Source organism: Vibrio penaeicida (assembly GCF_002933855.1).
In the GTDB taxonomy this organism is placed as follows: domain Bacteria; phylum Pseudomonadota; class Gammaproteobacteria; order Enterobacterales; family Vibrionaceae; genus Vibrio; species Vibrio penaeicida_A.
Window position 1 is genome coordinate 57,672 of the sequence record NZ_BFAQ01000041.1, and the last position, 41,543, is coordinate 99,214.

30 protein-coding genes (1 of these 30 only partly in view) are annotated in these 41,543 nt (G+C 43.6%); 17 read left to right on the forward strand and 13 right to left on the reverse strand.

The annotated features are described in order from the left end of the window. A protein-coding gene (gene fadJ, locus VPNCDNU1_RS21770; RefSeq protein WP_104402290.1) for a fatty acid oxidation complex subunit alpha FadJ crosses the window boundary here: on the forward strand, positions 1-186 show its final stretch. Its footprint begins 1,932 nt before the window's first position; the window shows 186 of its 2,118 coding nt (coding positions 1,933-2,118); its start codon lies off the left edge, out of view; it ends in the stop codon at positions 184-186. A gap of 267 nt (positions 187-453) precedes the next feature. Further along, positions 454-1,497 (forward strand): hypothetical protein, encoded by a 1,044-nt coding sequence (locus VPNCDNU1_RS21775; RefSeq protein ID WP_104402291.1) that lies wholly within the window; start codon positions 454-456, stop codon positions 1,495-1,497. Positions 1,498-1,622: 125 nt separating this feature from the next. Here the strand turns inward: VPNCDNU1_RS21775 and VPNCDNU1_RS21780 are convergent, their stop codons facing one another. The 3 genes from VPNCDNU1_RS21780 to VPNCDNU1_RS21790 form a co-directional block, all read right to left on the reverse strand. Next, positions 1,623-3,119, reverse strand: coding sequence for an FGGY-family carbohydrate kinase (locus VPNCDNU1_RS21780; protein WP_104402292.1), 1,497 nt, complete (start codon positions 3,117-3,119; stop codon positions 1,623-1,625). After that, positions 3,112-4,779, reverse strand: coding sequence for a glycerol-3-phosphate dehydrogenase/oxidase (locus VPNCDNU1_RS21785; RefSeq protein WP_104402293.1), 1,668 nt, complete (start codon positions 4,777-4,779; stop codon positions 3,112-3,114). The genes VPNCDNU1_RS21780 and VPNCDNU1_RS21785 overlap by 8 nt, the downstream gene beginning before the upstream one ends. A gap of 171 nt (positions 4,780-4,950) precedes the next feature. Next, entirely contained in the window at positions 4,951-5,757 is an 807-nt protein-coding gene (locus VPNCDNU1_RS21790; protein ID WP_104402294.1) for a DeoR/GlpR family DNA-binding transcription regulator, read from the reverse strand. A gap of 200 nt (positions 5,758-5,957) precedes the next feature. Here VPNCDNU1_RS21790 and VPNCDNU1_RS21795 point away from each other — a divergent pair, with 200 nt between their 5' ends. Continuing rightward, on the forward strand, positions 5,958-6,800 hold the full coding sequence (locus VPNCDNU1_RS21795) for a class I fructose-bisphosphate aldolase (protein ID WP_104402295.1): 843 nt from the start codon (positions 5,958-5,960) through the stop codon (positions 6,798-6,800). Positions 6,801-6,917: 117 nt separating this feature from the next. Here the strand turns inward: VPNCDNU1_RS21795 and VPNCDNU1_RS21800 are convergent, their stop codons facing one another. Continuing rightward, positions 6,918-8,312, reverse strand: coding sequence for an FAD-binding oxidoreductase (locus tag VPNCDNU1_RS21800; RefSeq protein ID WP_104402296.1), 1,395 nt, complete (start codon positions 8,310-8,312; stop codon positions 6,918-6,920). 427 nt (positions 8,313-8,739) lie between these two features. Here VPNCDNU1_RS21800 and VPNCDNU1_RS21805 point away from each other — a divergent pair, with 427 nt between their 5' ends. From VPNCDNU1_RS21805 to VPNCDNU1_RS21825, 5 genes are all read left to right on the forward strand, one after another. Then, complete coding sequence (locus VPNCDNU1_RS21805; protein ID WP_104402297.1) at positions 8,740-9,801, forward strand: substrate-binding domain-containing protein; 1,062 nt, start codon at positions 8,740-8,742, stop codon at positions 9,799-9,801. Positions 9,802-9,828: 27 nt separating this feature from the next. Beyond that, positions 9,829-11,415, forward strand: a complete 1,587-nt coding sequence (locus tag VPNCDNU1_RS21810) for a sugar ABC transporter ATP-binding protein (protein ID WP_237324186.1) — start codon at positions 9,829-9,831, stop codon at positions 11,413-11,415. 73 nt (positions 11,416-11,488) lie between these two features. Beyond that, complete coding sequence (locus tag VPNCDNU1_RS21815) at positions 11,489-12,496, forward strand: ABC transporter permease (protein ID WP_104402299.1); 1,008 nt, start codon at positions 11,489-11,491, stop codon at positions 12,494-12,496. A 10-nt stretch (positions 12,497-12,506) separates the two neighbouring features. Continuing rightward, positions 12,507-13,496: an aldo/keto reductase gene (locus tag VPNCDNU1_RS21820; protein ID WP_104402300.1), complete on the forward strand. Its 990-nt coding sequence runs from the start codon at positions 12,507-12,509 to the stop codon at positions 13,494-13,496. Between the two features lie 201 nt (positions 13,497-13,697). Beyond that, positions 13,698-19,121, forward strand: a complete 5,424-nt coding sequence (locus VPNCDNU1_RS21825) for an NPCBM/NEW2 domain-containing protein (protein WP_104402301.1) — start codon at positions 13,698-13,700, stop codon at positions 19,119-19,121. A 132-nt stretch (positions 19,122-19,253) separates the two neighbouring features. Here the strand turns inward: VPNCDNU1_RS21825 and VPNCDNU1_RS21830 are convergent, their stop codons facing one another. Beyond that, positions 19,254-22,031, reverse strand: coding sequence for an insulinase family protein (locus VPNCDNU1_RS21830; protein WP_104402302.1), 2,778 nt, complete (start codon positions 22,029-22,031; stop codon positions 19,254-19,256). Positions 22,032-22,263: 232 nt separating this feature from the next. Between VPNCDNU1_RS21830 and sixA the strand changes: the two genes are divergently transcribed. Then, positions 22,264-22,728 (forward strand): phosphohistidine phosphatase SixA, encoded by a 465-nt coding sequence (sixA, locus tag VPNCDNU1_RS21835; protein ID WP_101112701.1) that lies wholly within the window; start codon positions 22,264-22,266, stop codon positions 22,726-22,728. Between the two features lie 41 nt (positions 22,729-22,769). Here the strand turns inward: sixA and smrB are convergent, their stop codons facing one another. Further along, a complete protein-coding gene (smrB, locus tag VPNCDNU1_RS21840; RefSeq protein WP_104402303.1) occupies positions 22,770-23,300 on the reverse strand; it encodes an endonuclease SmrB in 531 nt (176 codons plus the stop codon). A 54-nt stretch (positions 23,301-23,354) separates the two neighbouring features. Here smrB and prmB point away from each other — a divergent pair, with 54 nt between their 5' ends. Together prmB and aroC are read left to right on the forward strand one after the other, a co-directional pair. Next, on the forward strand, positions 23,355-24,287 hold the full coding sequence (gene prmB / locus VPNCDNU1_RS21845) for a 50S ribosomal protein L3 N(5)-glutamine methyltransferase (RefSeq protein ID WP_104402304.1): 933 nt from the start codon (positions 23,355-23,357) through the stop codon (positions 24,285-24,287). Positions 24,288-24,484: 197 nt separating this feature from the next. Beyond that, positions 24,485-25,570: a chorismate synthase gene (gene aroC, locus VPNCDNU1_RS21850; RefSeq protein WP_104402305.1), complete on the forward strand. Its 1,086-nt coding sequence runs from the start codon at positions 24,485-24,487 to the stop codon at positions 25,568-25,570. A gap of 83 nt (positions 25,571-25,653) precedes the next feature. Here the strand turns inward: aroC and VPNCDNU1_RS21855 are convergent, their stop codons facing one another. Continuing rightward, positions 25,654-26,565 carry a LysR family transcriptional regulator gene (locus VPNCDNU1_RS21855; protein WP_104402306.1) on the reverse strand — a complete coding sequence of 304 codons (912 nt, stop codon included), beginning with the start codon at positions 26,563-26,565 and terminating at the stop codon, positions 25,654-25,656. Between the two features lie 105 nt (positions 26,566-26,670). Here VPNCDNU1_RS21855 and VPNCDNU1_RS21860 point away from each other — a divergent pair, with 105 nt between their 5' ends. Further along, positions 26,671-27,405, forward strand: coding sequence for an SDR family NAD(P)-dependent oxidoreductase (locus VPNCDNU1_RS21860; RefSeq protein WP_104402307.1), 735 nt, complete (start codon positions 26,671-26,673; stop codon positions 27,403-27,405). A 54-nt stretch (positions 27,406-27,459) separates the two neighbouring features. Here VPNCDNU1_RS21860 and VPNCDNU1_RS21865 read toward each other — a convergent pair whose 3' ends face one another. Further along, positions 27,460-28,083: a trimeric intracellular cation channel family protein gene (locus VPNCDNU1_RS21865; RefSeq protein ID WP_104402308.1), complete on the reverse strand. Its 624-nt coding sequence runs from the start codon at positions 28,081-28,083 to the stop codon at positions 27,460-27,462. Between the two features lie 209 nt (positions 28,084-28,292). On the opposite strand from VPNCDNU1_RS21865, the gene VPNCDNU1_RS21870 reads away from it, so the two are divergent. Further along, a complete protein-coding gene (locus VPNCDNU1_RS21870) occupies positions 28,293-28,823 on the forward strand; it encodes an elongation factor P hydroxylase (protein ID WP_104402309.1) in 531 nt (176 codons plus the stop codon). 20 nt (positions 28,824-28,843) lie between these two features. Then, on the forward strand, positions 28,844-29,113 hold the full coding sequence (locus VPNCDNU1_RS21875; RefSeq protein WP_104402310.1) for a YfcL family protein: 270 nt from the start codon (positions 28,844-28,846) through the stop codon (positions 29,111-29,113). Positions 29,114-29,121: 8 nt separating this feature from the next. Here VPNCDNU1_RS21875 and VPNCDNU1_RS21880 read toward each other — a convergent pair whose 3' ends face one another. From VPNCDNU1_RS21880 to mnmC, 3 genes are all read right to left on the reverse strand, one after another. Then, positions 29,122-29,559, reverse strand: a complete 438-nt coding sequence (locus VPNCDNU1_RS21880) for a GNAT family N-acetyltransferase (protein ID WP_237324187.1) — start codon at positions 29,557-29,559, stop codon at positions 29,122-29,124. 55 nt (positions 29,560-29,614) lie between these two features. Beyond that, entirely contained in the window at positions 29,615-30,451 is an 837-nt protein-coding gene (locus VPNCDNU1_RS21885) for a phytanoyl-CoA dioxygenase family protein (protein WP_104402311.1), read from the reverse strand. 142 nt (positions 30,452-30,593) lie between these two features. Then, the gene (gene mnmC / locus VPNCDNU1_RS21890) at positions 30,594-32,606 is read right to left on the reverse strand and encodes a bifunctional tRNA (5-methylaminomethyl-2-thiouridine)(34)-methyltransferase MnmD/FAD-dependent 5-carboxymethylaminomethyl-2-thiouridine(34) oxidoreductase MnmC (RefSeq protein ID WP_104402312.1); all 2,013 of its coding nucleotides are present in this window, start codon (positions 32,604-32,606) and stop codon (positions 30,594-30,596) included. A gap of 125 nt (positions 32,607-32,731) precedes the next feature. Here mnmC and fabB point away from each other — a divergent pair, with 125 nt between their 5' ends. Continuing rightward, positions 32,732-33,943, forward strand: coding sequence for a beta-ketoacyl-ACP synthase I (gene fabB, locus VPNCDNU1_RS21895; protein ID WP_104402313.1), 1,212 nt, complete (start codon positions 32,732-32,734; stop codon positions 33,941-33,943). A gap of 135 nt (positions 33,944-34,078) precedes the next feature. On the opposite strand, the gene VPNCDNU1_RS21900 is transcribed toward fabB, so the two are convergent. After that, complete coding sequence (locus VPNCDNU1_RS21900; RefSeq protein WP_104402314.1) at positions 34,079-34,804, reverse strand: winged helix-turn-helix domain-containing protein; 726 nt, start codon at positions 34,802-34,804, stop codon at positions 34,079-34,081. A gap of 331 nt (positions 34,805-35,135) precedes the next feature. Here VPNCDNU1_RS21900 and VPNCDNU1_RS21905 point away from each other — a divergent pair, with 331 nt between their 5' ends. Together VPNCDNU1_RS21905 and VPNCDNU1_RS21910 are read left to right on the forward strand one after the other, a co-directional pair. Next, complete coding sequence (locus VPNCDNU1_RS21905; RefSeq protein ID WP_104402315.1) at positions 35,136-38,552, forward strand: hypothetical protein; 3,417 nt, start codon at positions 35,136-35,138, stop codon at positions 38,550-38,552. A 26-nt stretch (positions 38,553-38,578) separates the two neighbouring features. Continuing rightward, positions 38,579-40,300, forward strand: coding sequence for an O-antigen ligase family protein (locus tag VPNCDNU1_RS21910; protein ID WP_104402316.1), 1,722 nt, complete (start codon positions 38,579-38,581; stop codon positions 40,298-40,300). Between the two features lie 40 nt (positions 40,301-40,340). Here the strand turns inward: VPNCDNU1_RS21910 and VPNCDNU1_RS21915 are convergent, their stop codons facing one another. Continuing rightward, entirely contained in the window at positions 40,341-41,372 is a 1,032-nt protein-coding gene (locus VPNCDNU1_RS21915; protein WP_104402317.1) for a hydroxyacid dehydrogenase, read from the reverse strand. Positions 41,373-41,543: the final 171 nt, after the last annotated feature.

A 41,543-nucleotide genomic window follows, 5' to 3' on the forward strand; every position in this document is an offset into this window, starting at 1 on the left:
GCGATCTTTGGAATTGGTTTCCCTCCTTTCTTAGGGGGTCCTTTCCGCTATATGGACCAAATTGGTTTGAAAGAACTGGTCGCTATCATGAACGAATTTGCACAGAAATACGGCGATCGTTTTGCTCCATGCGATGGTTTACTTACCAGAGCAGGAAACGAAGAAAACTTCCATAATGCTTCTTAAAAATAAGAAAAAGACGAAGTTCATAAGCCAGCGCAAAGCTGGCTTATTTTTTATCTGGCACAGGTGGCATTTTGACTACTTAGCACGCGTGATAAAAGTATGACAATCTGAAGTACTGCTCCCCAAATTAGCACTAACTACCGAAACGAGAATATTCCCACTGTCGCAGAGAGAGTAGACTTCTATACCCAAGTGACCTCAAAGTGCCTGAATCCTGCACCTTGAGGTCACTTGGATATAATTTAAAGATAGATATCAGGAGTGGCTATGCTAGGTAACACAATAAAATCCGACATTTATGTCGGCAGCGTAGTTGAAACGCTTGTCAATGAAATGGCTATTGATGCGCAAGCGCTTGCAACAACGAAATTTGCGCAATACTTGGATGATTATGGGGTCGAAGAAAACCCTTCTTTAAAAACTTTGCAGGGTGAAGGAACACTGAAAGAAGGAGCGCTGACTCTCAGTGCCCAACAAAAGTGGATAAACGGTGAAAGCAAATCTGTCACTGATGTCTCGGTGTTTAAATGGAACACCGACGGCCTGAAAGAAGCATTAGTTGAGACCGATACAGATTTCATCAATGTGAAAAATTTTGTGGATGTGAATGTAAACGCTTTGTCGGATACGGGAACGACAGTGAACGTATACGGTGCCAAGCGCGGAGAAATATCTACTGGTAACGGTAACGATGCAGTAAACGTCCACGTGCAGTCGAATGGTGCCGCTTGGAGCAACCACTTCGATATCGATACCGGAGACGGCAATGATACGATCAGTTTCTTTGAAATAGCCGGCGGTGATTACACAGAATTTAATATCTCCGCAGGCAAAGGTAATGATGTCGTTAATGTTGCTGGGTTGTCAGAAGCAGATTGCAATACACATCGAAGTGCTCACGGAGGAGAAGGCATAGATGCGCTCTACTTAAGTGGCAACAACGCACTGGAATTTACAGGCTTTGAAGTTGTTATTGGTGATGGTGCTTCTGACTTACATATTACCCAAGAACTTTTGGATAACAACGTAGTGGGTACATGGGAAGATAACCATGATGGAAGTGCCAATGTTATGGTTTTTACCGATGTGAACCTAACGATAGATGCTGGGTTGGTTGAGTACGCAAGCTATTTTTCAACGTACTCTGCAGAAGACTTGACCGGCGCAATGACTCAACGACTGAGCGATTTCGGCGTGGATTACACTGCGCAATACACTATTGCTGAGTTTTATACCGAGAGTGGGGATTACTTAATCGTAACCGATACCAGTGCCAGCGACCTAATTGATTCAGTTATCGATTATGTGTAAACGGATCGGGTAGTTTCGTAGTGTTAACTGATTTCCACTGGCAAAGGTAACAATGCAGTGTCCGGCGGACCTCGCTGAAAAATGCATTGTTACCTTAGACGATTGACCACATTTTTTGTATCTGGTTAAGGTGTGCCTTCAATGAGTTTTTTGTAGGCTGTTATATAAGGTTTATAGACCTCATGTAACTCACGCCTAGGTTTGTATACTTTTTTGGGTGTACAAATATCAGAAGTAGCCTGCTCAAAGTTTTCAAATAGCCCAACAGAAACACCTGCTGTTATTGCGGTACCCAGTGCAGTTGCCTCCTTATTATCCATTTCTACATAAGGTAGGTTTAGAATGTCGGCTTTCATTTGATTCCAAAGTGAATTGTTTGCCATTCCACTCACTCCTCTTATCTCTGTTACTTGTTCACTAAGATCACTTGCAAGTTGGTTGAATGTGAGAAATAAGTCATACGCCAAAGCTTCCAAGAAGGAACGATACAGGTGTGCTCTTTTGTGTCCCCATTTTAATCCGACGAACGCACCAGCGCTTACACTGGCATCTGGTGGACATGCGCGACCTCCAAAGTGAGGGTTGCAGAGCAAGCCATCAGAACCAGGCGAAATAGTTTCGGCGTCTTTTGAGAGGGCTTCATAGTGGCTAATTTGGTCGCCATCATCACCAAACATGATATCAACAAGCCATTTTTGAGTAAGCCCACCACCGTTAATGAATACCGAAGGGTGGCACATATTTGGTAAAGGCGAGCCAAAGATTTCTCCAACCTTTTCAATGTGTTCATAAGAAGTTAAAGGGGTCGACATAGAGAGAATGGGATAGGTGCCCGCAATATTGACAGCGATGTTGTTTAAGAACCCTCCAGCGCCAACAATACTGGCTGGCGTATCACCAAGACCTGCAAGTATGGGAGTACCGACAGGTATAACAGTGTGAGTAGACAGCCGACTTGTCGTATGCCCAACAATATCAGTAGAGTCTGCAATGTAGGGCAGCAGATTAAGATCAATATCGAGCTTAGAAGCAATGCTTTGATCCCACTGCTGGCTATGTTTGTTTGCAAGCCCCGTCATCCATAGAAGAGACTTATCAATGGCCCATTTTTCTGGTGGAAGCTCTGCAAGATGTCCGACAATATAGCTTGTGATAGGCACGACCTTTACCGTTTTTGCAAAGTTTTCTTTTGACTGGTCTTCCATCCATTTCATTTTTGGTGCAAGTATCGGGTACCAAGTTCCTGTTCTTTCACGAATCTCAGTACCGTAATCATTCGTTATGCTTTCGTAATGTGTGAGAAAACGTGTATCAAGTGACGTAGTGTAGGGGAAGGTTGGGGAGCCGTATTTATCTACTCCCAATACGCCGCCCATCATTCCTGATACACCAATTACACAAACATCTTCGGCAGAGAATGAGTCGGTTGCAAAGAGCTGATTTATCGACGATAGCATGGAATCATACATTGCGTGTATGTCGTATGCTGCTTTGCCACTGGTGTCCGTTTCCGGTGTATACGTTCTTTTTTGTTCGCCTAATAGTTTTCCTTTATGGCTGAAAACAGATAAGAGCATTCCACTAGAGCCCAAATCAATGGTCAATATCAGTTTTCTAATCATAACTACCACCTAGTTTCAAATTGGCTTGATTCATTGATTGGTATTGAAGATCCGAAGAATCAAATTTTCGATTACTTGCCACTTCTTCTTGGTATGTAATGATCTCACTGTTCAGTCTTTCAGCTGACCAATTGAGCTCGCTTGCGGCAAGTTCCCCTATTGCCTGTAATTGAGATAACCCAGCGTCTTTCAATTGAAAGAAGATATTTGTCCGCCTTATCAAAATATCCGTTAGGTGAACGACATGTTCGTTACGTGCTATATAGCGTATTTCTGCTGGAGTGAGAGGGAAGTTAGAACCGAAAAATCCTTTTCTGTCTTCTAGATACGAAGCGAGCTTGAATACGTTTGATGCGTTGCTACCGAAGTTGCGCTGTATTCTCGCGATATCCTCGTCAGACAAAATGTCGCCACTAGGCAGATTCGGGGAAGAGAAACGTTCGCCTCCCGAAATAGGCGTAACATGGCTTAAACTTTTTGTTTTACAAAGTTTTTCTTGGTTCTCAATAAAACCAATGGTTTCTTCCGCCATGAGCCGACAAGTACTCAATTTCCCACCAGCCAACGTGTACAACCCAGAAGAACTTTGTGTGATTAGGTGACGCCGAGAAACTTTACTGGCATCCGATACCGACTCTTTTTTTACTAAGGGCCTTAATCCTGACCATGCAGAGATGATGTCCTGGTGTGTCAGTTTAGCGTTTGGAAACATTTCATTGGTCGCGTTAAGTACATGCGTAACATCAGAATCAGTTATCGTTGGGTTATCAATGTCACCTTCGTAATAGGAATCGGTTGCACCGGCAAATACATACCCTTCATCGTTTTTAGGTAATACCCAATTCATACGACCGTTGTCGCTTGCTACGTGCATAAACACACCATGGTTAACTTTGAGTCTCTTATTGCTAAACGCAAGGTGAACGCCTTTTGAGGGGGACATCAAGCGCTTAGCGGTAGGGTCATCGATTAATCGAATGGAATCAACACCAGGACCACATGCGTTGATCACATAGGATGCCGATAATTCAAAGCTTTCGTTGGATGTCTGATTTGTTGCTTTAACGCCGCAGACTTTGCCATCTTTATAAAGTAAATCCGTTACTTGAGTATAGTTCATGGCGACAGCCCCGAGAGATACTGCACTTTTCAGGGTGTCTATCGTTAATCTGGCATCGTTAGTCGCTAAATCATGAAATAACCCTGCACCCTTGAGCCCATTTGAATTTAAATCAGGTTCTTTGTCTTCTAACTTCTTTTTATTAAATATTCGGCTTTTTCTGTTTTTAGGGTTACCTGAGACAAAGTCGTAAAAAGAGAGAGCGATCTTCAACTGCCAAGGGCTGTATTTACCTTGTGAATTTGATACAAACAGAATGGGTTGGGTTTTCGCTAAGTGAGGCGCTATGTTTAGCTGCGTTTCCCTTTCCCTACAGGATTCACGAACGACCTTGAGATCAAGTGTTTCCAAATAGCGCACTCCTCCATGTATGAGTTTTCCTGATCGGCTGCTTGTGCCAGAAGAAAAGTCATTTTTCTCTAACAGTGCGACAGAGTACCCTCTCAATACGGCTTCACGAGCAAGAGAGACCCCAGAAATGCCTCCACCAATAATCACAACATCATAGGCTTTAGATGCGTCCTTGCTATGTAATTCCATTTCCTCTCCTTGGAAAATGATGGATTAATAGAATTTGTTTGTAGCTTTTTATAGCACTATGGTGTTTTTGTGTAAAGTTTGATGTTGCTTTTTGTGTTTTTAAGACATAAAAAAACCGAATCTATACGATTCGGTCTGATTTGTAGGTTTATAAATGCTCGGGTTTATAGACTAAATAACGTCAATGCCATTCTCTTCAGCCCACCGTCGATATTCCAGAGGGAAGTCATCATCAACAATAAAGGCATCGAATACCGCTAAATCTGACACTTTACTGAAGTTAATTCTTCCAAGTTTCGAAGAATCACATACAAGATATTTCTTCCTTGCTTGACGGAGCATCATTTGGTTTGACGGGACTTCAGCATGTGCTGGATGTGTCCAACCCGCATTGAGATCGATAGCAGATGCACCAAAGAAACCTCTGTCTAAATTGATCGAAGCTAGCGCTTGTTCCGTTACCGTACCAGACAACGCATGGGAAGTGTTTCTGTAGTGCCCGCCTGGGACAAACAAGTCTACAATAGGTAGGCGGACGGCTTTTTCAGCAATGTTTAGGGCTAATGTCGTCACAGACAAGTGCTGAACGTCATCAGATAAGTAATCTAGAATCATAGGGACAGTACTACCTGCATTTAGACCTATGCTTTCATTGGACTTAATGAGTGATGCAGCTTTTTTAGCTATGGTTTGTTTTGTTGTTAAATGAATACTTTGTTTTTCTTCCAAAGCGACTTCACTTTCATAGGAAGAAGGCGTGATGTGCTCACTTTTAAGTTTTGCTCCTCCATAGACTACTGTGACTAACCCTTGCTTTTCAAAAGTCGTAAAGTCGCGACGAATGGTCGCAATGTTGACCCCAAATTGTTTAGCTAGTTGCGCGTTTTTTGCTACTCCATTTTTTCGAATTATTTGCAAAATCCGACTTTGACGTTGTTCAGGCAGCATGGTTTCTTCTGAAACGTCTCCTCTACTCATAAATGTTCCTTTGAGTTTAGTGAGCTGTAGTTGTGAAATATCATAACATCGTGCTGTTCTCAAGCTAAACACCGTGCTTATGTGCTCGTGCGCTATATTTATTTCTTTTTTCGCTTTTGTGTAGTGTTGTAGTTGACATTTTACTACATAAAGCTACATAGTGCTTGGTGTGGGAGATTAAAAAAACATAGGGAAGTTTTATGGAAGGGAAAACAATACGTCTCAACAGAATGTTTGAGAACAAGAAAGCAGTCTTTGCTGCGTTAGTTAATAGTATGTATTTGGGACCACAGCCAGGTATTACATCGGATAGCGAGTTCAGGAGAATTTTACTGGAACTATCTACAAACGGCTTAACAGGGGCAATGCTCTCGCCAGGATACATAAAGCAGTATTCTAGCCTACTGGGGCATAGACATTCCCCTGCAGTTATTATGTCTGTAGGTTGGACTGACAAATGGCGTAATGCCGAACTATTGGGACATGATGGTTTTATGGGGCAGCATGACTTTATCGCTAATGCTGAGCAAGCTGCGGCCTACGGAGCTGACGCGGTGCACGACTATGTGTTCCTAGGGTCGAGTAATCCAGCTGATGACGTTGCTGAAATGAAACGTCTAGGAACGTTAGTCAGGGAAGCAGAGCGTTTTGGGCTTCCTGTTCTATGTGAGCCTTTGGCGCGAGGTACAAACGTTACTGAAGGTGAACAAAATAAACCAGAATTTGTCGCTCTAGCTGCCCGAATGGCTGCTGAAGCTGGCGCAGATGTTGTTAAAGTGGAATATACAGGGGACCCAGAGACGTTTAAGACCGTTGTCGATTCAACGCCTGTTCCTACGGTGATGATGGGCGGGGCAACTCGCAGTAGTTTCTTAGACTTTCTTGTCAGCTTGGAAAGTGCGATGACGGCAGGATGTTCAGGAGTAGCGGTAGGGAGAAACCTCTATCTACACGAGCGCCCAGCAGATGCAATACGAGCAATTACAGATGTTATTTGTAAGGGGAAAGCGGCAGCGGACGCGGCTAAAGAATATAATTTGTAGGGCACTTTGCTTCCTCACTTACTGAGGCTTTGGCGTCTTTTGACGCCTTTTTTGATCCTAACAAAAAATCCACCTCTATATGTGGGTGGATTTAGCATGTTTTCTGGTTAGGAGTGATTAACCAAGAAGCATTCGGCAAAATAAAACATTGTTAGGATCCAACTTTTCTTTAATTTGCTTATGGATAAAACCAACATCTGTTTGCATGTAATGCTCTGAACGTTCGGAACCAACACCATGGTGATGAGCTAGCGTGCCGTTATGTTCTTTTACAATTGTTGCCATTCTATCTTGACAATAGCGCCAAGTATCCATTGTCTTAGCATCGTTGCTTTCCTCGATAAAGAAAAGTGCGTACATACAAGCACCTGTTTGATAGGCATGAGAGAAGTGTGTATAAAACCGTTCTACTTTATCATTAAACACATCTTCTAAAGCTAATGCGCAATCTGAAGCATGATTCCAAGGTAGCGTCACTTCGACGGTATCAAACATCTTCCCGTTGGTAATATTGCGATCTCTCATCATCGTTTCGCATTGGTAACGATTAATAAACCAAGTGTCTGAAACATCGTCTGATAGTATTGCTCCCCCCACATTGATCACTTTCTTTCTTGCTTCGATGGTGAGCGCTGAGAGAGATTCCTCCGGTGCGATAAGGGAGAAGGTTAGCAAAGCAAAATCGCCTATTGGCACCCCTTTAGATATCGACTCTGTAATATGGTTTGTTTCAGCAATATTGTATGCGCGAAGTAAACCAATAGGGAACCCGCCTTGCACTAGTTGGCGTTGTGCATCAATAGCTTCTTCGTAATCGTTAAACGCAACTGATGTAAACGAGGTCGGTAGTTTTCTGTGAACTTCGAGAGTCACTGATGTAATAACTGCAAAACTGCCTTCAGAACCAATAAGGAGCTTAATTAAATCGAGCCCACCCGGTGTTCTTGCGCTGGGTGTAGCAGTAACGACTTCACCGGATGCTAGGACGGCTTCGAGACCGATGACAGCGTGCTCAATACCGCCGTAGTATGTAGAAGAGGAACCTGTCGCTCGAGTATTAATCCACCCACCCACCGTAGATATAAAAAGTGATTGAGGGTACTGACCAAGTTCAAAGCCCCATTGTTCCATTGTTTTTAGAAGTTCACCGCCATAAACACCGGCACCAACCGTTATTTGGTTAGTTAAACGCTCTACAGGTTGAATGGTATTCAGGTTTTCCGTTGATAGGTAAACGCTAGGTCCGCCCTCAAAACTGCCCACGACGTTAGAGTGCCCCCCTAAAACCGATATTTGAATCCTAAGTTTGTTGGCGAGTTTAAGAATAGTAGAAACATCATTGGAACTATTTGGCTTGAGAATCAAAATGTTCGAACTTTGTTGCCTTTGTTTAAAGTATCTAGGCCAATGCTCTTCCGGATCAAAATCCTTTGCATTTAGAACATCGTAATCAATTTCTTCGACTTGATTCGTTTCTAAAGCACTTAGGACCTCTTCAATTGTCTTCTCCATACTTTCTTACTCCACTTCATTTATATCCATATATAGGGTTCTTATACCCGCACTTCTAACTCCATACGGAGCTCTGTTTTATTTTTTAGCATTGTGTAGCTTTGTGTTCAAGTTATTTTGGTTCTATTGAGTTTTTATAGCTGTTTAAGTAAATGCGAATGATGGTTTTATTAGGTGTTTATTTTGTTTTTATGGTTATCTTAAGGGTTATAGATTATTTTGTTGCCTGAATTGTGGAGTTATAATCTAAAAAATGCACTTATTATGGTTTTGTAAATCTTTTTTCTTTTCTTGTGTGTTTTGACCTTGTAAAACGACATTGTGCTATTTATTGTAGTGTTTAGATGTTGGGTTGTGTGGTTTGGTGTTTTATTGTTGTGCCTCTATACAGCTGAATCAAGGAAGAGGTCGTTCAAGGAGAAGTAAAATGAGTTTTACAATTAAAAAAGAAAGTCTATTCAAGCGAGGAGTTAAGAAAGTTGCGGCATCTGTTCTTACCGCATGTATGGCATTCTCAACTGTAGCAGCAGAGAAAGAGTCGAATGGTTTTGTCGGTAATCCCGAAGAAACTTACTACATGAATGTTTTTGTATCGGGCGTTGAATACTGGTTCCCTGTTTATGAAATGATGAAACAAGCAGGGAAAAAGCTAGGTGTAAAAACCGTTTATACCGGCACTCCAGAATATGACGTAAACAAGCAGCTCGCGTCTTTTGAACAAATTCTTGCGCGCAAACCTGCTGGAATCTTGCTCGCGCCAATTAACCCAGACCCTTTCGTTGAGCCGATTAAGCGAGCCAGAGAAATGGGTATTCCGGTTGTTACTTTCGGTGCTGACTCCCCAAATAGCGAACGTACTGCTTATGTTACTTCAGATAATGTACGTGAAGGGATCTATGCAGCGGATGCGATTGCCGAAGATATGGGAGGAAAAGGTGAATATGCCGTTTTAGAAAATCCTGGGCAAGACAACCATGATAAACGTGTTGCCGCATTTATCGGTCGAATGGAAGAAAAATGGCCCGACATGAAACTCGTTTCGCGCGCTGCCAGTAACCAAGATCCAACCAAAGCCTATAACGCTTTGTTAACGATGTCGCAAGCGCACCCTAATCTAGGTGCTGTATTTATGCCAGAGGCGAGTTCGGCAATGGGTGCGGCGCAAGCAGCAAAAGAGCTCGGTCGAGGCATCCGAGTTTTCAATTGCGATATTAACGCAAAAGTTTTAGATATGATCAAAAACGATGAAATCTTTGGCGCTCTTAATCCGAACCAAGGTGTTCAAGGGTTTATGGGAATGACGTTGCTTTTCTTGGCTAAACACTCTGAGTTGATTGATCCAATGAACGACCATGTTGCGAAAGGCATTAACCCTATGCAGGTACCTTATGTAGACAACGGTTTTTCCATCGTAACGAAAGAAAATGCAGAACACTTTTATTGGGATACTTACATGAAGCGAAGAGAGTCGAAAGGCGTAAGAGACTAGTCGGTTTGGCATAAGGGGAAGGAATGCGTGACTGACCCCTTATTCCATTCTTGGGCTTACGAAAATAATGAAGACGAAGATCTTTCGATTTGTTGTAGGAGAGTTGTTGTGGATGGAAATGAAGTCCTAGAATTGAAGAATATCACTAAGACGTTTGGACCGACCGTCGCACTATCAGGTGTTAATTTTTCGTTAGCTAAAGGAGAGGTGCATGCACTGTGCGGTGAAAATGGTGCTGGAAAGTCTACGTTGATGAAGGTAATAAATGGTATTTATCAACCGGATAGTGGAACTATTAGAGTAAAAAATAAAAATGTTCATATTGACAGCCCACGAAAGGCCAAAGCCTTAGGCGTGAATTTCGTTCATCAGGAAATAGCATTATGCCCAGATGTGACTGTTGCTGAAAATATATTTATGTGTGGTTCAGAAAAAGGTGAAAAGTGGCGAATTAACTATTCAGAAATAAATGAAAAAACACTGGGTATTTTAGAACAATTGATGCCCATTCAACCCGACATTAAAGTGAAAGAACTAGGTATATCGACACAGCAAATCATTGAAATAGCAAAGGCGCTCACAGAAGAGTGTGATGTTTTAATTTTGGATGAGCCCACCGCAGCACTGACTGAAAAAGAATCGGAAGCACTCTCTAATATTATTTTGGATTTAAAAAGTCGTGGTGTAAGTATTATCTATATTAGTCATAGAATGGCTGAGGTATTCGATTTTTGCGATCGAGTAACCGTATTAAGAGATGGGGAATATATTTGCACTAAGGAAATAAAAAATACCTCACCAGAAGATGTCGTAAATAATATGGTAGGAAGAAAAATAAATGATCTCTACCCACCTAAAAGTAATGAAATCAAATCAAATGATACCCCCATTTTGTCGGTAGAAAACCTTTGTGATAAAGACCGGTTCAATAATGTGAGCTTCCAGCTTTATGAAGGTGAAATATTAGGAGTGGCAGGGCTGATTGGTTCGGGGCGCAGTGAGCTTATACAAACCTTATGTGGCTTGCGCCCTAAACAGTCAGCGAATATAACATTGGAAGGGAAAAAAATTCAGTTTAAATCTTATGATGACAGCTTGAATAACAAAGTAGTTTATTTGTCTGAAGACCGTAAGCAAGAAGGTGTGTATCTCGATATGTCTATTCGAGAAAATATCTCTGTTTTGGGGCTCAATAATTTAAGAAAGAGTTTCGGTAGGATAGATAAACAAAAAGAAATAAAACAAGCTGAATCACTATCAAAGGTACTTACCGTAAAATATAGAGATATTGAGCAGCTGACAAGAGAACTCAGCGGTGGAAACCAGCAAAAAATTGCCATTGCTCGAATGTTAGCAATAGAACCTAAAATAATTATTATGGATGAGCCAACAAGAGGGATTGATGTTGGCGCAAAACATGAAATTCACGCATTACTTCGAAAGTTAGCTAATCAAGGTGTCGGTATTATTATTATTTCTTCTGAATTACCAGAAATAATTGGAGTGAGTGACCGAGTCATAGTTATGTATGAGAATTGTATATCGGGTGAATTAAATAGTGATGACATTACAGAGGAAAATATCATTCGATTAGCATCCGGATTAAATATTTGAAAACGAAAAAAATTCGGCTGATCTTATTCGCGAATAATGATTTTAAGAGCAAGGATTAAATCAGGGTAACTATATGAAAACGGAATTAATAAATAGTTCGGGGATGACCCATAAAACGGAAAATAAAGGATTATTGGCACTGATCTCAAGATTTGCGGGTGCGCGTGAAGCAGCACTGGTTGCCATTATCGTTATTCTGTTCGTGGTGATGAGTTTTGCTTCTCCTTACTTCCTCACATGGGCGAACATGCGTGCCATGCTTCTTTCTTTTTCAACGGAAGGCTTGGTCGTTGTCGGAATGACCATACTGCTTATCGTTGGCGGGTTCGACCTATCTGTCGGTGCCGTGATGTGCTTATCTATGGTGATAGCCGGTAAGCTTTTCCTCTTAGGCATGGACCCATGGGTTGCGAGCTTGGTTGCGATTGCAGCCTGTGCTGGCATCGGGAGCATTATGGGTGTTTGTGTGACCAAGGTTGGCTTAAGCCATTTTATGACAACACTTGCCTTTTTGGGCATAGCGCGAGGGCTGTGCTTTGTTATAACCGAAGGATCTCCATTATCGCTGTATAGCTTGCCGCCCGAGTTTAAGTTTATTGGTCAAGGAGATGTGTTTGGTTTGCCATTTTCAGTGATCATATTCATCGCGGTTATTTTCCTGTCCGACTATATGCTCAGAAATATGTTGATGTTTAGAAGGGTCTACTATACGGGGAGTAACGAAAAAGCCGCGTTATATTCCGGTATTCGAACTGACCGCATCAAGTTTTGGACGACCGTATTGTGCTCCTCAATGGCAGGTCTCGCTGGCATCATTTTTATGTCCAAGTTTGGCGGAGCGACACCAACGTTCGGTGTTGGGCTTGAACTCAATGTCATCGCTGCCGCTGTAATTGGTGGAGCGAGTTTAAACGGCGGTGCAGGAACGATTTTTGGCGCTATTTTGGGTATCGCGCTTCTTTCTATTGTGTCTTCGTCTCTTATTTTGCTCAACGTCCCCGTGTACTGGCAGGAGCTGATTAGAGGATTAATTTTATTATCAGCGATTGCGATTGACCACGTCATTCAATCTAAAAAATAAGGAGCCCGTGATGCAGTACAGAAAAATTGGTCGTTCAGACATCTCTGCTTCCGCTGTTGTCCTTGGTACCTGGGGGATTGGTGGAGGTTCTATATGGGGGAAAGAAGCGGATGAAAAGGAACTGATTAATACGATTCATGCTGCGTTGTCTTCAGGGATCAACTTTATTGACACGGCTCCAGGTTATGGCTTTGGTGAGTCAGAAAGGATTATTGGAAAAGCCATTAGAAAGCGTCGAGATGAAGTTGTTGTGGCAACAAAATGTGGTTTGGTATGGGATTGGGAAGGAACCGAGCACTTTTCTACTGATGGAAAGACGCTAAGGCGTAACTTGTCACCACAGAGTATTCGTCTCGAAGTAGAAGAAAGCTTAAAGCGTTTGCAAACCGATTACATCGACCTTTATCAAGTACATTGGCCGTCTATAGCACCTCATCACACACCAATTTCAGAGACACTTGAATGCCTGATTGAGTTAAAGAAAGAAGGAAAAATACGGGCAATTGGGGTGAGTAATCTATCCGAAGAAGAAACATTAGCGTATTGCAAAGGCAATCAAATTGATACCAATCAGATTCGCTACAGCATGCTCTGGGAGAAAGACGCAAGAGCCACCGTAAACCAAAACCAGAGTTTGGGAATGTCTACCATGGCGTACCAAGCGATGGAGCAAGGGCTACTTTCTGGGAAAGTAACGATGGACACCCAATTTGATGCCAATGATATACGCAATGTCGATGCTTGGAACCCTTGGTTCGTTAAAGAAAAACGCGCGCAAGTGTTACAGCAAATGGAAGCATGGAAACCGTTGCTAGATAAGTACAGTTGTACCATGGCACAGCTTATTGTCGCCGCTACTAGTCAGGTATCGGGAATTGATTTTGTGTTGTGTGGCGCGCGATCGGTTGGGCATGCTGAGCAAAATGCGAGGGCAGGATCGTTGAGTATTGATAAGGAAGATGCAAATACCATGTTGTCACAATTGAATGCATTGAGTTGAAATTTCGAAAGGGCACCTTAACCCGCTGTATTTACGAAAATAGTATAAAAACTATTGTGAGAACACGTGTCCCTGAAAGTTTCAATTCACCAAATTTAAGACGTCTTGGCTGGGTAAACGTCACACATAGATTTGAAACACTTGGTTGGAGTGTTCAATTAAATATATGTGTATTTTAGTTTTAGACACAAGGACGCAGTCATGAAAACACAGGGACATTTAAAGCGTTTACTTATAGCTACAAAGCACGTTCAAAAAGGTGCAGTCGCAGCTTTGTCATCCTTTTTTATCTTAAACACGGTACAGGCTAATGGACCGGGTTTAGGCAATCCAAATTTTTCATCTAATGATGTCTATACACATGTATCGCCGTTAATTGATGATACGACGGGGTTTATCCCACCTGATTATCCCGGTCGGGCTCATTATGGGCTCAATATGTTAACGATGATCAATGGATATGCGGTTGGCGTATTTGCGCCAGATCATGGTCAAAATCCTGGAGGGTGGATTGCCCTTGATGTTTCTGACCCAATAAATCCCGTGAAGGTTAAACAAGTTTACGAGCCTGATGGTACAAATATTTATCGCACAGGTGACGCGCTTCGAACCCGAGATTTTACAGAAGCTCATTCTTTAGGTTTGTCTGAAGGCAACCTTATCGTCACTCACAATTCCCGTAGCATTGAAATCTGGGATTGGTCAGATGTAAATAATCCTGTGCGGCGCTCGAAGTTAACATTCCCAGATATCATATTGGGTGGATACAGCAATATACCTTGGAATGTTTTCTGGCAGGCTCCTTACCTTTATGTCGCTCGAGGGACTTCGGGTATCTCCATTGTGGATACAACGGATGTCGATAATCCAACGTTGGTAAAAACCATTCCGCGTTCGGAACTGGGTGGTTTTGTTGTTGGATCAGTATTGGCGTTAGGTAATGAACTGCATTTGGCGAGCCGAGAAGACAGAGGTGGCTTTTCAATTCTCAATATCGATGATCCACGGGATCCTGTGCTAACAAAAGTTGTTAATAACCTTCCCTACAATTTCTACATTAGCTGTTGGGATGGAAAATACGCGAATTTTGGACCTCGATCTTCCGCGAATAATTTAGTGACGTACGATACCACGACTACGCCAATGACCTTGGTTAATGAACATGAAGGTGAATACGTTAATCTGTATTGCAACGGACAAGACAATAAATTGTTTCTTGGGAACCAGGAAGATGTTGCTGTCATCGATGTTTCAGACAAACAGAATTTTGTCGATTTAGGTAAAGGCAGTTTAAATGCGAGCGGAAGTGATACGGATCATGGTCAAGTTTTCCCTTTTGGTAACATGGTGTGGGTAGGGAATGATCACGGAAGCGGAAGTGGATTTTTGGCTCACAACGAGGGAAGAGACTTAACGCCACCTCAAATAATCAGAACGTTACCAGCGCACGACGACACCAATGTATCTCCAACCACCCGCATTGGGTTGGCGCTTTCAGACAGCGTTTTGATGGACTCCGTGACAGATCTAACATTTCAAGTCATTCCGGCAGGCTCAGTGACACCTATCGATGGCACCTATAGCGTCAATCTAGGTTTTGTACATTTTTCGCCAAGCACCCCGCTCGGGGATAATCAAATCTATCAAGTCGTTGTGAATGGCATTAAAGATTTTACGGGTAATGCAATGCCCGAAGTCCGTTATAGTTTCTCCACTGGCAATGTGGCATCGCATGACGTGAATGTTTCTTTCCCTAGTACCGTTGAAGTGGGTAATTACGTAAATGCTGTTGCCAATGCCAGCCCAATTTTTGGAGGTAGTCTAGAATATTCGTGGGACTTGGGCGACGGAACAGCCCCCACTCCGTTCAGTTCAAGCAACACAATTTCTTATCAGTATGCCAAGCCTGGGCATTGGTCTCCAATTGTCACTGTGCGGGAAAGTGGTTTTACTTCGAGCGAAAGTAAAAGTTTAACGGTTCATTACCCCATATCGGCAAATCCCCCGAGTCATTCATCGACCATTGAGGGGTCTGCAAATCGTGTTTTCGTAGTGAACCCTGATAACGACACAGTATCCGCAGTTTCGGCTGTTGCACCTTTTCAAAAACTCTGGGAAAGAGCGGTAATGCAAGGACCCAAATCGCTCGCAACTGCGCCAAATGGCAATATTTGGGTCGTGAGTGAAAAGAGCGATACGATCCATATTTTATCTGCTTCTAATGGATCCGTCTTAGACATCATTCGATTGACCCGCGGTGCTCGCCCTAATGGAATAGCGTTTACACCGGATGGGAGGAGTGCTTTAGTTACTCTCTATGGCTCAGGGGAGCTCATTAAAATTGAACCGAATACTCGAAATGTTATTGGTCGAGTTGATATCGGTCACTCGGCTCGTGGCATTGCGATAACGTCTGATTCAAATAAGGCTCTGGTTACTCGATTCATCTCTTTTCAACAAAAGGCAGACGTCGCCGAAATTGATGTCAATTCGATGACTCTGGTTCAGAACATCTCGTTAAATAAAGATACCACAACGATTGATGGACCCGACCGTAGCCGCGGAATTGCCAACTATCTTAACAGCGTAACAATATCACCAGACGAGAAATACGCTTGGCTTCCATCTAACAAGGCGAATGTAGACAGAGGGACATTTAAGGAGTCCGACCCGAATAAAGGGTTAACGTTCGAAACCACAGTACGAGCAATCGTTTCCCAAATTGACATGGCAACGCTGAATGAGGTATCAGCTAGACAACTTGATATAGACAATAACGCACAACCAAAGGCTGCCGTTTTCAGCCCGTTAGGCGATTATTCTTATGTCGCAATGGAAGGGCGAAGCAATATAGAAGTATTGGATGCATACACGGGAGACGTGGTATCTCAGCTGGGTGGTCATGGTCTCGCACCGAATGGTTTGGTGAGAGTAGGCAATTATCTTTTTGTTCATAACTTCTTGTCTCGTTCGGTTTCAGTTTGGGATGTGAACGCGTTGGAGACTATCCAAGGTGATGCGCGACACATTGCGGAAGTTGATGTGGTTTCGACGGAGAAATTGTCGCCGAGGATCTTAGCAGGGAAACAATTGTTCCACGATGCAGCGAACCCACGTATGAATAAGGATGGATACCTGTCATGTGCAAGTTGTCATGCGGATGGTGGTTCGGATGGTCGAAACTGGGATTTCACTGATCGAGGGGAAGGCGTTCGTAACACTATTCCGTTGACAGGGCGGGCGGGGATGAGCCATGGCAATGTGCATTGGACCGCTAATTTCGATGAAATTCAGGATTTTGAGAACGACATTCGATTTGCATTTGAAGGGCGTGGGTTTATTCCTGATGCGCTATTTGAGGACGTTAAGAACCCTCTAGGTCTCGTCAAATCTGGTATCAGTACCGACTTAGACAACTTAGCAATTTATGTTTCAAGCTTAACGACATTTAATAAAAGCCCCTATCGAAATACCGATGGAACTCTTACTGCAAGTGCACAGACTGGGCAATCTCTCTTCGTAATCAAAAGCTGTGGTACCTGTCATTCTGGGAGCAGCTTTACAGATAATAAACGCCATGATGTGGGTACCATCGACACATCGTCTGGAACGGGAATTGGGTCACCACTCGCAGGGGTTGGGTTTGATACGCCAACACTTCTTGGGTTGGTGAATTCAGCTCCGTACTTCCATAACGGTAAAGCGGAAAGTCTAGACGACGTACTACAGAGCACTGGCGTGCACTATATTGGTAACAATACAGAGCGTGGCCACCTAGTCTCTTACTTGAAGCAGATAGAGTATGAAGGCTTAACCGTTGTTCCTTCCATTGATAACGATTTTGACTACGCCAGTGATCTGCCTATTACATCCTCAAGTAACGGGTGGGGACCGGTTGAAATTGATCAAAGTGTCGGAGGTCAGGCAAGTAATGATGGAGGCACGTTAAGTATTGGTGGCGTGTCATTTGATAAAGGGTTTGGTACTCACGCTAACTCGGAAATTGTCTTAGATATATCCGGTAAACCTTATGATCAGTTTAGTAGCTTCATCGGTATAGACGGTGGCGCAGGTTCGTCAGGTTCTGCGATATTTGAAGTCTGGGTTGATGGTGATCTTAAGTATAGAAGTACTGTCTTGAGAGGCGGTGATCCTATTGAGTTTGTCGTGGTTCCTCTTTCTGTTACAGCAGAAGAAATAAAGCTGATCGCAACGGATGCCGGTGATGGTATAGGGTTTGATCATACTAATTGGGCCGATGTGAAACTGCGTTTGAATACCCCTTCTTATGTTTTCGCAAGCGACCTAAATGAGCAAAGTGCCACAAATGGGTGGGGTCCACTAGAGAAAGACATGAGTGTCGGTTGGACAGAACTCGGAGACGGAGATGTTTTGTCTGTCGGTGGAACACGCTATGCAAAAGGGCTAGGAGCTCATGCGAACTCATCGATTGTGTATGACATTTCAGACTACGACTTTGAAGAGTTCAGCGCTGTTATTGGTATCGATGATAAGGCCGGTAATCGAGGCAGCGTCATCTACAAAGTGTACGTCGATGGTGTATTGAGCTATGAAAGCGGTGTAGTTAGAGGGAGCGATGAGAGTATCCAAATAAGTATTCCTCTAAGTAGTTCGCATAATGAAGTGCGTCTTGAAGCAACGGATGCTGGTGATGGTAACGGATATGACCACGCCAACTGGGCTGACGCTAAGTTTCGAGTTCGACAGGTAAGGCATGTTTATGCCAGTGACCTTCAAGCGACGGAATCAACAAACGGTTGGGGACCTGTAGAAAAGGACATGAATGTGGGTCAGCAAGCACTGGGTGATGGTCAACCCATGTACATCGACGGTGAGTACTTTGCCAAAGGGTTGGGGGCACACGCAAACTCCCTAATAACATACGATCTTACCAGCCAGCCTTTTAGCGCATTTTCCGCAACGGTCGGTGTTGATGATGGAACGGGTAATGCTGGATCTGTTGTGTTTAAGGTACTTGTGAATGGGAATGTTAGGTTTGACAGTGGGTTGATAAGAGGGAGTGATGAAAGCCAAGACGTGTTTGTTCCACTGGGTGATTCCGATGCCAGCATAACACTTGTCGTGGAAGATGGTGGCGATGGGAATGGCTACGATTGGGCAGACTGGGGTAATGCCAAGTTTGTTCTGAGTGACAGAACTTACAGCTACGCGAGCGACTTAGCGGAGGTTTCTTCCACAAATGGGTGGGGACCAATAGAAAAAGACATGAATGTAGGTCAGCAAGCGCAAGGTGATGGTCAGCCAATATCCGTCGGTGGAAAGCAATATCCAAAAGGGCTTGGCTTACATGCAGAATCTGAAGTGGTTTACAGTCTGACGGGGGCAAACTTTGATAGGTTCAGTGCGGTCGTAGGCGTGGATGATGGGACTGGCACGAGAGGTTCTGTTATTTTTCAAGTGTTTGTCGATGATGAGTTGCGTTACCAAAGTGCACTTCTTACTGGAACAAGCGCGCCTGAGAGCATCGGTATCCCTATTAGCCCTGAAGATAATGTCATCCGTTTAGTTTCCGGTTCGGGAGGTGATGGCATTGGTCACGATTGGGCAGATTGGGCCGATGCAAAATTCCGTCATGCGCAGTAAATACAGGAGCGACACAACCAGAATACTCGTCTGATTTACAAGCTTGGTAGGTAATTTTCGTAGTTAGACGATTTTGGGACCGCAAGGGCGCGGTCCCCTTTTTATTTTGCGAACTAAATTTTGTTAAGTGAGCTAACCGAGTTCCACATCTTTTGGTCTCAACTGGAATTCTTCCACAGAGCCAATTTCGAATCCTTCATTCAAACAAGGATCATCTTGGTGTTCATTCCCTTTGCTATGCATAATCAAGCGGTTCGCGGTGCGAGGTTTCAATATACTAACGACGAAGCGAATCATTTCGCTGCGAGTCAGTGTTTTTAGCTCTTCGAGTACTTTGTCTCTTTGATTGAATTGATGATCTTTGTTACCAATCGCTACCCATAAACGCTGTGCTCGACCTCTTAAATTGTTATCAGGTGTCGCGATTTGGCTCCAGAGCCCTTTCTTACTGCTTTGCCATTGGTATTCGTTGAGCTCAAGCAGCACCATGTAAAACGCATTTAAGAATTCATCTATTGCGGAAAGCAAATCAATCGGTGCAGCATTGGGCGATTGTACGTACAGCACTAAACCGGGATGGCGGTTTAGAGGTAAATTCCCCGTTCCCACCATATAACCAAGCTGTTGTTTCGTCCGAATTTCGTGGAAGAAAGTCGCTGACATTAAATGATTGGCTAAGGAATACAGTGCAATACTTCTCGGGTCAATTTCTGGCGATTGGTAGTAAATAACAATTGCAGAATCCGCTTGGTTACACTGAACCTCACGTTGAAATGTGCCATTACTTCCTAGCATGACAAGAGGGCGCAATGACTCTTCATAGCGTTGGTCTTTTACGCGCAGTGCATTTTTGATGGTCTCGGCAAGTTCAATCGACTGAGATTGATTCCAGTCGCCATAGACAAACAGCTCTACATGTAATTCGTTCAAAATGGTGTCGACAAATGCTGGCAACTCATCCATTTCAATGGATTCTAACGCCTCAATTAGCTCCGGATAAGGGGGGTTATTGGGTTGCAGAAGCCCGGTCATCGCATTAAACAATTGAGAAACTGGGCGATCTTTTGCGGCGTTTTTCCAATTGCGTAGCATTTGTTGTTTGATGGTATCGAAACGGCTAGAGCGGAAATCTCGGTTTGCGAAACGGGTTAAAATAACACTGAGTAATTGAGGCTGCTTCTGGCTAAAACCACTGAGTGTTAACGTTACACCACCCTGATGCGCGTACATGTTGTAGCCCATGCCTGCTATTTCAGCTTGGTACGTTTCTTTCACTAGAGCGTCGAGGAACAGCTCAACGCATAATCGCGTTTGAACAATTTTTCGTGGAGTAGAAACGGCATGAGGGCTATCAATGGCAAGATAGAGCACCCCTTTAGGAACTCTAAAATCTTTTTCTTGAAGGTGCCACAAACGAAAACCGGGAAGATCTTGTATCAACTTGGGTTTGGTTTCATTACCTTCCAAAGGCTGTGGCGTCAGGTCATAGCAAATGTATGGGTTGACTTCAGGCAGTGTTAACTCTGGGTTAAGAGCAACTTCTTTCCAGCGGCTGGCTTGCTCATCTGTAAAGCGTTGCACAGAATAGGGCGTATTATACCATTTTGCGACTTTATTGCATTCCACACCTTTGGCGATCAACGTCAATCGCATATTCTCTGCCGTGAAATATTCGGCAACCTTGCTAAGCAAAGCGGTATCAAAATAAGCCATTTTATAATCACCATACACCACGTCTTCTTCTGGGTAGTGGTGAAGATTCATGACCAGATGGCTGACTAAATCGAGCGGTCTGGCTGCTTCTTGAAACTGAAAAGCGGATTCTAATACGGCTTGCTTTTCTTTATAACGCCATTCATCAAAACCAGAATCAGTGATTAATTTTATGTACGCAAAAGTGGCTTCAACAATATCATCGACGTGATCTAAGCCTTCCTGAGTTAAGGTGCAACTTACGGAGAACTCGCGGAAATTGCTGCCGCTCATTCCTCCGCCAGCAGCCAATCCATTAACCCAGCCAAGCTCTTTGAGATAAAGCATTAAGCTCCCTTCTCCTTCATAACCCAACAGGTGAGCAAAGTAGGAAAGGGGTTTAGATGCGTAATGCTCGTCCATGCAAGGTAAAGTGAAAGCGAGCACTAACTTACGAGAGTCCTTCTCTGGTTCAACTTGGACGTAACACGAGGGTAATTCAGGGTTCGTAAGAGGAACCGTCACCTTCTTGCCAAACAAATGACGGTTTTGAATAGGGGAGAACAAGTCTTCGACCCATTGCTCTAATTCATCCAACTCTTGTGGACCGACTATGGCAAGCGTCATCAAATCGGCAGAGTAGTGGGTGCCATAAAACTCGATGATTTCTTCGCGAATAGAACTTCCTTCTCTATCAGACAAGGTTTCAACATTACCAACCGAAAACTTGGAAAAAGGATGTTCCGGGTTGACCACTTCTTTGTGTACTTGAAATAGCCGACGCATATCGTCTTTTAGCTTTAAGCGGTATTCGGACTCTACCGCCTGACGCTCTTTTTCTAGTGCATCAGGGTTAAATAGAGGAGCAATGAAGAACTGGCTGAATCGTTTTAAACTGCGCTCAAATGCATTCGGTGACACATCGAAAAAGTAACAAGTGTGTTCAGTTCCCGTCCATGCGTTATTATTTCCGCCATGTTGGCTAATAAAAGCTTGAAATTCGCCTGTCTTCGGGTATTTTTCTGTGCCCAAAAACAGCATATGCTCAAGATAATGAGCCAGACCTTCTCTGTCGGAAGGATCGTCGAAATGCCCGACATTGACAGCTAGAGCGGCTGCCGATTTTTGAGCATGTTCATCGCGGACAATGAGAACTCTTAAGCCGTTGTTTAATTTAATATAACGATATTGGTTACTGTCGTTGGGGCTCAGGTACACAAGTGTGTCTCCGTTATAGCTATTGAGTTAATTATGACTGCCTAAATGCGTGCTGCAAACCAAAAGCTGTCATTTTTTAATAGATTGTTAACGAAGTCAGAGTCTTTGGGCATTGACTTGATATAATTAAAGAGCAGTTCGGTTCAATTCATTGATGCGTGCTGCCCCGTAGATCGAAACAAAAACAAAGAAGCCGATAAAAGTGGTTCGGCATACAAACGGGTACAACCGAATGAAAATATTTATTATGCGTCACGGAGAGGCAGAAACGTTTGCCAACAGTGATGCTGAAAGAGCCCTGACTTCTCGTGGAGTCAATCAATCTGTTTTGGTCGCCAAGGCTTGTGCCGAGCAGGGTGAAGCAGAATTTAGTAAAGTCTTGGTTAGCCCTTATTTGCGTGCTCAGCAAACATGGAACGCCATCAAACAATACCTAACCACATCCGATCAAGAAACGAGTGACGACATTACGCCTTATGGCAAGTCAGATGACGTATTCGAGTACATTTGCGCTGCCGCACAAGTGCAGAATCTTGAATCCGTTTTGTTAGTGTCACATTTACCGCTTGTAGGTTACCTAACGGCTGAGTTCGTGTCTGACATGACACCACCTATGTTTCCAACGTCGGGTTTGGTGTGCATCGATTTTGATTTAGAAAAGAGAAAGGGTGAAATGCTTTGGCATATTCACCCTTAAAAACTTTTTGAAGCGACTTAACTTGAGCTCGGGATAAGCGATTATTTATCCGGAATACTGAGTAAGACTAACAGTGCGCCATCGCCGCCAAATTCTAACGGAGCTTGGTGGTATGCCATTACATCTGGGTGTTGTGCCAGCCAGACAGGCACTTTTTGCTTTAATATATGCTTACCAATTCCGTGCATGACACAAGCACAATGCACGCTTTCCTTTATACAATGAGAAATCATTGCACCCAGCTCTCGTTTGGCTTCTTGTTGAGTCATACCATGCATATCCAAATACACATCCGGCACATAGACGCCGCGTCGTAACCTTTTCACCTCAAATTTCGATACATCAGAACGCGCATAACGAGTCGGTCCATCTTCATCTAGGTGAGGAATAAACTCATCCGAGAAGAAAAATTCATTGTCGGATGCTTCTCGCTTTATTCTTACTGCTTCTTTCTGCTTTGAGTTTCTGTTTGGCTGCTGGACTATGGTATCCTGTTGCAACTTTTTTACGCCCTTTACTGCGTCTCGAAACAGGTCAAAGCCGTCATCCTTATCGTTGTCGTTCTGGCTCATGAGATTCTTAAAAATTTGAAATATGCAGTATTGTAGCGCTTTTCGGAGGCAAATTTGGATAAGATTTTTGTAGATGAAGCGGTTTCTGAACTTCATTCGCTTCAAGATATGATTCGTTGGACAGTCAGTCGCTTTAACGCCGCCGGTCTTTTTTATGGTCACGGCACTGATAACGCTTGGGATGAAGCGGTTCAACTAATATTACCGACACTCTACTTGCCAATCGATGTGCCTTCTCATGTACTGAATTCCCGTTTAACCAGCAGCGAACGATTACGTATTGTTGAGCGAGTGGTAAAACGCATTAACGAGCGAACACCAACAGCGTATTTAACCAATAAAGCATGGTTCTGCGGGCTGGAATTCTTTGTAGATGAGCGTGTGTTGGTGCCTCGTTCTCCTATTGGTGAGCTTATTGAAGCTCAGTTCCAACCATGGTTAGTGGAAGAGCCAACACGAATTATGGATTTGTGCACCGGTAGTGGTTGCATTGCGATTGCTTGTGCTCATGCATTTCCAGATGCAGAAGTGGATGCGATTGATATCTCTTCTGATGCGTTAGAAGTCGCAGAGCAAAATGTTCAAGACCATGGAATGGAACAGCAGGTTTTTCCAATCCGCTCTGACTTATTCCGTGACCTGCCAAAAGACAAATACAACCTCATTGTTTCGAATCCTCCTTATGTGGATGAAGAAGACATGAATAGCTTGCCTGAAGAGTTTACTCACGAACCGGAGCTTGGCTTGGCAGCAGGAACGGATGGGTTGAAGTTGGTTCGTCGTATTCTAGCGAATGCACCAGATTACCTAACCGACGACGGCATTCTGATTTGTGAAGTTGGTAATTCCATGATTCACATGATAAACCAGTATCCAGACATGCCATTCACATGGATTGATTTTGAAAATGGTGGTCATGGCGTATTTATGATCACCCGAGCACAAATGCTAGAGCATGCACAAGAGTTCGCTATCTATAAAGATTAGTCGCAACGGTTAACATATTGACTTAATGTGAAAAACGCCAGTTTGATACTGGCGTTTTTTTTATTTTTTCTAACAAGGGGTTTACAACGCCTGCCTATAAAGCGACTATGAAATCACGAAAAATGACAGGTTTGAACGAAAGACAGGGATGAAGCCTTTAAAAAGAGGTGAAATGTCTTTCAAAACAGAGGAAGTAAATGGCAGGAAACAGCATTGGACAACATTTTCGTGTAACGACATTCGGTGAAAGCCATGGTTTGGCACTGGGTTGTGTCATTGACGGATGCCCTCCGGGTCTAGAGCTAAGTGAAGCCGACCTGCAGGTGGATTTAGATCGTCGCCGTCCTGGCACGTCTCGCTATACCACGCAAAGACGTGAACCGGATGAAGTGAAAATTTTGTCGGGCGTATTTGAAGGTCAAACAACGGGCACATCCATTGGCTTGTTGATTGAAAATACTGACCAGCGCTCAAAAGATTACTCCGAAATCAAAGACAAGTTTCGCCCAGGTCATGCCGATTATACTTACCACCAAAAGTACGGTGTTCGTGATTACAGAGGTGGAGGTCGCTCTTCCGCTCGTGAAACCGCGATGCGCGTTGCGGCGGGTGCTGTAGCGAAAAAGTACCTTAAGAAAGAGTTTGGCGTTGAAGTCCGTGCCTACCTTTCACAAATGGGTGATGTGAAGATCGATAAAGTCGATTGGAACGAAATTGAAAACAACCCATTCTTCTGCCCTGACGTCGATAAGATTGAAGAGTTTGATCAATTGATCCGTGACCTCAAGAAAGAGGGCGATTCAATTGGCGCTAAAATTCAAGTAGTTGCAACTCAAGTTCCTGTTGGGCTAGGTGAGCCAATTTTCGACCGCTTAGATGCCGATATCGCCCATGCATTGATGAGTATTAACGCCGTGAAGGGTGTTGAAATTGGTGATGGGTTCGATGTAGTAAACCAGAAAGGCAGCGAACACCGCGATCCACTTACACCAGAAGGGTTCGCCAGTAATCATGCTGGTGGTATTTTAGGTGGGATTTCTACAGGGCAAGATGTGGTTGCGAATATTGCACTTAAGCCGACATCAAGCATTACCGTACCGGGCGAAACCATTACTCGTAAAGGTGAGCCTACCCAACTGATTACTAAGGGGCGTCATGACCCCTGTGTCGGTATCCGTGCCGTACCTATTGCCGAAGCTATGCTAGCCATCGTTTTGTTGGATCACTTGCTTCGTCATCGTGGACAAAACCACGGAGTGACAACGGAAACGCCTCAGATTTAGTCGCTAATGGTGATCTGACCTGATATAGATTGATACTTTATTAGATAAAGCGCTCTGATGAGCGCTTTTTTATTTCCTGAATATTACTGAAAATACACTGGCAGTATATTCGCCAGTTCTTCCCAGATGACTTTGGCAGCTTTAGAGCGAGTGGCTCTGCCCAAACACAACAGTTGAACGGGTTGAGTGCAGGTAACATTGAATGGCTCCAGAATTTGGATCAGTTCTCCCGTACTCATTTCATTTCGAATTAGATTGGGGTCAACCATCGTGATGCCTAATCCTGATTTCACCATATCAATCAGCGCTCGGGCATCATCACAAATCAGAGTTTCGTGAATCTGAATAGGGTGTGTACTTCCCTCCGAATTCTCAAAGTGCCAGTAGCTGTGATTGCTACTTTTACTCTTAAACACCACGCACTGGTGCCTATCTAGATCTTCAGGGGTTGAAGGTGTTCCATGAGCACGTAAATAGTCTGGGCTGGCTACGCAAACCAAACTCTTATCACCTATTTTTCTTGCCAGCATAGGAGAGTCTGGCAGGTTGCCAACACGAATAGCAATGTCTACTCGTTCCTCAACCAAATCGACATAGCTGTCGTTAAAGCTCAGCTCAAGCGTTATTTTGGGGTACTTCTCTCTGAGCAATTTTATGTGCGGAAGCAGGTATTGATGACCAATCAAGGTTGAGCAGCTTACTTTTACTTTCCCGACGGGTACTTCTTGAAAATCAGACACAAATTCTTCTATGTCATTGAGAATATTTGGTAACCCTTCAGACAACTTCAGTAGCTTGTTTCCACTTTCGGTCAGCACGAGTTTGCGGGTGGTTCTTTGAATTAACCGTTGTTCAACTAACGACTCTAGCTGCGAGATCTTTTTACTGACAGATGATCTCGGCAGGTTAAGATCATTGGCGGCACCTTGAAAGCTGCCCTTTATGGCGACCAAGCGAAAAATGGGAAGATAGGGAAGCAGTTTGTGTGTATTCATTTATTGGTATCCAAATGGAAACAAAATGATGAGTAATTGGTATCTAATCATACTTATTACCATGAGGTAGTCTGAGTTTGTGTTCAACCGCAAGGAAAGAAAATCATGAGCTCAAACACAATTTTGATTACAGGTGCAACGGCTGGCATTGGTTTAGCAACGGCAAAATCGTTAAGTGAAAAGGGTCATCGCTTGGTCGTGACAGGGAGAAACTCAGAAAAACTGGAAGCGACAGTGAAATGCTTACAAGGAGAAATAATTCCAGTTCTATGTGATAGCGAGAATATGTCGGATATTCAAACTCTAGGGGAGAAGCTAAAGACGGATAATATGCGCTTAGATGGCGTAGTGCTAAATGCAGGCGTGTATTTCCCAAATGAATTAGAGACTACGACGCTAGAAGCCTTTGATCTAACGATGGATGTTAACTTCAAGGCGCCATACTTTACTCTTCAGGCATTGTTGCCTGTTCTAAATAACCCCACAAGCGTTGTTATGGTGTCGAGCCTTGTTGTGAAAAAGGCTTTCCCTAGTTCGTCTTTGTATTCGGCGAGCAAAGCCGCATTAGAAGGTGTTGTTGGGTGCTTGAATGTGGATCTCGCGGAGAAGGGGGTTCGTATTAACAGTGTTAGACCGGGTGTAACCGCAACAGAGATTCAAGGAAAAGCGGGTATGAATGATGAAGCGTTTGAAGGGCTGAAGTCGTTCATGAATACAACACCGCTTGGGCGTATTCTGGAAACCAGTGATATTGTGCCTGCCATTGAGTACTTGCTCTCTCCTGCATCAATGGGTATGCGAGGTGGCAGTTTGGATGTGGATGCGGGGCATGCACTATAACGTGATTTCTCTGGCGTGCCATACGCCAGAGATAATTGATTGATATACGGTGCTTTAGTGCAGGGGCTCTTCGGTTTCCAATTGGAAGGAGGGCAGTTTCCATTTGAACCTTACGGCAGCCATTCTTAACAAATAACCCGTGATTAATGTTGCAATGGTGCTTGTGACTTCGTTGATACCAAAATACATCAGCGTTAAATAGAGCACTGAGGCAAGCAGGGCGACAGATGCGTAAAGTTCCTCATGCAAAACGAGAGGAGACTGGCGGCAGATTAAATCTCGAAGTAAGCCACCAAATACCCCTGTCACTACCGCAGAAACGATACAAATAATGGGGTGCAATCCCATATTCAGCGCAACTTTTGTCCCGATGATACTGAAAACGATCAAGCCAAGAGCATCCAACCTTATGAAGAGCCCTTTTAGTTTGATTACCCACTTTGCAATGCCCGTTGTAACAACACCAGCAACACATGTAGTCACCAGGAACTGAGGGTTTTCAACCCAAGTAAGGGGGTAATGCCCTAGCAAAATATCGCGCACAGTCCCACCGCCAATAGCGGTTGCACTCGCAACAAACATAACACCGAACCAATCCATGTTCTTTCGACCAGCGCTGAGTGCACCAGTCATCGCTTCCGCTGTGATACCTAAAACATAGAGCGTGCTTAAAAGCATGGTTCCAGATCCAGCAAGTAGAGGAAAAAAGAGCGGCAATTCTAGTGCGAAATGGCAGAGCTGGCGAGTAAAAATTAGTATGGCATGTGGTTATTTGGATTAGAAAACCTAATGTTGGAGGCATGATATGAGGGCAGGACGTAAATTGGGTTTACAAATGAGAAAATCCAAGGAAAATATGCGCTAGAAAGTGACAACATCAAAACCTTATGTCTCATCAATACACAGATCTTATCGATATATTTAATCGCACCTTCTATGAAGACTTTAATACCAAGTTGGAATTAGGAGGAGATGAACCTATTTACCTGCCTGCGGACCAAGAAAAAGATTACCACCGAATAGTATTTGCCCGCGGTTTTTACGCCTCAGCAATGCATGAAATTGCTCATTGGATGGTGGCAGGGCCGGAACGCCGGCTTAAAGAAGATTTTGGCTATTGGTATGAACCAGATGGTCGAACTGAAGCCGTGCAAGCAGAGTTTGAACGAGTAGAGCTTCGACCTCAAGCGTACGAGTGGATTTTGTCACAAAGCGCAGGCTTTCCTTTTACAGTCAGTTGTGACAATCTACACGGCGATTTTGAGCCAGATAGGCTGAGCTTTATGAGCACAGTGCATAAAGAGGTTTTAGAGATCCTCGAAAGTGGACTATCACCCCGAATGAGAAGCCTATCTGACGCACTACGCCACTTCTATAAAACCGATTCTCTTCACCCTGACCAGTTTCAAGTGAAGTAACAGTGAAATAAGAGACCAGAATGATCCTAGAGTACGAAGAAAAAATGCTGGAATTGATTGATTCCAAAGTAGAAACCGCATCAGACGATGAGCTATTTGCTGGCGGCTACTTAAGAGGTCATATTTCATTGTCAGCGGCAGCATGTGAAGCAGCAGGGGAAACGGAAATTACGGATCTTAAAGTCCGAATTGAAGAAAGTTTAGAGGGAGCAAAATCTGAACTGACTCCTGCAGATCGCATTATTGTCAGTGAGCTTTGGCAGCAGCTGCATAAGTTGCTGCTGAATTAGACCCCGCGTTATTCAGAATATTTTTCAAAAACGCATTGAGTTTTACAGGTCGTAAATCCTACATTTTCGTAAAACTGGTGCGTTTCCTTTCTCGTTTCACTGCACCTTACTCGCCATTTTCCAGAATGGCTAGACATCGCATGATTAACGAGTAACTTTCCAATGCCTAATCGCCTCGCTGACGGACATACTACCATTCCTCCGATTTCATAAAAGCTCTCGGACGCCAGCCTCAAAGCTTGAAAACAATGAAGCCAACCAACCATGCCCTTCTTTTGCTTTGAGCTTGCTGATTCTGCTACGTATACCCAGTGGTCACTGCTTTCAATGAGCTTATTTAGTCGCAAACGCATTTCGCTTTTGTCGGACTCTTTGTATTGTAGATGTTCAGAAAGCGGCATTATGGCCTCTACATCATCGATTCTGGCTTCTCGTATGGTGAGCAATGGTTTCTCCTTACTTGAGTGAAAGCGTTTGCCGTTTCCACAACTATTAATCGAATCAATCGAATCCGCGCAGAGGAAGCAGAATAGTTTGCAACCAATTTTCTTTAGCGTAGCGAGCACTCCCATCAGTAACATGCAAAGTAAAGGCTTGCCTAGATTTTGCAGAGCGGTTAGGCGCACTGTAATGGGGAAGCAGCCCTTGAAAAATAACTAAGCTACCGGCTTTAACTTCTAGAGGAATACCGCTTTTTTCAGTTGGCCATGGCGTATCGTCAAGCTTAACCATTTCGATGTTATCCCCATCTCGATTAAACCGCTCTCGAAGAGGTCCTGTATGCCCTTTTGGCTCTACCCACAAACAGCCGTTTTCCAAGGTGGCATCCTCTATGGCAAACCAATAGGTAACAACGCTTTGCGGTGTGGTGAAGAAAAACGTGGCGTCTTGGTGCCAATTCACGACACCACCAATTTTGGGTTGCTTGAAAATGTACATAGATTGACGAATTTCAGGTTCATCTACACCGATATCATTGGCTATGTCTCCAAGAACTGGTAGATGGCTGAACTCACGAAATACAGGGTCGAGTTCATGCAAGGCATGACCAATTTTATTGATGCACAAAGCTTTTTGTTCAATTAATTGGCCATTTTTATCGAACGCTTCTTCTTCAAAGAAGCAACGAACTTTTTCCGCTGAATCGAGAAAATAGCTGTCGCCAGTTCGATCATTGTCATTGGTAGTGAATATAGAAGCGGTGAAATCTGGTTTCCACTCGTCCACAATCTTCGCCGCTCGTTGCTTCAAATCGTTCAACGTTTCCACGGGAATCATTTGATCAAGAACCAAATAGCCCTGCTCGTGATACTGCAAAATTTGTTGCTGACTTAGCATGGGTAAACTCTAAAATTTCGCCTATTTGACGTCTAATATAGGGGCTAGGTGGTTAATTGTAAAAGAAATGTTAACTTATGTGTGATATTGATGGACAATAAAATAAGGCGCTTTAAGCGCCTTATTTTCTATAGTGATAGGATTACAATCCCGTTATACTTTTGCCTTTACGCAGCCTTCTAACCCACATTCGAGAAGGATGCAGTTCATTCAATGTATCGACAGAGAACGGCATCGGATCTTGGCATACCTGAGAAGCCAATAGCTCACCCAATAGCGGGGCGGAACTTAACCCTCTGGAGCCTAAACCAACCATACAATAGAGATCGGAATACACGGGAAGGTCAATGACATCTGCTTCGGTTTGATCGCGCAGGTTTGCATATTCGGTCACGATGCTATCGTAGCGACCAACGGGACCGACAAAGGGTAGGTGGTCCCGTGAAACGCAGCGAATGCCTTGGCGTGAATCACCCTTGGAGACGTCGACATCTTGAGTCCAAGCTTGATTAGGTACGCAGTTGCGCAGCTTTTCCGCATTCTCATTCTGTGCGATTTGATCAAATTCCTTGTCTATGTTGTCTCGGTCATAACTCGCACCAATGCAGTGCTGCATATTGTTTGGGTTATGCGGTGTCATATATCCGTCATAGCAAAGAACCGTTTTGAGCTTCTGAAGGTTTTCCGTTGTCGGTATGTGGCTAACTTGCCCTTTTACGGGTGAGGCTGGGATTGTTTTTGATTGCTCGAACTGACCAAATAGGTGCCCATTTGCAATAACGGTAACTTGATGAGTGAATGTTCCTTGCTCTGATAGCAGGCTCCAACCCCCCTCGACTTTCTCGACACTTTGGATTTCTGTGTCATACAAACAGGTTAAGTGACCGCTTTCTTCCAGTTCTCTAAGGATTTCATTTGTCAGCTGTTGAGGGCATAACCAGCCGCCTAACGGGTAGTGAACACTTCCCGTATCAAAAGTCAGCCCCGTTTTTTCGCATGTCTGGTTTTGATCTAATTTTTGAACCAACTGTTCAGCAAAATTACCCTGTAGCATTTTGCTGAGTTTAGCTTCTGCTTTTTCGTTCCATGCCAGTTGGGTAACGCCGCACCATTCATGATCAAGCTGAAGCGTTGCACTCATTTGCTCCACAAACTGCCTGGCGTACAAAAAGGCAGGAGCAAAAACACGGGAAACGCCTGAGTGAGTACCATTGAGTAACGGGTAGACCGCACCTTGGCGGTTTCCAGACGCTTGCTGTGCTGGTGACGAATCTTTGCAATACAGCGTGGTTTTGATGCCACGGCGCGCTAAGCTTTTCGCCAAAGTAGCGCTGGCAATACCACCGCCAATAATGGCGACGTCTTGCACATTGCAGGTCCCCGAACGATGAAACCATGGCTTAATGTTGGTTGTTGGCACCTTTTGCTCAATGGTGCCCACAATCATGTCGCGCTTAGTTCCAAAGCCTTTGACCTTCTTCATAGAGAATCCGGCTTCAATCAGCCCACGACGCACAAACCCTGCAGCCGTGAAGGTGGCACAGGTACAATCTTGTCTGGCTAGCTTGGCCATGCCGTTAAACAGGTCTTGATTCCACATCTCAGGGTTTTTACTGGGTGCAAACCCATCAAGAAACCATGCATCGACTAAGCCTGTTTTAGGCGTGGGTACACTAGGCATGCAGTCTTTAATATCGCCGAACCATAAATCCAGTGTCACAGCACCATCTGCGAGCACTATTCTGTGGCAGTCTGGCACGGCTATTGGGTAGTGCCTTTGAAGCTGCTCGGCGTATTCAGCAAGTTCTGGCCAAGATTGATGCGCTTTTTTAAGGTCGTCTTGCGTTACTGGAAACTTTTCGAAGCTGATAAAATGCAGCTCTTTAAGTGGCGCATTCGGATTGGTTTTTCTGAAAGCATCAAACCATTGCCACAGAGCCAAAAAGTTTAAGCCAGTGCCAAAGCCCGTTTCAGCGACAACAAATCGTCTATCGGAGTATTCGTTCCAACGTTCAGGCAATCGATTTTGTGACAAGAAGACATAACGAGTTTCTTCCAGCCCGTTTACATTGGAAAAATAAACATCATCGAATTGATCAGACACAGGGGTTCCGGCTTCATTCCAGCCTAGAACTGCGTTCTTAATGGTCGTCATAGTGGTATGATCTTGGGTAAATGTGCGAGACTATCGCGGATTGTACGTATTTCTGGGAAAGCTGACCACTTTTGTGTGGCAACTTGGTTATTATTCTACGGATTTTTGAATTATAGGAATGTCTCATGAAACGAGCCGTAATCACCGGTATGGGTATTGTTTCCAGTATCGGTAACAACGTCGAAGAAGTATTAGCGTCATTGAAAGCGGGTAAATCAGGCATCAACGCATCTGAGCAGTTCAAAGAAAAAGGGCTGCGTTCACAGGTGTGGGGTGATCTGAAAATTAACCCTGCTGAGCACATCGACCGCAAAAAAATGCGTTTTATGGGTGATGCTGCTGCTTACGCATACCTTTCGATGGAGCAGGCTATTGCTGATGCAGGTTTAACTGAAGAGCAGGTTTCTAACGATCGTACTGGTATCGTTGCAGGTTCAGGTGGTGCTTCCTCTCTGAACCAAGCTGTGGCAGTGGATACGCTACGTGAAAAAGGCGTGAAGCGTATTGGCCCTTACATGGTACCTCGTACTATGTCTTCAACTGTGTCTGCTTGTTTGGCTACGCCATTCAAGATTCGCGGTGTGAACTACTCTATGAGCTCAGCTTGTGCAACGTCTGCACACTGTATTGGGCACGCTGTTGAGTTGATTCAACTTGGCAAACAAGACGTCGTATTCGCAGGCGGTGGTGAAGAGCTAGATTGGACTCTCACCATGATGTTTGATGCGATGGGCGCACTTTCAACGAAATACAATGACACACCTGAAAAAGCATCACGTACTTACGATGCGGACCGTGATGGTTTCATCATCTCAGGCGGTGGCGGTATGTTGGTTATTGAAGAGCTAGAGCATGCACTTGCTCGCGGCGCAACTATCTACGGTGAAGTTGTTGGTTACGGTGCAACGTCAGACGGCTTCGACATGGTAGCACCATCTGGTGAAGGCGCAATCCGCTGTATGAAGATGGCAATGCAAGATGTTGATGGCGTTGATTACATCAACACACACGGTACTTCAACACCAGTAGGCGACGTGAAAGAGCTAGGTGCTATCCAAGAAGTCTTTGGTGGCAACAGCCCAGCAATTTCAGCAACTAAGGCGATGACAGGTCACGCTCTGGGCGCAGCTGGTGTACACGAAGCTATCTACTCTACGCTAATGCTTCACCACAACTTTGTTGCACCTAGCGTTAACGTTGACAACTTAGATGAAGCTGCAGAAGGTCTAGACATTGTGACTGAAACGCGTGAGCAAGAGCTGACGACAGTGATGTCAAACAGCTTTGGTTTCGGCGGAACCAACGCGACTTTGGTAATGAAAAAATACCAAGGCTAAACAGCGGCAATATTATTGAAAGTTTCCAGAGCTGATCAGCCTAGCTGATCACACAGACGCGGAAAGTTCCCCAAGGAGAGCGGGGTTCAGTCCTTTTGTTCTGGATTTTACCGGTCTCATCTGAGACCGGTTTTTTTATTCTGGTTCTCTTACCAACATGTAACCTTTCCCCCTCGATGTAACGATGTACTGAGGCATTTTTGGGTTGTCGTCTATCTTTCTTCTCAATCGCCCTATGAGCATATCTACAGACCGGCTAGACATTGGATGGCGCTTCTTTCCTAATGCTAAAGACAGTTCTTCCCTAGAAGAGTATTTGCCCTTGTTTCCGATTAAATGAAGAAGCAGCATATGTTCTCCGTCGGTTAGGCTTTTATTGATGTCTTGAGTTTTAAGCTCACGCGTTTCTAAGTGAAGGGAGTATTTTCCGAAGCTGACATGGCTTTCTGAATGAAGGTGAGGCATATGGTTTCTTTGAGATACGTTAATAATTCGTAGAGTCAGCTCTTCTGCGGTGTATGGAGGAACTAGAAAGTCATCGGCACCTGAATTAATAATTGAAAAAGCGCTTTTTTTATCTCTACAAATAATAATTGAACTTAAGTCAGAGTTTTTTATGAAGCTTCTTGTTCTGTGAAGTTCTGAGTCTGATGCTATATTTTTATCTATAACAATAGCACTAAAGTTTATATTACTATCCAGGAATGTACCTGAAACATTATTTGAATCCTCAAAGCTGCCTGAATAAAAGAATATGTTGACCTTTATGTCTTTAAAAATACGTGAAATGGGTTCCTTATAAACGCCTCTATCAGTGATATAAGCCACATTATATTGTACCGTATTTATACTTTTATTCATGTATTCCTCCCCAAAGTGGTTTTAGCAATTATTACTAATATTTTTAGGTCTTTTATCCATCCTACGGTAATTTTTTCTATATTCTAAAGTAACCGAATGTAACATGTAATGATTATGCTAAAAAACTGAGCGATATCTAATTGCTTCCCAATTTGTTGTATTTTTCTCATGAAAGTAAATAGTTTTAAGTAACATATTGTAAATGGTGTTAGTAACACATTGTAAATAGAAAATAACTTTCATTATTTATGTGTATATATTTCTCGTTGCTGTTTTTAATAAAGCCATACATATATTTGGCTTATCTTTTAACATAATTGAGAAAATTAACATGAAGCGCAAAGGAATATTGCAATTTATTTATGCATTGATGATTTCTATCGTCGTCACTGCATGTGGAGGAGGTGGAGGTGACAGTAGTAATCAGACCGTCAGTGACACTTCAAGAAAAGGTAGCTTACAGCTGGTGCTAAAAGACGAGACGAATTCCAGTCAATTTGAAACCGTGTCAGTTGAGAACATTCAAGGTGCATCTCGTGCTCTTAGCTTTAAATCCCAATCATCAGATGCGAAAGCATTTTCGTCTGCAGCAGGCGAAGAAAATCGTTCTTTGTCTCCAAGCTCGGTGACGACAAATGAACCCGCTCTCGATCTAAATCTGGACACATTCAGAATTTCAGGAGAGGGACCTGCTGGCGAATCATTTAATACCGTCGTTAGAGGTCGTGGTGCACGTCAAATTGAAGGGCTGATTGCGGGGAACTGGACCATCACAGTTATTGCCCAAGACGTCAACGGCTTAGAATTTGCGCGTGGTAGCCAAGCTGTGACAGTACGACCGTCGGAAGTAACCCCTTCATTTATCGAAGTGGCTATGGCTCAAGGTAAAGGTAGTTTTGACTTTGCGATTGAGTGGCCAAAAAACATTGCACTGACGCCTAAAGTTACCGCAGAGCTGCGTTCAACTAGTGGTAACGTGGTTTCTGTGCTGGATACGATTGTAACTTCGAAAGACGCAAATAATTGGGTAGCAAGTGCTTCATTAAGTAATCACGTAGATTCAGGTTATTATGCGTTGGTGTTTACTATTCACGATGGTAACTCTACCAATGCTAAAGCGCATTTAGCGACGGGTTTTGCTGAGACGGTTCGTATTATTAAAGGACAGTCGACTTCGGTAAAACAAACGTTGAAAGGAGTGAAAGGTGTCGGTGAAATTGATCTGAATATTGAGCTTAAGGTAAACAACTCACTTCCTATTGAAATTACGAATGCTGACGTATTACCAAATTCATTTGCGTTTGATACGCCGACGAGCTTCACCGTCGAAGCAGATGTGCCTAGCTCAGATTCTAGCCATGGCAACATTGTAAAAACTTGGTATCTAAACGGTCAGTTGGTGGGGATAGGACCAACATTTACGATCGATCCTGCCAATACTCCTCTGGTGAACAACTACTTTGGTCACTACCTTAAAGGTCACTATCGTTTAGATGTGATAGGTGTCACGCCAACTGGTGAGAGAAGTGGCTCGGCGAGCTATGAATTCTCTGTAACGGGTGATCAAATTTCCATTGGTCAAAAAGGATCAATTGTTGGTCAAGTCTTCCTAAACCTTGCTAGTTCTAAACCACATTCAGGCGCTGTCAGCGATCTAGAAGTGAACCTTAAAAACGACACGGGTGTAGTTATTCAAGGTGCAATTGAACTCTTGGATTCAAACGGAAAATTTGGCGGTCAAGACATTCCGGCTGGCGATTATGCGTTAGAGATAAAATTGGGAGCATCTTACCTTCCTTACCATGCACCAGTTAAGATTGAACCTGGAGTATTAACGGATCTGGATGTTATTCAGTTATTACCAGGGTCTACGTCTTCTGTATCGGCAACAGCAGCATCGAGTATCTCACTCGGTAATGGTGCATCTATCTCGTTTCCTGCGAACGCGTTCACGGGTGTAACGAGCGGTAATGTGACGGTTTCTCATCGTTCAGTTAACCCTTCCGATTCTGCTTTCCTAGAAGCTTTCCCTGGCGGTTTTACCGGTATTGAAACAGATGCCAATGGTGTCCCAACTGGAGAAGCTGAAATAATCTCGTTTGGTGTTATCGGTGCAGATATAAGAGACGCTTCAGGGAAAGAAGTGACATTAGCATCACCTGCAACAATCAAGATTAAAGTAGCAAACCCTGCAACCGCACCTACATCGCTGCCATTGTGGCACTTAAATGAAAACACTGGTAAATGGACGCAAAAAGGCGTCGCAAACCTCAAAGGTGATCATTATGAGGGTACAGTTGAGCACTTCAGCTGGTGGAACTTTGATTACTCATGTGGTCCAGAGGGTGCATTGCGTTGTCCCTATATAAGTGTAAGCTTTGACGTAGTTGACGTACACGGAAACCCTGTTCCATATGCAAAGGTTAAAGTGTCAGGATCGGGTACTTTTGCATCTCAGAAAACAGTGACCGCAAATAGTTTGGGTAAAGCATATGCAAGCCTAATGTTCTCACCACAAGCGATTGAGGATAAATGGGAATCAATTTCATACTCCATTTCTGCACAACAAAGTCGACCGAATGCGAATGGAACACTTCTGAGCAGTAAACCGACTTCAATGGAGTTTTACCTAGATCATGCTGCAGGTCGAAGTAAGCGTTACACCAAAAAAATCGTTTTAGGAGAAGATGCCCCTTACCTAACCGTAAAGTCAAAGTACCGTGATATTGAGAACCAAGATGTATGGAGAGCTATCGAGAATGATAGCGCGCCAATCAAAGTTATTCAGCCAACTGGGTCTGCGACTAGCTCTGAAACGGGTATAGAAATTAAAAACTCAGGTAAGTCTGAGCTGACTATTTCTGGTTTCAACTTCCGAACCACAGATGGAAAGAGTTTACCTTCCGACTGGTCGTTGAGTGTTAGCAACTTGCCTCCAAAACTGGATCCAGAAAATACACATATTTTCAACGTTAAGTATCAAGGTACCGATTGGGATCTAGCTCGAGCGACATTGGAGATTGTAAGTGATGACCCAACAGGGAATGCTCTTATTCCTTTAGTTGCTGTGCCTACTCCAATTCCAGGTCACAGAGCCATTGTCATTGAAAACAAAACGCTTTCCACCATGTCGACATTTAGTGGTCGTGTAGGTTATAGCACAATGTTAGATCCGTATGCTCCTAGCAATCCGTACGCACCGTCTAACCCTTATGCCCCTACAAACCCATACGCACCATCAAATCCATATGCACCTGCCGATCCTTATGCCGAGCCGAAGACGATTCAGTCGTTCTATGGGTATAGTTCCAGTTACGGCTCCAATGCTCAGAAGGGTTCAAGCTCTTACGGTCCGTATGAGTACCGTGCGCTATTTGCATTTGATTTAACTGCTATTCCAACAAATGCGAGAATCTTGAGTGCAAGATTGGAGAACAATCGAAATGTAGGTAATGCGGTTAATTTGTATGAAGGTACACAATCAGAATACCCGAATAACGAATCTGCAAAAGAGGACTTCGAATTTAGATGTGATGTAGGTATTGCACCTGAAAATTGCCCTCTGGGTCAGTTAGCAACTGGCAACTCGCCAGTGAAACTGAACTTCGGTGAACGTGGTATTGAAGAAATTCGAGATGCTATAAACAGCGGAGAAATCTTGAAAATTTCAGCATCCGTTGCTGATGAAACTGGGTATCAGTATTTCAGGTTCCAAGATTTAAAACTGGTTATTGAATTCGGTTACTAAACTCAACCTAACTACAAGGGAGCGCTATGCTCCCTTCTTCTATGATTATGTCTATATTCATTAAACAATTTACCCATCGAATTGACGATGTTTGGTTAGTGTTACTACCTATCGTTATCTCCATTACAACTTGTGTTTATTGGAGCGGCTTTTTCTATAGTCACGATGTACCGAAATGGCTATTTATTGATGTACTTTTGTCGGTGTTCGTTTTTTTAAATCTACGAAAATTGGCTAGTAAGTTTTCCTATATAAGCTTCTTATTTGGCGCTACAGCGTATTGGATTGCAACCAGTTTTGTTTGGTCTAGCCATGTTTACGCTGGTATTGAGTTTCTCTTTCGCTTTGTACTATTTGGTTTTTCTTTTTCACTATTGGTAACGATTTACAACAGTGAACAGCGCAAAAATTTATTGCTTTATTCTTCAGTGCTTTCTGCCTCTCTCTTCTCCATTATTTTTTTTATCGAACGCTGGATGGATGTTCCTGTGAATAATGGTGCATTCACACCAATTGGATTTACTAACAATGCTGGACATATTTTCAACATCTGGATTCCCGCCCTATGCTATTTCGCATGGTGTAATAGATTCAGGTATGTATGGTTACTGGGAGTTTCTGTCATTCTATTAAGCGTGCTGCACGTTTTGAATATTTCCCATATTAGAACTACCGTTATTGCTCTGGCTTTGGGTGTGCTCGTCTTTCTATTCTTGCAGTCGAGACGCTTGTTAGAGCGGGGAAACTTATCTCTTCGAATGCCGTTGGTGATTATTGGAATAACATCTTTAGTAGGATACGCCACTTCTCAATCATCTTTTGCTCTCCCTCATACACTTTCTGCTTCATTTAGTGCTATTGAAGAGCCCTTAGATAACTATCGCCCTAGGCTAAATATGGTTCTCAATAGTTGGGATATGCTAAAGGAAAATCCATTTGGAGTCGGGGCAAACAATTTTGAATTTATCCACCCTGAATACGCAAAAGTTGGCACTCATCAGGCCTCCGAATTTGTCAGTGAGAAACAAATATTAAAAACACCACATAACTTTCTAGCCAAGGTATTTACCGAACTCGGCTGGATCGGTGGAATCTTGTTTTCGCTAATCTACCTATGGCTTATCGTTAAAGCTTTCCAATTAGTGATAGCAGAACCCAACCGTTGGTGGATATTTATTGCATTGTTTGCCTTTTTAACCCATTCACTTTTAAGCCAAGTGTTTTTGTCTCCGATGAGCTACATATTTGCGATATTACTGTTTGCTGCACTTATCAGAGGTAAGAAAGAAGTTACTATAGCCAAACCGAGTAACAAGACCGTTTTATCCTCTGTGGCAATATTTGCACTGATTGTCCCCGCATTGAGCTTCATGACCACAGTTTCTCATTTTTACCACTACCAAGGGGTCTCAAACCAAAACATAGAAAAACTGGAAAAATCAGTTTCCATTTATCCGGGAAATGAAGCAGCATGGCTTGAGTTGTCTATGGCGTATTTTTACGGTCCGAAGGATTTGGATTCAGCTATAACTGCTTCGGAGAGTTTTCTCTCTCTCAATCCCAATCACATATACGGTCGTCATTTCTACGGCATGCTATTGGTTTACAAAAAAGACTGTGCGAAAGCTGTTAAAACATTAGGTGGCTTGCTTAAGTACTACCCGAGTTACAAAAAAGCTGAACATTTATTCCACCAGGCTCAAGATTGTAGCCTGCGTCAGCAAAATGAGTTACTGAGCTCCCGATAATTTGACTGGTCTCATTGAGACCAGTCTCAATCAAGCCTAATTAATTGGTCGTCACTGGCTTAGAACGCATTCTTGAAACAGTTTCGCGTTCGGCGCGTTTGCATCTTTGTGGGGGTAAGTTCTGGTCGAGAAGTTTGAGATCTTCCATGACCATTTCGCCCATATTAAGAAACGCAACATCTAAAGCCCCTGCTCGGTGGGCAGAGCGGACAAAGCCTTCAAGGTTGCGAACCGGGTGGTCTAAGGGTAGGGGTTCTTCTGGGAACACATCACTGGCCGCGACGATGTGTTTTGACTCAACAGCGTCCATCAAATCTTCAAAATTGACGATGTTAGCCCGGCTGAGAAGAATAAACGCGGATCCTGCTTTCATCTTGCTGAAAGCACTCTTGTTTAGAAAATGCTGGTTCTCGCTGGTTACGGAGGCAACAACAAAAATCACATCACTTGTTGATAGCAACGTGTCCAATTCAGCGGGGGCGACGTCGTGTTCTTTGAGAAGAGACTCGGGTAACCATGGATCGTAGGACTGAACTTTCGCCCGAAACCCTTTAAGCAGTTGATTGAGTGCTTTGCCTAAGTCACCAAAACCAATGATTCCGACGGTAGCGCCCGATAGCAGGCTGGCATTTGCGTTTCCGTCGCCTCCCCAAAGTTCGCTTCCATCTCTGAACATCAGGTCGGCGTTGATCAGGTCTCTTTTCAACGCTAAGGCAAGTGCTACCCCAAGTTCAGCCACTGGAAGTGCGAATACCTGGCCCGTTGTGACGACATGAATCCCCCTTTCAAATAACAGTGGATAGGGCATGTTGTCGATAAGGTTGCTCTCGACGTTAAAAATACAGCGTAATTTTGACGCCTTCTGAATGAATTGCTCATCCAATGGAGGCTGACCAATGATGTAGGTGATCTCGGAAATGATGTCATTGTTGAGGTCATTCACGTCCTCACTTTCCGTCTCAAGGACTCTGTATTGTTCAAAAAGCTGGGCTTTTCGTTCTGGTGAGAAAATCAAATCCAATGTTCTGGGGTAAGGTGCGCTCACAATGAGGGGGCGGTTATCTAGCGTCATATCCATTCCTTGTTAACCGTTAAATTGAAACTGCCCAAGCTTGTTAAAAAATCTTGGGTTAAGAAGCAGCTATCCCCGGAAAAATGACTCAGTGGAATCCATGTTCACTCAAATCATATAAGAAATCTGCTTGTTGCTAATTTGTAAAAAATAAAAATAAATCGATTTACT

What these genes read in the sequence shown, in the direction of transcription:
- VPNCDNU1_RS21775 (WP_104402291.1), top strand. Translation starts at nt 454, where the DNA reads ATGCTAGGTAACACAATAAAATCCGACATTTATGTCGGCAGCGTAGTT.
- VPNCDNU1_RS21780 (WP_104402292.1), bottom strand. Translation starts at nt 3,119, where the DNA reads ATGATTAGAAAACTGATATTGACCATTGATTTGGGCTCTAGTGGAATG.
- VPNCDNU1_RS21785 (WP_104402293.1), bottom strand. Translation starts at nt 4,779, where the DNA reads ATGGAATTACATAGCAAGGACGCATCTAAAGCCTATGATGTTGTGATT.
- VPNCDNU1_RS21790 (WP_104402294.1), bottom strand. Translation starts at nt 5,757, where the DNA reads ATGAGTAGAGGAGACGTTTCAGAAGAAACCATGCTGCCTGAACAACGT.
- VPNCDNU1_RS21795 (WP_104402295.1), top strand. Translation starts at nt 5,958, where the DNA reads ATGGAAGGGAAAACAATACGTCTCAACAGAATGTTTGAGAACAAGAAA.
- VPNCDNU1_RS21800 (WP_104402296.1), bottom strand. Translation starts at nt 8,312, where the DNA reads ATGGAGAAGACAATTGAAGAGGTCCTAAGTGCTTTAGAAACGAATCAA.
- VPNCDNU1_RS21805 (WP_104402297.1), top strand. Translation starts at nt 8,740, where the DNA reads ATGAGTTTTACAATTAAAAAAGAAAGTCTATTCAAGCGAGGAGTTAAG.
- VPNCDNU1_RS21815 (WP_104402299.1), top strand. Translation starts at nt 11,489, where the DNA reads ATGAAAACGGAATTAATAAATAGTTCGGGGATGACCCATAAAACGGAA.
- VPNCDNU1_RS21820 (WP_104402300.1), top strand. Translation starts at nt 12,507, where the DNA reads ATGCAGTACAGAAAAATTGGTCGTTCAGACATCTCTGCTTCCGCTGTT.
- VPNCDNU1_RS21825 (WP_104402301.1), top strand. Translation starts at nt 13,698, where the DNA reads ATGAAAACACAGGGACATTTAAAGCGTTTACTTATAGCTACAAAGCAC.
- sixA (WP_101112701.1), top strand. Translation starts at nt 22,264, where the DNA reads ATGAAAATATTTATTATGCGTCACGGAGAGGCAGAAACGTTTGCCAAC.
- smrB (WP_104402303.1), bottom strand. Translation starts at nt 23,300, where the DNA reads ATGAGCCAGAACGACAACGATAAGGATGACGGCTTTGACCTGTTTCGA.
- aroC (WP_104402305.1), top strand. Translation starts at nt 24,485, where the DNA reads ATGGCAGGAAACAGCATTGGACAACATTTTCGTGTAACGACATTCGGT.
- VPNCDNU1_RS21855 (WP_104402306.1), bottom strand. Translation starts at nt 26,565, where the DNA reads ATGAATACACACAAACTGCTTCCCTATCTTCCCATTTTTCGCTTGGTC.
- VPNCDNU1_RS21860 (WP_104402307.1), top strand. Translation starts at nt 26,671, where the DNA reads ATGAGCTCAAACACAATTTTGATTACAGGTGCAACGGCTGGCATTGGT.
- VPNCDNU1_RS21865 (WP_104402308.1), bottom strand. Translation starts at nt 28,083, where the DNA reads ATGCTTTTAAGCACGCTCTATGTTTTAGGTATCACAGCGGAAGCGATG.
- VPNCDNU1_RS21870 (WP_104402309.1), top strand. Translation starts at nt 28,293, where the DNA reads ATGTCTCATCAATACACAGATCTTATCGATATATTTAATCGCACCTTC.
- VPNCDNU1_RS21875 (WP_104402310.1), top strand. Translation starts at nt 28,844, where the DNA reads ATGATCCTAGAGTACGAAGAAAAAATGCTGGAATTGATTGATTCCAAA.
- VPNCDNU1_RS21885 (WP_104402311.1), bottom strand. Translation starts at nt 30,451, where the DNA reads ATGCTAAGTCAGCAACAAATTTTGCAGTATCACGAGCAGGGCTATTTG.
- mnmC (WP_104402312.1), bottom strand. Translation starts at nt 32,606, where the DNA reads ATGACGACCATTAAGAACGCAGTTCTAGGCTGGAATGAAGCCGGAACC.
- fabB (WP_104402313.1), top strand. Translation starts at nt 32,732, where the DNA reads ATGAAACGAGCCGTAATCACCGGTATGGGTATTGTTTCCAGTATCGGT.
- VPNCDNU1_RS21900 (WP_104402314.1), bottom strand. Translation starts at nt 34,804, where the DNA reads ATGAATAAAAGTATAAATACGGTACAATATAATGTGGCTTATATCACT.
- VPNCDNU1_RS21905 (WP_104402315.1), top strand. Translation starts at nt 35,136, where the DNA reads ATGAAGCGCAAAGGAATATTGCAATTTATTTATGCATTGATGATTTCT.
- VPNCDNU1_RS21910 (WP_104402316.1), top strand. Translation starts at nt 38,579, where the DNA reads ATGCTCCCTTCTTCTATGATTATGTCTATATTCATTAAACAATTTACC.
- VPNCDNU1_RS21915 (WP_104402317.1), bottom strand. Translation starts at nt 41,372, where the DNA reads ATGACGCTAGATAACCGCCCCCTCATTGTGAGCGCACCTTACCCCAGA.